The following is a 54,685-nucleotide window of genomic DNA, read 5'->3' on the forward strand; positions in this document are numbered from 1 at the left end:
GCGATGTCCAGGCGGCGCTTCATGCCGCCGGAGTAGGTGGAGGCGGGCTTCTTCGCGGCCTCCACCAGGTCGAAGCGCTCCAGGAGTTCGGCTGCGACCCGCCGTCCCTCGCTGCGCGAGAGGTGGTGCAGGTCCGCCATCAGGAGCATGTTCTCCTCACCGGTGATCAGACTGTCCACCGCGGAGAACTGGCCGGTGACACCGATCGCGGCACGCACCGCCTGCGGGTCGGCGGCCAGGTCGTGGCCGCCGATGTGGATGTCACCGGAGCCGGCGTCTGCGGTGATCAGGGTGGAGAGGATGTTCACGGCGGTGGTCTTGCCGGCGCCGTTGGGACCGAGCAGTGCGAAGACCGTTCCTTCGGGGACGGTCAGGTCGATCCCGTCGAGGACGAGTTTGTCGCCGTAGGACTTGCGCAGCCCGTTCGCCGCGATGGCCAGGTTGGTCATGGTGAAGGCTCCTCAGAGGCTGCGGGCGGTGATGTCGCCGTAGGCGGTGGTCGCGTGGATGTTCAGGCCGGCGGCGGCGCCTTCGGCGTTCTGGAGCGCGTTGTGGATCCGGCCGTAGGCGGTGCCTGCGTCCAGGGAGGCGGAGACTCCGCGGGCGGCGCCGACCGAGATCTCGCCGGCCTCGGTGCGCAGTTCGACCGTGCCGCGCACGGCCTCGGCGATCCGGATGTCGCCCTTCTGGGTGCTGATCTCCGCCGGGCCGCCCAGGCGGCCGACCGAGACGTCACCGGCGAGGAGGGTCAGGCGGGCGCTCGCGGTCTCGTCGAGCTTGACCGTGCCCTGCGCGCTTTCGAGGACGACGTCTCCGAGCCTTCCGACGCCCCGGAACTCGGCGCTGGCCGCCTTGGCCTCGACGCGGGAACCGGCGGGCAGCTGGACGGTCACCTCGACTGATCCGGAGCTGCCGAGGATCCGGTTCTTCGCCGGTGCGGCCTTGATCCGCAGGACGCCGTCGCCGTATTCGACCGTGATCTGCTCGGCGGCCTTCACGTCGCCGCCCTTCGCGGCGTTCGCGGGCAGAACCTCGACCGTGGTGTCCGCCCGGTCGGCGGCGATGAAGCGGATGCGTCCCGCGGGGACGTCCAGGACGGTGGCGATCGGGGCGGGGGTGTCGAACTTCTGCATTGCGTTCTCCTCGGCTCGTTGTTTCCGATGACGTGAACGCTACGTTGCGTTCAGAGATCTGGCAACGCAGTCATTGCGCTGAATCGCCATCAGCGCAGGTAGAGAGAGAATTTCGTTGCAATGGTTGCAGATCTAATGCAACAGCTCACGCTGTGTTCGTTGCAATGGAACGAGGGTGAACGCTATAGTGGAGACATCACCGACCACGGAGGAGACCGCGATGCCGGGAGGCAGGCTCACTCAGCAGGAACGCCAGCAGATCGCGCTGGGGCTGGCCGACGGTCTCGCCTACGCGGAGATCGCCCGCGGCCTCGACCGGCCGACCTCGACGATCACGCGTGAGGTGATGCGCAACGGCGGCCCCACCGCGTACCGCGCCGACCTCGCGCACCGCGCCACCGAACACCGCGCCCACCGCCGCAGGCAGGCCGCGCCCCGGGACCCGCAGACGGCCCCGCAGGCCCACGGGCGCGACGACGCGGCGGTGCGCGAGTACGAGGAGACGCTCACCACCGCCTTCATGTCCTCGGGCGCGCCCAAGATGATGTCCAGAGTGCTGGCCTGCCTCTTCACCAGCGACGCGGGCAGCCTCACCGCGTCCGAACTCGTCCAGCGCCTCCAGGTCAGCCCGGCGTCCATCTCCAAGGCGGTCGCGTTCCTGGAGAGCCAGGGCCTCGTCCGCCGGGAACGCGACGAACGCCGCCGCGAGCGCTACGTCGTCGACGACGACGTCTGGTACCAGTCGATGATGGCCAGCGCCCGGTCCACCGCCCAGCTCGTCGAGACCGCACGGCAGGGCGTCAGCATCCTCGGTCCCGGCGCCCCGGCCGCCGTCCGCCTGGAGAACGCCGCCCGTTTCCTCGACTTCGTCAGCGAGAGCATCGCCCGCGCGGCGGACCAGGCCCGCGAGATCCTCCACTCGAAGCCCGAAACCACCTCGGACAGCACGGCCTGAGCCGCCCGCGAGCCGCCCCCCTCGCACCGCGACGCCGACGAGGCCGGGTCTCCGGCCTCGTCGGCGTGTGCGGTACGGGAGTCGGGGGCGCGCCCCCTACGCGGCAGCCTTGAACCCCCGCAGCCGCAGCGAGTTGCCGACCACGAAGACCGAGGAGAAGGCCATCGCGGCCCCCGCGATCATCGGGTTGAGCAGCCCCGCCGCGGCGAGCGGCAGCGCGCCCACGTTGTAGGCGAAGGCCCAGAACAGGTTCGTACGGATCGTGCCGAGCGTCCGGCGCGAGAGCCGGATGGCGTCCGCGGCGGCCCGCAGGTCTCCGCGTACGAGGGTCAGGTCACCGGCCTCGATCGCGGCGTCCGTACCCGTGCCCATGGCCAGCCCCAGGTCGGCCTGGGCGAGGGCGGCGGCGTCGTTGACCCCGTCGCCGACCATGGCGACCGAACGGCCCTGCGCCTGGAGGCGCTTGACGACGTCGACCTTGTCCTCCGGCATGACCTCCGCGTACACCTCGTCGATCCCGACCTCCGCCGCGACCGCTTCCGCGACGGCCCTGTTGTCGCCGGTGAGCAGGATCGGCGTCAGCCCCAGTCCGCGCAGCCGGCGGATCGCCTCGGCGCTGGTGTCCTTGACCGCGTCGGCGACTTCGAGGACCGCCCGCGCCTCTCCGTCCCAGGCCACGGCGATGGCCGTCCGTCCCGCGGCCTCCGCCGCGGCCTTGCTGCGGGCCAGCTCCACCGGCAGGCGGATCTCCCACTCGGCGAGCAGCTGCTCACGGCCGACGAGGACGGCGTGGCCCTCGACGATGCCCTGGACACCGAGGCCCGCGATGTTCGCGAAGTCCTCGGGGGTGGGGAGCGGGGCGCCGGTGCGTTCGGCGGCGCCGGTGGCGACGGCCTGGGCGATGGGGTGTTCGGAGGAGTGTTCCAGTGCTCCGGCGAGGCGCAGGACTTCCTGCTCGGTGGTGTGGTCGGTGGTGTGGATGCCGAGGAGGGTCATGCGGCCGGTGGTGACGGTGCCGGTCTTGTCGAGGACGATCGTGTCGACGCGGCGGGTGGTTTCCAGGACTTCGGGGCCCTTGATGAGGATGCCGAGCTGGGCGCCGCGCCCCGTGCCGACCATGAGGGCGGTCGGTGTGGCGAGGCCCAGGGCGCAGGGGCAGGCGATGATCAGTACGGCGACGGCGGCGGTGAACGCGGCGGTGAGACCCGCGCCGTTGCCGAGCCAGAAGCCGAGCGTGCCGAGTGCGAGGGCGATCACGACGGGCACGAAGACGGCGGAGATCCGGTCGGCGAGGCGCTGGGCCGCGGCCTTGCCGTTCTGGGCGTCCTCGACGAGCCTGGCCATCCGGGCGAGCTGGGTGTCGGCGCCGACCCGGGTGGCTTCGACGACGAGCCGGCCGCCCGCGTTGAGGGTGGCCCCGGTGACGGAGTCCCCCACGCCGACCTCGACGGGGACGGACTCGCCGGTGAGCATCGAGGCGTCGACCGCCGAGGAGCCCTCGATGACCGTGCCGTCGGTGGCGATCTTCTCGCCGGGGCGGACCAGGAAGCGGTCCCCGGCCTGGAGGTCGGCGGTCGCGACGGTCACTTCGCCGCCGTCGCGCAGGACGGTGACCTCCTTCGCGCCGAGCTCCAGGAGCGCCTTCAGCGCGGCGCCGGCCTTGCGCTTGGAGCGGGCCTCGAAGTAGCGCCCGGCCAGGATGAACGCGGTGACGCCGGCGGCGGCTTCGAGGTAGATGTTCCCGGCGCCGTCGCTGCGGCCGATGGTCAGCTCGAAGGGGTGGGTCATGCCGACCATGCCGGCCGTGCCGAAGAAGAGGGCCCACACGGACCAGAGGAACGCGGCCGAGGTGCCGACGGAGATCAGCGTGTCCATCGTCGCCGCGCCGTGCCTGGCGTTGGTCCAGGCGGCGCGGTGGAAGGGCCAGGCCGCGTAGGTGACGACGGGGGCGGTGAGGGTGAGGGAGAGCCACTGCCAGTAGTCGAACTGAAGCGCCGGGACCATCGCCATGGCGATGACGGGCACGGCGAGTGCGACGGCGGTCAGCAGCCGCTGCCGCAGCGGGCGCAGTTCGTCGGCCTCGGACTCCTGCGGGGCGCTGTCCCCGGCGCGCGCCGGGGGAGCGGGCTCCTGTGCGGTGTATCCGGTGGCTTCGACGGTGGCGATCAGATCCTGTACGGAGACGTCCGCGCCCCGGTAGCTGACCTTGGCCTTCTCGGTGGCGTAGTTGACGGTGGCCTCGACCCCGTCCATCCGGTTCAGCTTCTTCTCGATCCGGGCCGCGCACGAGGCGCAGGTCATGCCGCCGATGGCGAGCTCGACCTCGGCGGCGGCGCCGACTGCGGCGGCGTCGGGTGGGGCGGTGTGCGCGGACACGGGGTTCCTCCCTGGCGTCTGGTACCTGTCTCGGCTACCCGGTTGGATACCCCCAGGGGGTATCGACTACTCACCCATGTATACCCCCCACCCCTATAAAACGCAAGGGTTGATCCACTCTGCGGCCGTGTGGCCTCGCGCATCCCCCTCCTCGCACGTTTACATGGGGAACCGCACCTTCCGTCGTGCGACCCGTAGGCTGGCATTGGACTAGACCTATAGCTGTTATCTGGAGGAATGGGGACCCATGAGCAACCGTGCAGTCCTGGAGGTGATCGCCCTCGACGCGCAGGACGCGGTCGCTGCCCAGGCGGGTGGTGCGGACCGCCTCGAACTGGTCGCCGACATGGCCGCGGACGGCCTGACGCCGTCACGCGAGGACTTCGCGCGGATCCGGTCCGCCGTGGACATTCCCCTGCGCGTCATGCTCAGGGTCGCGGACGGATTCGCCGCCGGTGACATCGACGTACTGGTGGAGAAGGCCCGTGAGATGCGGGCCGAGGGGGCGGAGGAATTCGTCCTCGGCTTCCTCGACGAGGAGGGCCACCCCGACCTGGTCGCCGTCGAACGCCTCGTCGCCGAGCTGAACGGCTGCCGGTGGACCTTCCACCGGGCGATCGACCGAGCCACCGACCGCGACGGCCTGCGCAAGTCCCTCGCCGACCTGCCCGGACTGGACACCTACCTCACGGCGGGTGCGGCGACCGGCGTCGACGACGGCATTCCGACGCTCCTGGCGGAGGCGTCCCGCTCGGGCATGCCCGGGTACGAGCCCAGGATCCTGGTCGGCGGCGGCCTCCGCCTGGACCACCTTCCCCGGCTCCTCGCGGGAGGCGTCGACGCCGTCCACATCGGCGGAGCGGCCCGCCCGGGCGGCTGGTCGGCCCCGGTGGACGCGGCGGCGGTACGGGAGTGGCGGGTGGCCCTGGACGGGTGAGGGCCGGGCGAAGAGAGACCGGGATGAGCGTCCATGGCTACGGAAGCCACCCGGAGTACCTTCCGCCCTCCATGACCGATCGCCGGGGCGAGGCGGTGCAGCACATCCTGCTGCTCGACTACGCGGACCACCGGCAGCTCTCGGCCGGGAGTCTGAACAGGTTCCCGGCGCGCAGCAGTTGTGAGATCGACTGGAGCGGGGTTCCGGACGTGGAGCGGCGCTGGTGCCCCGACAGTGACGCCTGGGTCGCGCTGGCCGCGGAGCTGTGCGCTCCCTGGGTGGCGCAGGACGTTCTCGTCGTCGTGTTCTGGGGGAACCTGGCCATACCGACCGTGGTCCTCCCCGCCTGGCTGCTCGTGCGTCAGGCGCGGGAGATCGAGGACGCCCAGCCGCACTTCTGGCTCCACCCGCTCGGTGGCGACGTGCTGATCGAGTGTCTGCCGGATGGGGCGGTGACGGTCGCGGCCATCCCCGCGCTTCCCCCGGACGGGTTGTGACGGGGGCGTGAGACGGCAGAAGCCCCTGGTGGGGGCGGTTCTCCGCCGAGAACCGCTCACCAGGGGCTTCGTTGCTCAGGGCCCGGTCAGGCCGTTCAGGCGACGCACTCCGAACCGGCGGACGCGCTGAAGATGTAGCCGCCCTTCCAGTTGATCAGGTTCGAGGTGCCGGCCTCGTTCTTCATCAGCGCGGACAGGCCGACGCACCGGCCTCCGGCGGCGGCGGTGCTGCTGTAGACCGGGCCCGCGTACTGGGAGAAGGAGCCCTTGTCCACGTCGGCGCCCGCCGTGTTGTTGCCGGCCCAGATCCGCAGGTCCATGTAATTGGCGCTGCCGGGCGTGTTGTTGTCCAGGATGGCGCAGGCGCTCGTCGCGCCGGCGTTGCTGTAGAAGAACAGGGTCCCGTGCCGCGTCGTTGAGTTGGGCAGCGGCTTGGCGTCATCGAGCTCGTACGTGGCGCCGCAGATGTTGGCCGCGGCCACCACGGCCTCGCTCTGGCTCGCGGCAATGGCCCGCGTCTCGGCGTCGGCCTTCGGGGACAGCTTCACCGCGGTCACCTTCGGGGCGGCCGGCTTGTCGCCCGCGACGGCGTGCGGTGCGGCCACGAGTGACGTGGCACAGGCGGTGGCGGCAGCGGCGAAGATGCCTGCCTTGTGAAGAGTGCGCATGTGAATCGCCTTCCCTGTTGTCCAGTTGGCATTGCGGATCAGGGCAGCCCCCCGCCGCGAACGAGTTTGATCATTAAGGGGAGTTGGGAATCCAACAAGGCGGCGATGGGTGAGATTGTCGGCATATCGAGCCATCGGCGATCAAGGATTTTACCTCCCCGTGACCTTGCCCCCGTCTATGCCAGCGCCTCCGGCAGCGGCGCCGCGTGCAGCACGATCAGCCCCGAGACCGCTCGGGTCAGTGCCACGTACAGGCGGCGCAGGCCCGTGCGTTCGTCCGGTTCGCCGTCGACCACGGCCGCCGGGTCGTCCAGGACCACGTAGTCGTACTCCAGGCCCTTCGCCAGTGAGGCCGGGACGAGGGTCAGGCGGGATGCGGCGGTCGTCTCCTCACCGGGGGAGAGGTAGGCGTGGCCCGCCGCCTTCAGTGCCTCCGCCAGGGCCGGGACGCGGGCATCGGCGGCGATCAGGCCGATCGAGCCCTCGTGGGTCAGCGACTCCTCGCAGGCCGCGAGCACCGCCGCGTCCAGCCCGGCCGGGTCCGTCACCTCCCGTACCGCCATCGAACCCGGCGACTCACGCACCGACTCCACCGGCGCCAGGCCCGGTGAGATCGCGGGCAGCAGCCGTGAGGCGTACGCGATGACCTCGCGGGGCACACGGAAGCCCGCCGTCAGCTCCTCGACCAGGGCGTCCGGCTTGCCCAGGTGGAAGAGCGCCTGCTCCCAGCTCTCCGTCGACCACGGCGTCGTCCCCTGCGCGAGGTCGCCGAGCACCGTCGCCGAACCGGTCGAGCAGCGGCGCCCCACGGCCCGGTACTGCATCGGCGACAGGTCCTGCGCCTCGTCGACGACGACATGACCGAGCGAGTGCGTCCGGGCCACCAGGTCGCCCGCCTCGTCGATCAGCACCGCGTCCGCGAGCGACCACTTCGCCGACTTCACGCTGCGCGGCGGCTTGGACCAGAGAATCGTCTTCTGCTCGTCCTCGCTGAGGAGACCGTCCGCGTGCTCGGCCAGGAACGCGGGGTCGGACAGCAGCCGCAGCACCAGCTTCGCCGGGTCGACCGCGGGCCAGGCCGCCTTCACGGCCGCCTTCACCGCGGGGTTGCGGGCCACCGCGTTCTGCACCCGGTCGTCGGGCGCCTCGCCCGCCTCCTCCATCCGGGTCAGGACGCAGTGCGCGATGCGCTGGGGGAGTGCCTCGTGGGCGGCCCCGTAGCGGATGTCGCGGGCCAGCAACTCCCTGACGATCTCTTCGAGTTCGTACGCGGGCACCCGCCAGCGGCGCGAACCGCGCACCACCATGACCGGTTCCGTCGGCAGCGTCACGTGCGAGCGGATCGCGCGCCGCAGGATCTCCGCCATCCGGGCGTCACCCTTGACCACGGCGGCGGCGGCCTCGTCCGTGCCGCGAACCTCGACGTGCGCCGTCACCAGGTCGTCGACGGTCGCCTGCTTCACCTCCATCTCACCCAGCGCGGGCAGCACCTGCTCGATGTAGTGGAGGAAGGACCGGTTCGGCCCGATCACCAGGGTCCCGGTCCGGGCCAGCCGGTCGCGGTGCGCGTACAGCAGGTAGGCGACACGGTGCAGGCCGACGGCGGTCTTGCCGGTGCCGGGGCCTCCCTGCACACACACCGTCCCGCCGAGCCCGCTTCGTACGATCTCGTCCTGCTCGGGCTGGATCGTGGCCACGATGTCGCGCATCGGACCCACGCGGGGGCGCTCGATCTCCGCCTGGAGAAGCTTGCTGGTCTGCGCCGCCTCGGTCGGGTCGGTGAGGTGCTCGTCCTCGTACGCGGTCAGCTCGCCGCCCGTGTAGCCGAAGCGCCGCCGCTGGCCGACGTCCTGCGGGTCCTTCCTGGACGCCCGGTAGAACGGCTGCGAGACCGGCGCACGCCAGTCGATGACCATCGGGTCGCCGCCGGCGTCATGGACGTGGCGCCGCCCGATGTAGAACTGCTCGCCCTCGGCGCCCTCCGCCTGATCCGCGCCCACCCGGTGCAGATAGTCGAGGCGCCCGAAGAACAGCGGGGTGTGGGAGAGATCGGCGAGCGCCTTGATGCGGTCGTCGATCTGGGCCTGGAGGACGACGGAGTTGACCCAGTTCGCGGTGACATCGCGGATGTCGAGGGACTGCACGTCCTCGCGCATCGCGCGCAGGGCGGCGCGGGACGCGGCGAGATGGGCGCGTTCGCGCGCCAGAGGGTCCAGGGGGGCCAGAGGATCGGTGGGGGTGTCGCTGTCGGTGGGGGTGTCGCTCTCTGCTTCGTGCGCGGGCACGGTGTTGCCTCCGGCTTTTCAACGCAGGACGGCGGACCGCGCCCTCCTGTACGACGGGAGGCGACGTGATCCGCTCAGGGACGTACGCGTAGGTGTCGGCCGGTTTCCGTCCGGCCGGCGGCGCTCCCCCGGCTGCCGGCGAAGGCCGGTACCACGGTGCGGGAGGCGGGCAGACCGGCGATTGTATCCACGGCGGTCCGTCCGGTCGACCGGATTGAGCGCGCTTCACCCCGTGGGGAACGCGCTCCACCCCGTAGGGGACACCGTGCGACCCGAGGGGGACGTCGGCCTCCACGCGCTTCCGCCCGCAGGCCGATGCCCCGCGGGGCAGGGCGGCGCACCATGGAATACATGAGCACCGTTTCCCTGAACCCCCGCAGGACCGCCGGCGACGCTCTCCGCGCCGCCGCGGTCTTCATCCGCACCGCGTTCCGCGTGGCCGTCCTCGGCGAGTACGCGGAAGAGGCGGGCGTCCGACGCCACCGCGGCTGACCCCGCGGCCCGGCTCAGCTCTCCGTCAGCAGCTCGTCCGCGTCCACGATCCGGTACGCGTACCCCTGCTCGGCCAGGAACCGCTGGCGGTGCGCCGCGAAGTCCTGGTCGATCGTGTCGCGCGCCACCACCGAGTAGAACCGGGCCTCGTGCCCGTCGGCCTTCGGCCGCAGCACACGGCCGAGGCGCTGTGCCTCCTCCTGGCGCGAGCCGAACGTCCCCGACACCTGGATGGCGACGGTCGCCTCCGGCAGGTCGATCGAGAAGTTGGCGACCTTCGACACGACCAGGACGTTGATCTCGCCCTGCCGGAACGCCTCGAAGAGGATCTCGCGCTGGGCATTGCTCGTCTCGCCCTTGATCACCGGGGCGTTCAGATGCTCACCCAGCTCGTCGAGCTGGTCGATGTACTGCCCGATCACCAGGGTCTGCTCACCCTTGTGCTTGGCGACCAGCGCCTCCGTGACCTTCCGCTTCGTCGCCGTCGTGGCGCAGAACCGGTACTTCTCCTCGGCCTCCGCCGTCGCGTAGGCCAGCCGCTCCGAGTCCGTCAGATTGACCCGTACCTCGACACAGTCGGCGGGCGCGATGTAACCCTGCGCCTCGATCTCCTTCCACGGCGCGTCGAACCTCTTCGGCCCGATGAGCGAGAAGACGTCCGACTCGCGCCCGTCCTCCCGGACGAGGGTCGCCGTGAGACCGAGCCGCCGCCGCGCCTGGAGATCGGCGGTGAACTTGAAGACGGGGGCGGGCAGCAGATGCACCTCGTCGTAGATCACCAGCCCCCAGTCACGGGAGTCGAACAGCTCCAGGTGCGGATAGATGCCCTTGCGGCGCGTCGTCAGCACCTGGTACGTGGCGATGGTGACCGGCCGGATCTCCTTGCGCGTACCGCTGTACTCGCCGATCTCCTCCTCGGTCAGCGAGGTGCGCTTGATCAGCTCGCTCTTCCACTGACGGGCGGAGACGGTGTTGGTGACCAGGATCAGCGTGGTCGCCTTGGCCTCCGCCATCGCACCGGCCCCGACCAGCGTCTTCCCCGCACCACAGGGCAGGACGACGACACCGGAACCGCCGTGCCAGAAGCCCTCGACCGCCTGCTTCTGGTACGGGCGCAGCGACCAGCCGTCCTCGGCCAGCTCGATGGGGTGGGCCTCCCCGTCGACGTACCCCGCGAGGTCCTCGGCGGGCCAGCCGAGCCTGAGCAGCGTCTGCTTGATCTGGCCGCGCTCGGAGGGGTGCACGGCGACGGTGTCCGGGTCGATCCGCTGGCCGACGAGGGGCGCGACCTTCTTCGACCGGAGGATCTCCTCCAGCACGGGACGGTCGGTCGTGGTCAGCACGAGACCGTGCACCGGGTGCTTGGAGAGGGTGAGACGGCCGTACCGCGCCATCGTCTCGGCGATGTCGACCAGGAGCGCGTGCGGCACGGGGTAGCGGGAGTACTCCACCAGCGCGTCGACGACCTGCTCGGCGTCGTGCCCGGCGGCGCGGGCGTTCCACAGGCCGAGGGGGGTCACGCGGTAGGTGTGGATGTGCTCGGGCGCACGCTCCAGCTCCGCGAAGGGGGCGATCACACGGCGGCAGGCATCGGCCAGCTCGTGGTCGACTTCGAGGAGCAGCGTCTTGTCGCTCTGGACGATGAGAGGTCCGGTCACGCGCTTCGGCCCTTTCTGTTCTGCTGCGGGGAACGGCCTGGGAACGGCCAAACGTCCAGTGTGCCGCATGCGGGGCGATTGGTGCGTGGCCCAACGGCCCGGGGTGCGGACGTCTCCGTCACACGGGCCGTGGGCCGGACCGCTCAGGCCCGGGAGACCTCGGGCTCCTCCGACACCGCCACGAGCCGGTCGCTCAGCCCCGCGGGGGCCTGCCCGGTCGCCACGGCGCGGTACGCGCGGATCGCCGGGTCGGTGAGGGTGAGGGTGAGCACCGGGCAGTCGGACGAGTCGTTGGTGTACTCCGGCAGGCACTGGGCGACATCGGTCACGGTGTAGCCGGGGCACACGGCGCCCGCGGGCAGGTCCACGTCCACGAGCAGGGTCCCGCCGGGGGCGACGGTGAAACTGCCGGACTTCGGGGGCCGGACCGGCTTCCCCTCGAAGCTCGCGTCCACGACGGTGGCCGAGAGGCCCCGTACCGAGGCACGGCGGCCCTCGCCGTGGGGGCCGAAGATGTCGAGGGTGACGTTGCCGGCGCCGAGGGGCGCGGTCAGCAGCAGCGGCAGACCGTCGGTGCGCAGGGCCAGGTGCACGGTGAAGCGCGGCTTGCCCGGCATCTTCGGCCCCGGGGCGGACGAGCCCCAGCCGCCGAACACCAGCTGCGGGTCACGGCCCCGCTCGCCCTCCCCGCGCGCCACGGGCCGGGGCCAGTCGTCCACTCCGCACCGCGAGAGCAGCGCCGTGGCATCGCCCCTGCCCGGGAGCGGGGTGTCCTTCAGCGGCTCGGAGGGGAGCCTGAGCCGGGAGCTCATGAGCCGCTCGGAGCCTGCCGGGCGGTACACCTGCCACGCCGTCAGCACGAGGAGCGCGAGGACGGGTACGGCGAGGAGCAGCCAGGAGCGCGGGGAGGGACGGAACATGTCTCTCTCTGCGCCCGGCAGGCCGAGAACGTCACTTCCCGGTCACGGCTCCGTGTCGTCGGCCAGCTCCGCCACGCCCGTGATGCGGTGCAGCGGGTACGTACGGACCTCGTCGGCCGTGTGGTCGAAGGCCGTGACGAAGCCGCCCTCGACCCGGACCGGCGCGATCACCCGCTGGCTGGCCGCGCCCTCCGCGTTGACGTAGCCGATCCAGACCGCGGAGCCCGTCATGGCGGCGGCCTGGACCGTCGCCAGGGTCTCGGCGGAGGTCGTACGGGGAAGGGAGCCGGCCGACGGGGCCTCGGCGCCGTCCTTGCGGACGACCGTGGCCGCCGTGTCCCCGGCGCGGATCGCCCGCACCGCGGCGCCCAGCAGGGTGTCGTCCGGGACGGGCGGGCCCTCGGGCACGGGGGTGGGGGCCGAGCGGGGCGGGGTGCGGCGGGCGCCCGCGCGGGTGATCAGGACGTCGCCCTCGGCGGATTCGGCGGCCGGCGCGTAGCCGATCTCGCGCAGCCCCTCCAGGAGGGACGCCGGATCGGTCTGGGCTGCCAGGACGGTCGGCGCGAGCCGGCGCAGCCGCAGGGCCGCCGACCGCTTGTCGGCGAGGATCTCGTTCAGGACGGCCTCGTCGTCGCAGCGTACGTACGCGGAGGCGGCGCCGATCCGCAGATGCCCGTGGCGGCGGGCCACGTCGTCGATGAGGTAACTGAGCGGCTGCGGCACCGGCGTACGGCTGTGCGCGCCGAGGAAGGCGTGCAGATCGGTGGCCGCCTGCCCGGCGTCCAGGGCACGGCGTACGGAGCCGGGGGTGAAGCGGTAGACGGTCGCGCCGCCCTTGGACTCGATGTCCGCGAGCACCGACAGCATCTCGGCGAGGGGGCGCTTCAGCGGACCCGGCGCGACGGCGGTCAGGTCGGCCTGGAGCAGGACGTGGTCGAGCGGTTCGGGAACGAGCGGGGCGAGGCGGGCGGCGGCGGCTTCCGGTCCGTCCTCCAGGAGCGCCCGGGCCTGCGAGGAGAGGGCGCCCCGGCCGGTGATGCCGAGGAGTTCCCCTTCGTTGAGCGTCCACAGCGCGATACGGGAGCGCAGGTCGGAGGTGTCGCCCGGGGCGGTGGCGGCGCCGGTGGCGGGTGCTGTGCCGTACGCCGTCCCGGCCGCCCTGGACTGGGTGCCCGACGAGGAGCCGGCCGGGGCCGCCCCGCCTCTCGCACCGGCGCGCAAGGGCCGCTCCCAGCGCAGCCGGGCGAGCAGACTCGCCGGGTCGGGCGCGGTCCCCGGGGGCAGTGCGGCGAGCAGGGCCAGCACCCGGTGGCGTACCTCGGGCGCCGCGGAGCGGTCCAGTTCGGGACCGAGCGCGGAGAGCGCCCGCCCCTTGGCGTCCTGACCGCCGACCAGGCCCGCGGTGCGGGTGGCGGCGAGCCAGGCGGTGGCGAGGCGCACCCAGCGGTCCTGGGCGGGGAGTTCGAGCCAGTCGTCGTACGCGGGCGTCGCCGCGTACCGCTCGTCGCTCTCCCCGTCGGAGGCCACCAGCCCGGCCGTGTAGGCGAGTTCGACCCAGAAGGCGGCGACCGGCTCGGTCACGTCCATCGCGCTCGCGGCCCGCTTGAGCTCGCGCACGCTCAGGCCGCCCGCCCGCAGGATGGCGGGGCCGCCGCCGTCCCAGTGCTTCAGCAGTTCCTCGATCGTGGACAGCGCCATGAACGCCTGGCCGGCGGCGGCCCTGTCCACAGCCTGGGGATCGCGCTCGGCGGCTGCCTCGACGGGCGGTGCCACCGGCTCCGGTACGCGGTGGGCGCGCCCGGCCCGCAGATGCAGCGCCGCCTCGCGCGGCAGCACGACGGTGCGGGTCGAGACGGGCAGCAGCAGCCCGCGGTCGCGGAGCCACTTCACGGGCGGGGTGGGGTTCGGCGTGACTTCCCCGTACGGCGGGCCCCACACCAGCCGGTCCAGAACGGACAGGGCGTCGACCGGCGCGGTGTCCAGCAGGGCGGCCATCCTGGTCCGGTCGGTGAACAGCCCGGCGAGCGCGGTGACGGCGGAGACCGGGTCGTGCGTGGCGGGCAGACCGGCGGCGGTCAGGATCTCCTGGAGCCGGCCCGGGGACATGCCCGCCGTGGCCTCGGCGACGGTCGGGCCGAGCCCGGTGGGGGAGGGGTGCTGGGGGGACGGGGCGAGCAGTTCGCGCGCGGTACGCACCAGGCGCAGCCGCTCGTCCTCGCCCCAGACGAGGGCCTGTTCACGCAGGGTCCTCAGGGCGGCGGGCAGCGCGGCGGCGATCGCGGCACCCGCGTCGTCGCGCTGGTCGCCGTCGTCCTGGCCGTCACCGGTCAGGAGCGAGAGCAGCGTGTCGTAGGGAGCCGGGTCCGGTGCGACGGCCAGCGCCTCCGCGGTCTGCAACGCGAAGCGGTCCAGGTGCTCCAGCGCACGGACGACGGAGGCCCTGGTGCCCGCCCGCGTCGCGAGTTGGGTGATGTCGCTCGGCACGGGGTTGAGCAGGTCGGGGCGGGCACGCAGAAGCCGTGCCAGCGATTGGTCGCCCCTGGCGCGCAGGGCTTCGGCGAGCGTGCGCGGTGGTGTGGTCGTCCCCATCCGTCCCACGGTAGCCGGTGAAACGCTACGGTCGGGGCAGCGCGGGTAGAGGGGAAAGACCGAGTGGGGATCGAGAGCGACCAGCTCGTCTACGACTATCTGAGCCGGGTCGGGGACCTGGCCCAGCAGCAACAGCTGTCCTCAGGCGTCCGGATGGGACTCGTCTCGACGCTGCGGGGCGAGATCGAGCGGCAGCGCGGGGCGGCGGGCGCGGACTCCCCCGCGGTGGTGCGGCGCATCATCGGCAGGCTCGGTACGCCGGACGAACTGGTCGCCGCGGCAGCCGAGTCGGCCGACGGGACGGTGTCGCTGCCGTCGCCGCGTGCGACGGCGGAACCGGACGCGAAGAGCCCACGCGCCGTGCCCCGGCCGCGGCGCGGGATGCTCCGCAAAGACGCTTCCCGCAAGGGCGCGTCGGCGCCGGCCCCGGCCGACGACAACATGGACCCGGTGCCGGGCTGGCCGTCCGCACAGGCACCACACATGGCGGGCCTGGACCAGGCACCGTCCGGGCCCGGCGCCGGTTCGGAGTGGTGGCGCGTCGAGCCGGGCCCGTTCAGCGAGGGGGTGACCGTCCCCGGCTTCGTCGGCGGCGTGGAGATCCCCGAGATGCTGAAGCCGCCGCCCGCGGTACGCCCGGACGAGACCGAGCCCGAACCCGATGAGGAGCCCTCGGCGGCCGACGACCCGGCCCCGGAACCGCGCCCCCGCTCGCGGCTGCGCCTGCGCCGCAAGAAGGCGCTGGTGGAAGCCCCGGAGAAGAAGACCGCGGAACCCCCCACCGCCCGCGCCCGCTTCTCGCACCCCCTCCTGCTCCTGGCCGCCGCGCTGTTGATCGCGGGCGCCGTCATGGGCTCCTGGCTGGCCCTGGCGGGCGGCTGGCTGCTCGCCTACAGCTCACGCAAGCTGTCGAGGGCGGAGGCGAAATGGGTGGCCATGGGCCTGCCCGGAGTCGTGGTCGCGGGAGCCCTCGTCTGGCTCTGGGGCCGACTGGACGGCAAATGGGGCGCCCCGATCCCGGAAAGCGGAATGGGCGAAGCCCTGACGGCCACCTGGCCGGTGGTGGTGCGCACGGCAGCGGTCGCCTCGGCGCTCTACCTGATCTGGCGGGCCCGCAGAAGCCCGGCCTGATGGCCTGACCGCCGGCCTGGCCAACGAGCCGGCTCCGCACGGCACGGCCGTCCGAGCCGCCGGACCCGGTCCGGGGTCCCCCGGTTCACGCCGCTGACGGAGTCCACGGCGCCCCAGGCACCACCAGCGGTGAGCCCGTCACCGGGTCCGGGACGATCACCGCTTCCAGGCCGAAGACCTCACGGACGAGTTCCGCGGTGACGACGTCCGAGGGGTGGCCCTCGGCGACGATGCGGCCCTCCTTCATGGCGACCAGGTGATCGGCGTAGCGGGCGGCCTGGTTGAGGTCGTGGAGGACCGTGACGACCGTGCGGCCGCGGGTGCCGTCCGGGGCCGGGGCGGCGAGCTGGCGGACCAGGTCGAGGACCTCCACCTGGTGGGAGATGTCCAGGTACGTCGTCGGCTCGTCGAGCAGCAGCAGGTCCGTGTCCTGCGCCAGCGCCATCGCGATCCACACGCGCTGGCGCTGGCCGCCCGAGAGTTCGTCCACCGAGCGGTCGGCGAGCGCGGAGACGTCCGTACGGGCCATGGCCTCCGTGACCGCCCGCTCGTCCTCGTCCGACCACTGCTGCCACCAGTGCTGGTGCGGCTGGCGGCCGCGCGCGACCAGGTCCGAGACGGTGATCGCCTCCGGGGCCACCGGGGTCTGCGGGAGCAGCCCGATCGACTGGGCGATCTTCTTCGTGGGGATCTTCGCGAGTTCGGTGCCGTCGAGGAGCACCGCCCCGCCGCGCGGCTTCAGGAGCCGCCCGAGCGCCCGCAGGGTCGTGGACTTGCCGCAGGCGTTCGGGCCGACGATCACCGTGACCTGCCCGTCGGGGACGGCCAGGTCGAGCTCGTGGACGACGGTGCGGTCCTCGTAGGCGAGGGTCAGTTCACGCACCGTGAGCCGGCTGGTCACGGCGTCGGAGCGGGTACCGGGACCGGTGGTGCTCATGCGTTTCCTCCACGGCGGCCACTGTGGCCACGGACGATCAGCCAGATCAGATACGGGGCGCCGACCGCCGCCGTCAGGACGCCCACCGGCATTTCGGTGGGCGAGAAGAGCCTGCGGGCGAGGAGATCGGCGAAGACGACGATCACCGCGCCGAGGAGCGCCGAGCAGAGCAGCGGGATCTGTGCCGTACGCGTCATCCGGCGGGCGATCTGCGGGGCGAGCAGCGCCACGAAGTCCACCGGCCCCGCCGTCCCCGTCGCCACGGACGCCAGGATCACGCCGACCGCGACGAGCCCCAGCCGTACGCGGCCGAGCCGTACGCCGAGCGCCGTCGCGGTGTCGTCGTCCATCGAGACGGTGCGCTGCGCGCGCGCCGCCCACAGCACGGCGGGCAGCAGGACGAGCAGCGTCCAGCCGATGGGCGCGGCCTCGTTCCAGCCACGCCCGTTGAGCGAGCCCGTCATCCAGATCTGCGCCTGCTGGGCGACCAGGTAGTCGCCCTTGGTCAGGAACAGGGTGGTGACCGACCGCAGCGCGATCGCGAAGCCGATGCCGATGAGGACGAAACGGGTGGCGTGCAGCCCGCCCCGCCACGCGAAGGCGTACACGAGGGCCGCCGCGGCGACACCGCCGATGACGGAGAGGTAGGGCAGCACGGCGTACGAGGTGATGCCGAACGTCATGGACCCGACCGTCAGCGCGCTCGCGCCCTGACTGATGCCGATGATGTCGGGGCTGGCCAGCGGGTTGCGGGCCACGGTCTGGATCAGCGCCCCGGCGATCCCGAAGGCCAGACCGACGAGCAGTCCGACGACCAGGCGCGGCAGCCGCAGCGTGCCCACCACGAGCTCGTCGGCGGAGGGCTGCCCGAAGACCACCTTCAGCACCTCGCCGGGAGCCACGAAGCTCTCGCCGACGCAGAGATACGCGACGGAGACCGCCGCCAGGAAGAGCGCGAGGGCCGCCGCGACGACCGCGGAGCGCCGGTGGAGGAGGAACCTGCCGCGCGCCCCGATCCGTACGAGGCCGTAGCCGGCGGGCCGTACGGGCTTGCGCGCCGAGGTCACCGAGGTCGTGGCGCTCATGCGGGTACCGCCTTCCGGCGTACCAGGGCGACCAGGAACGGCACCCCGATCAGTGCGGTCATCACGCCCGCGGGGACCTCGCTCGGCGGGAAGACGATCCGGCCGATCACGTCCGAGACGAGAAGCATCACAGGCCCGATCAGCGCCGCCATCGGCAGCACCCACCGGTGGTCGCTGCCGACGATGGCGCGGGCGATGTGCGGGACGGCGAGACCGATGAAGGCGATGGGCCCGGCCGCCGCGACCGCGGCCCCGGTCAGCACGGTGGCGCCGATGCCGCCGACGATCCGTACCGTCGCGACCTTCTGTCCGAGCCCCTTCGCCACGTCCTCGCCGAGGGCCAGCGCGTCGAGGCCCCGCGACACCGACAGCACCAGCACCGCGCCGGCCAGGAGGAACGGCCAGATCTGCTGCGCCACCTCCGCCTCGCGTCCGGCGATCGAGCCGACCTGCCAGAAGCGGAACTCGTCGAGCGCGGAGGCGTTGGTCGTCAGGACGGCACTGGTCACCGACACCAGCAGCGCGTTGATCGCGGCGCCGCCCAGCGCCAGCTTGACCGGCGTCGCACCGCCGCGCCCGCTCGACGCGATGGCGTACACGGCGACGGACGCCGCGGCTGCCCCGGCGAACGCGAACCACACGTACCCGGTGAGGGTGTGGACCCCGGCGTACGCGATGGCCAGCACCACGCCCACCGACGCCCCCTGGCTGATGCCGAGGATGCCGGGGTCGGCGATCGGGTTACGGGTGATGCCCTGGAGCACCGTGCCCGCGAGGGCCAGGGCCGCGCCGACCATCAGCCCGATGAGGGTGCGCGGCACCCGCATGTTCCGGATCACCTCGGCGGCGTCTGAGTGCCCGCCGTGCACGAGGGCGTCGTACACCTCGGAGGGCGGGATGGACCGTGCCCCCACGGCGAGGCTGAGCAGGATCGCCAGCAGCAGTGCCACGAGGGCCGCCGCCGTCGCGGTCGCGCGTCTGGAGAGGCGGGGGGCGGCGGCTGACATCTGACCCAATCGAAGCGGAGCGCACAAGGGGACGAGGTGGGTACGGCAGGGCTGGTAAGGCAGGCCTAAGTCTAAGCACCGCTCCTCTGGGCCGAACGGGTGAGGGTGTCGCCGGCCGGGTCGGCACAATGGCCCCATGGCCTCGCATCCCCAGACACCGACCCGGACCGTGCCGAAGACCGCGCCGACGGTCGGCTTCGACCTCGACATGACGCTGATCGACTCCCGGCCCGGCATCAGGGCCGCCTACCTCGCGCTGTCCGCCGAGACGGGCGTCCCCATCGACTGCGATCTCGTCGTCAGCCGGCTCGGACCGCCCGTCGAGGACGAACTGGCCAACTGGTTCCCGGCGGCCGAGGTGGCCGCCGTGGCGGACCGCTACCGCGAGATGTACCCCGCGCACGCGATCACCCCGACCCGGGCGCTGGCCGGTGCCCGGGAGGCCGTCGCCGCGGTACGCGCGCTGGGTGGCCGGGCGCTCGTCGTCACCGCCAAGCACGAGCCGAGCGCGAAGCTGCACCTCGCCCACCTGGGCATCGAACCGGACGCGGTCATCGGCCGGCTCTGGGCGGAGGCCAAGGCGGAGGCGCTGCTCGCCCACGGCGCGCACATCTACGTCGGCGACCACACCGGGGACGTACGGGGCGCACGGGTGGCGAACTGCCTGTCCGTCGCCGTCACGACGGGCCCGTGCGACGCGCAGGAGCTGCGGGCGGCGGGCGCGGACGTCGTCCTGCCGGACCTCACCGGCTTCCCGGCCTGGCTGTCCTCCTGGGCGCCCTCAGGTGCCGGACGCGTCTGACCTGCTCAGCCACACGCCCCGGACTACCCCCGCCCCGGCGATCAAAAAGCCCACGCCCATCAGCATGGAGACCGCGTAGGCGATGGTCGGGAACGGGTCGGTGCCCAGGAACAGCGGGGCCACCGTGACCAGAGTGGCCAGTGCGCCGACGAAGAAAACGATCGCGCCGACCTGGACGAGCCGGTCACCGGCGCCGGAAGGAGTAGTACTCACCCGGCCAGGGTAGTTCCCAGCCCGGAGGAACCATCAGGCGACGTCTTGTCACCGGCCCCTGGCCCATTAGCCTTGGGCATGGCGGGTCATGGGACCCGCTGTACTGCTATCCGGAGCCGTTTTCCGGCTCTCCCGCGCACCGACGAGTACGAGGACGAGGACAGACGTGCCCACGGGTAAGGTCAAATGGTTCAATTCGGAAAAGGGCTTCGGCTTTCTTTCGCGCGACGACGGCGGCGACGTCTTCGTCCACTCGTCGGTACTCCCCGCCGGCGTCGACGCACTCAAGCCCGGACAACGGGTCGAGTTCGGCGTTGTCGCAGGTCAGCGCGGTGACCAGGCCCTCTCCGTGGCGATCCTCGACCCCACCCCGTCCGTGGCGGCGGCGCAGCGCCGCAAGCCGGACGAGCTGGCGTCGATCGTGCAGGACCTGACGACGCTGCTGGAGAACATCACGCCGCAGCTGGAGCGGGGCCGCTACCCCGACAAGGCGGCGGGCGCCCAGATCGCCGGTCTCCTCCGCGCGGTCGCCGACCAGCTCGACGTGTAGGAACGACCAGCTCGACGTGGAGAACAAGGCCTCAGAGCGAGGTCAGCGCGTCCCGGCCGAGCGGCGGCACCAAGCCCTCGGCCGCGGCGCGCGTCAGCAGCCCGCGGATCGCCGCGTACCCGTCCTCGCCGAGGTCCGCCGTGAACTCGTTGACGTACAGCCCGATGTGCTGGTCGGCGACGGACGGGTCCATCTCCTGGGCGTGCTCCAGCACATACGGCCGTGACCGCTCCGGGTCGTCCCAGGCCATCCGTACCGACGTACGGACCGAATCGGCCAACTTTTCGAGCATTTCCTGACCCAGCGACCGCTTGGCGATGATCGCGCCGAGCGGGATCGGCAGCCCCGTCGTGGCCTCCCAGTGCTCGCCCATGTCGGCGAGGCTGTGGAGGCCGTAGTTCTGGTACGTGAAACGGGCTTCGTGGATCACGAGCCCGGCGTCGACCCGGCCGTCGCGCACCGCGGGCATGATCTCGTCGAACGGCATGACGACGATCTTCCCGACCCCGCCCGGCACGACCTCCGCGGCCCAGAGCCGGAACAGCAGGTACGCCGTGGACCGCTCGCTCGGTACGGCGACGGTCCGGCCCGTCAGATCGGTGCCCGGCTCCCTCGTCAGGACCAGCGGCCCGCAGCCCCGCCCGAGCGCACCGCCGCAGGGCAGCAGCGCGTACTCGTCCAGGACCCACGGCAGGACGGCGTACGAGACCTTCAGTACGTCGAACTCCCCGCGCTCGGCCATGCCGTTGGTGAGGTCGATGTCGGCGAACGTGACGTCGAGGGCGGGCGCGCCGGGGACCCTGCCATGCGCCCAGGCATCGAAGACGAAGGTGTCGTTCGGACACGGCGAGAAGGCGATCCGCAGCTTCGCGTCGGCGGTCGCGGGGTCAGCGGGGGCAGTCGAGTTGTCGGTCATGCAGGGTCCAACCTTCCAGTACGGGGGCGATCTTCCCGAACGCCTCGGTGAGCGCGGAAAGGGCCTCGCCGATGCGCCAGGCTGCCCGGTCGCGCGGGCCGACGGCGTTGGAGACGGCCCGCAGCTCCAGCACCGGTACGCCGAACCGCTCGGCGGCCTCGGCGACACCCGCCCCCTCCATCGCCTCGGCGACGGCACCCGGGTGCGCGGCGAGCAGGGCCGCGGAGCGCGCCGCGCTGCCGGTCACGGTGGAGACGGTCAGCACCTCGCCGGACACGGCACCGGTGGCCGCGGCCACCACCCGTACCAGCGCGGCCGGCGGGAGATACCGGTCGCGGCCGAAGCCGAGCCCGGTGACTGGGACGAATCCCTCGGGCGTCTCCGCACCCAGGTCAGCCGCGACGATGCCGCTCGCCACGACGAGCGAACCCACCGGGGCGGCGGGCGCGAAGCCGCCACCGATACCGGCGGAGACGATCAGCCCGTACGGGGCGGGGGCCGCCGCCAGCGCGAACGCGGCCGAGGCCGCGGCGGCCGCCGGACCCGCCCCGCCCGCCAGGACGTCGAAGCCGCCCGCCCGGTGGATCTCCGCACCGGGTGCGGAACGCACCCGCGGTTCACCCCCGAACGCACGCGTGACCGCGTCCCTCTCCACGGGGACAGCGGTCACGACGAGCACACGCACGGGGAAGTCCTGCAAGGTCAGTCGGTCTTCTTGAGCTGGAAGTGCCAGATGCCCGTGAGCTTCTTGCCCTTGGTCTCCACGATGCTGATCTGCGTCTTGTTCGTGGTCTCGCCGGTCTGGCTGGAGAAGAAGGCACTGCCCGGGATGGACCGGTAGGTCTTCTTGTACGGCTCCTGCTCGGCCTGCTGGCCGTTGATGAAGAGCGTCCAGCCGTTGTCGGCGATCTCCGGGTCGACGCCGAAGCGGACCTTGTCGTCCATGGCGACCTCGACGGTGTGCTCCGCCTTCTTGTCGTTCAGGCAGCCCTGGATCAGCGACTCCTTGATGGGATCGCCGTCGTTGTAGCAGGACGCCTCGGCGCCCACCGACGTGTCGCCGACCGTCACGGTCGCGAGCGGCGTCGGCTTGTCGCAGGCGGACAGGACGAGGAGTCCCGCGGACACGGCACCAAGAGCGACGCCGATTCGACGGCCCTTACCTGAGAAGAACGCAACGGTCATGGGCGGAAGGCTATCGGTCGCCCGCGCTCACGCCACGCGGGGGTGCGGCGTGCCGCGTCGCGCAGCGCCCAGCAGCCCCCGTACGGCGGTTGCGGCGCCCAGGCCGAGGATGCCCGCGGCGACCGACATGCCGAGTACTCCGTTGAGGGGGAGAGCGATCCCGATGCCGCCGCCGACCACCCAGGCCATCTGGAGCAGGGTCTCGGACCGGGCGAACGCCGACGTACGCACCTCTTCGGGTACGTCCCGCTGGATCATGGCGTCCAGCGACAGTTTCGACAGGGCCTGGGTGAAGCCCGCGACCGCGCCGAGCGCGGCGACCATGACGGTGGAGAAGAAGACCGTGGCGAGTACGGCGACGCCGAGCGCGAGACCCAGCACGGTCGCGATGATCATCTCCGGGCCGCGGGCCCTGAGCCAGGAGCCCACCGCCGTACCGCAGGCGTTGCCGACGCCCGCCGCGACCCCGACGATGCCGAGCGACACGGCGGCGCTCTGGCCGGCCAGCGGGTGCTCGCGCAGCAGGAACGCCAGGAAGAAGATCAGGAAGCCGGAGAGGGCGCGGTGGGCGGCGTTGGCCTGGAGGCCGTGCAGCACGGACGGGCCCACGGACCGCAGCCCCGGTGGCTTGTCCCGGGCCCGCTTCTCGCCGTCGACCCTGCTGCTGCCGCCCTTCCGGGCGGGCTGCGGACGGGAGGCCTCCTCGTGGTGCGGAACGATCAGGCGGGCCCTGCGCTCGCCCTTCGCGGAGTCGACCTTGTGCGGCAGCGTGAAGGCCAGGAACGTCCCGGCGACGAAGATCGTGCAGGCGCCGTAGAGCGGCCAGGCGGAGCCGACGGACTGGAGCCCCGCCCCGATGGGGGCCGCCACACCGGTCGCCAGGAGACCGGCGAGGGTGACCCGGGAATTGGCTTTCACCAGCGAGAAGCGGGGTGGCAGGAGCCGTGGCACGACGGCGCTGCGGACGACTCCGTACGCCTTCGAGCAGACCAGGACGCCCAGCGCCGCCGGATACAGCTCCAGGCCGCCGGTGGCGACCGCGCCGGACATCGTGATCGCGAGGAGCGCCCTGGCGAGCATCGAGCCGGCCATCGCGGCGCGGCGGCCGTGCGGCAGCCGGTCGAGCAGGGGGCCGACCACCGGGGCGAGGAGTGTGAACGGCAGCATCGTGATGGCGAGGTAGAGCGCCACGCGGCCGCGGGCCTCGTCCGTCGGTACGGAGAAGAACACCGTGGAGGCGAGCGCGACGGTGATCATCACGTCGCCCGCGCCGTTCACCGCGTGCAGCTCGATCAGTTTGCCGAGCCCCGACTCACCGGCCCCATGGGCGTGGGTGGCCTTGCGGATGCCCTTCGCCGTGCCGGTGAACGGCCGGTGCAGGGCGCGACCCATCGACCGGCCCGCCGTGCGAAGCGGGCCGGGACCGTCGTGCGACCTGGCGGCAGCCACCCCGTCATAGTGCCCCAACCGTCGGCGTGCTGAACCATGATCGGCGCGGGCGCGCGGTGGACGACGCCCTGTCGGGTCACCGAACGGGGTGCCGGCCGGCGTTCGGGCGGCGAGCCCGACACGGATCGTGAGGCAATTCCGCAGGCGGAAAACCGACCCGGAAACCGGCCCGGCCAGGGACACGCCGGGGGCCGCGACACCGGACACCGCACCGGATACGGCCTTGTTTGGGACACGCAGGTGGGCGGAGAGCGGCGGAGAGGGTAGCGTGCGTAACGCGCCACCGGCGGTTGTTCTTGGCCGCGCGCCTCCCGGCGATCCCGCAGAATGGGTGACAGAAGGCGCGCCCGAGGCAGGCACAACGGGTGTGGACGTCGACGCGGCCCCCAGGTCCGCTCCGCCCGCACCCGTCATGGCCGAAATCGGCAATCGTGTAGCAGCTGGCGCGCTCGACACGGCGTATGGAGAGAAGCGAGACCTGTGAGTGCTGCGACGACGCGAAGCCGTACTGCCCGTACCCCCGCGCCCGACCGTCTGTGCGCCGAGGCGGTAGACCTCGCCCGTGCGGCGGCCGAAGAGGCTGCCGCGCCCGGTGTGGTCGGTGAACATGTGTCCCTGATCTCCGAGGGCGACCGGGTCGTCACGCACTTCTTCGAGTGCAAGGAGCCCGGGTACCGGGGCTGGCGCTGGGCGGTGACGGTCACCAGGGCCTCCCGCGCCAAGAACATCACCCTCGACGAGACGGTGCTGCTGCCCGGTTCCGACGCGCTCCTCGCACCCGAGTGGGTGCCGTGGAGCGAGCGGCTGCGGCCGGGTGACATGGGACCGGGGGACCTGCTGCCGACGGAGGCGGAGGATCTCCGCCTGGAGCCCGGGTACACGGGCGAGGACGAGCCGCCGCCGAACTCCGTGGAGTCCGAGGAGGCCGAGCTCTCCGAGGACCTGGCCGACCTCGTCGACACGGAGGACGCGGAGCTGACGACGCTGCCGCGCACGACGAGCCGCGGCTCGATCGGCGCGATCGCGGACGAGCTGGGCATGCGGCGTGCGCGGGTGCTGTCGCGGTACGGGCTGCATGTGGCGGCCGACCGCTGGGAAGAGGCGTTCGGCCCGAAGACGCCGATGGCTCAGGCGGCGCCGGCCGCGTGCGACACGTGCGCCTTCCTGGTCCCGCTGGCGGGGTCGCTGAAGCAGGCGTTCGGCGTGTGCGCGAACGAGTTCGCTCCGGCGGACGGCCGGGTGGTCTCGCTGTCGTACGGGTGCGGTGGGCACTCGGAGGCGGCCGTCATGCCGAAGCCGCCGAAGCCCGCGCCGCACGCGTTGGACACGCTTCAGGTGGATGAGTACCCGCTGCGGCCCGCGCGGGACAGCGGGTCGGTGTCGCTGGACGCGGACGTGGCGCCGGAGGATCTCGGCCACTCCTAGCCCCGGCGGGGCGGGGTTCGCGTACGGGGCGGCCGGCCCCCGGAGCTCCGTTTTGTCCCCAATCGGCGGACGGGCTCGACGTGGGCACCCCCTGTCCTCAAGCGCCGGACGGGCTCGACGGTGGTGCTGTTCGGACGCACCGGGGCGTCAACTCGGCGGACCCGGGTAGGCGGTCGGGTCAAGCCCTTCCGGCGATTGAGGACATCCGGTCAGCCGGGCACGCGGTCCGCGTCGGGCGGCGCGGGGGCGCGGTACCTTCGGGCGCACACTGGCGTCATGGGTACACCGGGTACCCGCCGGACAGAGCGGAGTCAGAGCGTGGGCATGAATGCGACCGAGGGCGCCGATCCGTTCGGAACGGCACGGCTGCGGCGCGGGGTGCTCGACGCCTGGGGCGCCGGCCCCGCCCGGTTCCGGGAGGACGCCAACGCCGAGGAGGACCTCGCGCTCGGCGGCTACCGCGACCGCCTCGTCGTCGAGCTGGCCCAGAACGCCGCGGACGCCGCCGCCCGCGCCGGCGTACCCGGCCGCCTCCGCCTGACCCTGCACCCCGCGGACACCGGCCCCCACGCGCAGGACACGCCCGCCGTCCTCGCCGCGGCCAACACCGGCGCCCCGCTCGACGCGACCGGCGTCGAGTCGCTGAGCACCCTGCGCGCCTCCGCGAAGCGGGACGGGCACGACTCCGCCGTCGGCCGGTTCGGCGTCGGGTTCGCCGCGGTGCTCGCCGTCAGCGACGAGCCCGCCGTCATCGGCCGGCACGGCGGTGTCCGCTGGTCCCTCCCCGAGGCGCGCGAACTCGCAGGACGCGCCGCCGTCGGCAGCCCCGGCCTCGGGGACGAGCTGCGCCGCCGCGACGGCCACGTACCACTGCTCCGGCTCCCGCTGCCCGCCGAGGGCACCGCACCCGAGGGGTACGACACGGTCGTCGTCCTCCCGCTGCGCGACGCCGGCGCCGAGGATCTCGTCGACCGGCTCCTCGCCGCCGTCGACGACGCCCTGCTGCTCACACTCCCCGGTCTCGAAGAGATCGTCGTCGAAACCCCGGAGGGCGTACGGACGTTGCGCCGCTCCCGGCACGGCGCGTACACCCACATCGACGACTCCGCGCGCGGCCTCAGCCGCTGGCGCACCGTCTCCGTCCACGGCCCCATCGAGCCCGCTCTGCTCGCCGACCGGCCCGTCGAGGAACGGCTGCGTCCGCACTGGTCGGTCACCTGGGCCGTCCCCGTGGACGCGGAAGGGGCGCCGCAGTCCCCGCGTACCGCCGCCGTCGTCCACGCCCCCACGCCCACCGACGAACCCCTCGGCGTGCCCGCCCTGCTCATCGCCTCGCTGCCCCTGGACACGGCCCGCCGCCACCCCGCCCCCGGCCCGCTCACCGACTACCTGGTGCAGCGCGCGGCCGACGCGTACGCGGAGCTGCTGGCCGAGTGGCAGCCCGTGTCCACCGCCACGATCGGACTGGTTCCCGGACCGCTCGGCAAGGGCGAACTGGACGGCGCGCTGCGCGGCGCGATCCTGGAACGGCTGCCCCGTATCGCCTTCCTGGCGCCCGCAGCGCCCCGCGACCCGTCGGTCGAGCCGGACCAGTGGGACAGCTGGGAGGCCCCGGGTGAGGGCGGCCCCGGACGGACCACCACCGCGTTGCGCCCCGTCGAGGCCGAGGTCGTGGAGGGCGTCGGCGCGGAGACCGTGCAGGTGCTCGCCGAGGTGCTGCCCTGCCTGCTGCCCGCAGGACTTGAGCGCCGCACCGAGCTGCGCAGCCTCGGCGTCGCCCGGGTCCCGCTGACCGAAGCCATCGACCGCCTCGCCGGACTCGAACGCGAACCGGCCTGGTGGCGGCGGCTCTACGACAGCCTGGCCGGTATCGACCCCGACCGGCTCTCCGGGCTGCCCGTCCCGCTCGCCGGGGACCCCGGCGCCCCGGCCCACGAGGCCCCCCGCACCACCATCGGCCCCCGCCAGGTCCTCCTGCCGCTCCCGGACGCCCTCACCGGTCCCGTCCTGGCCCGGCTGGCGCGCCTCGGGCTGAAGGTCGCCCACCCCGACGCCGCGCACCCGCTCCTGGAGAAGCTGGGCGCCCTGCCCGCGACCCCGCGCGCCGTACTGACGACCCCGCAGGTGCGGGCCGCCGTCGCCGGTTCGCTGGACGCGGGCGAGGTGTGGGACGAGGACGCGCTGGACGGCGACGAACTCGCGGAGACCGTCCTCACGCTCGTACGCGACGCCGAGCTCGCCCCCGGCGACGAGCCCTGGCTCGGGGCGCTCGCCCTCCCCGACGAGGACGGCGAACCGGCGCCCGCCGGTGAACTCGTCCTGCCCGCGAGCCCGTTCGCCCAGATCATGCGGGAGGGCGAACTCGCCCTCTGCGACCAGGAACTGGCCGACCGCTGGGGCGAGCAGCCGCTCACCGCGTGCGGGGTGCTGGCCACGTTCGCTCTCGTACGGACCACCGACGTGGTCCTGGACCCGGACGAACTGGAGCCCCGCGACAGCGATTTCGCCGAACCGGACGACGCCGGGCTGCTCGACGCCGTCGACGTGTGGTGCGAGGACGTGCTCGACCAGCTGCCGGAGACGCCGGTGCCGCCGGTCGCCACGGAGCTGGTCGCCGTCCGCGACCTGGACCTCGTCGACGACGACGCCTGGCCGCAGGCCCTCGCCATGCTCGCCCGGCCCCCGCTGCGCGACGCGCTGACCCAGCCGGTGCGGGTGCTGCTCCCGGACGGCACCACCCAGTCGGTGCGGCCGTACACCGCCTGGTGGCTGCGTGACCACCCGGTGCTCGACGGCCGCAGGCCCGCGGGCCTGCGTGCGGCGGGCGGCGACCCGCGGCTGGCCGGGCTCTACGACTCCGTCGACGCGACCGGCTTCGACGACGCGCAGGTGCTGCGCGCGCTCGGCGTACGGACTTCCGTGGCCGCCCTCCTCGACGAACCGGGCGGCGCGGCCGAGCTGCTGGGCCGGCTCGCGGACGAGGACCGTCCCGTCGGCCCCGTACAGCTGCACGCGCTCTACACCGCCCTCGCCGAGCTCGACCCGGACCAGGTCACGCTGCCGGAGGAGCTGCGGGCCGTGGTCGACGACGAGGTACGGGTCGTCGACGCGGCGGACGCGGTGATCGCCGACGCGCCGGACGTACTGCCGCTCACCGCGGGGCTGCCGCTGCTGCCGGTGGCTCCGGCGCGCGCGGCCGAGCTCGCGGAACTGCTTCAGGTGCGGCGGCTCGGCGAGACGATCGAGGCCGAGGTGACGAGTGAGGGCGAGGAGCACCGCGTACCGGAGCCGGTACGGACCCTGCTCGGCGCCGGGACCCCTGACACGTACATCGAGCACGGCGAGCTGCGTGCGGGCGGCGTCGAGCTGGACTGGCGCCGCACCCCGGACGGGGTGGTGCACGCCGCCACGCTGGAGGGGGTCGCGGCCGGGCTCGCCTGGGCGGCGGGGCAGTGGCCGCGCCGCTTCGAGGTGGCGGCGCTGCTGGAGGACCCGTCGCGTACGGAGGAGCTGGCGCGGGACCGCTGGTTCGACTGAGGGCGTGTGACCTGCACATCAAGGGTTTCAGGCGTACAACCATTCGAAGCTGACGCTCGTCTGTTCTGCTGAGTCAGCAGACTCACAGATCAGACGGGTCCCGTCAGGCAAGCCACATACCACGGGGCCCCTTTCTCCACTGGGGAACACATGCGTATTCGTGCCACCGTTGCCGCTGTCTCCGGCGCCCTGGCTCTGTCGGCCCTCGTCGTCCCGGCCGCGCAGGCCGACGGCCAGGGGACCCCCGACCTGCACAAGCCCACCGCGGCCGAGGTGTTCGGCGCGAAGGTCCCGGCCACCTTCGGGGCCGTGGCGCCCGCCGCCGCCGCGGAGGTCCCCGTGATCTCCAAGGTCGTCGTGAACGGCGGCAAGAGCCTCGTCGCGGGCACCAAGTCCCCGCAGACGTACACCGTGTCGGTCACCGCCTCCTCCCCGTCGGGCATCGCCGACGCACACGTGTCGCTGTGGCACGGTTCGAGCGTCGACAACGTCGACGGCGTCCTCTTCCCGAACGAGGGCCAGGCGACCTGCGTCGACGCCAGCGCCACCACGGCCACCTGCAAGATGACGATCACGGCCGACCCGACGCTCGACCTGTACAAGAACGCACTGGCCGGTACGTGGAACGTCACCGCCGGCGCGCTCGCCGACACCGGCAGCGACGAAGACTTCACCTGGAACGACTACTACTCCAAGACCCGTGTCCAGCGCTTCTCGAAGCTGGTCGCCAACGCCGGCCCCGAGCCTGTCGTCAAGGGCAAGGCCCTCACGGTCACCGGCAAGCTGACGCGCGCCAACTGGGAGACCGGCACATACATGGGCTACACCAACCAGCCCGTGAAGCTCCAGTTCCGCAAGGCGGGCACCTCCACCTACACGACGGTCAAGACCGTCACGTCGAGCTCCACCGGCACGCTGAAGACCTCGGTCACGGCGTCGGCGGACGGCTACTGGCGCTACTCGTTCGCGGGTACGTCCACCACCCCGGCCGTCTCGGCCGCCGGTGACTACCTCGACGTGCGCTAACCAGCACCGAGCACCAACCAGCACTAAGCGGGAAAGCGGCGGCTGACCAGTCGCCAGGCGAATTCCAGGGCAGCCGCCGCCACCGCCGCGATCCCCACCGCAGTCCACGGCATGGACGCACCCACCAGCTTCAGGGCGAAGAAGTCCTGGAGCCACGGCACGACCAGCACGATCAGGAACGCCAGCCCCATCGCGGCGACCAGACAGATCCGCCACAGCGTGTACGGGCGGGCGATGATCGCCAGGACCCACATCGAGACGAGGAACAGCGTGAGTGTCGCCGCGCTCGTCTCGGCGCTCAGGGCACCGGCGCCCGCGTAGGCGTGCCGCGCCACCAGATACGTGGCGAAGGTGGCCGCCGCCGCGATGACGCCCGAGGGAATCGCGTACCGCATCACCCGGCGTACGAAGCGCGGCTGGGCCCGCTCCTTGTTCGGGGCCAGGGCCAGGAAGAACGCGGGCACGCCGATCGTGAGCGTCGACAGCAGCGTCAGGTGCCTGGGCAGGAACGGGTACTCCACCTGGAAGCAGACCACCAGGACCGCCAGCAGCACCGAGTAGACCGTCTTCGTCAGGAACAGCGTGGCGACCCGGGTGATGTTGCCGATGACCCGGCGGCCCTCGGCCACGACGGACGGCAGCGTCGCGAAGCTGTTGTTCAGCAGCACGATCTGCGCCACGGCGCGGGTCGCCTCCGAGCCCGAGCCCATCGAGACCCCGATGTCCGAGTCCTTCAGCGCGAGCACGTCGTTGACGCCGTCGCCGGTCATCGCGACCGTGTGGCCGCGTGACTGGAGGGCGGCGACCATGTCCCGCTTCTGCTGGGGGGTGACCCGCCCGAAGACCGCGTTCTGTTCCATGGCCGTGGCCATGTCGTCGGGGTCGGTGGGCAGCCTGCGGGCGTCCAGGGTGTGTTCCGCGCCCGCCAGGCCGAGCTTCTGGGCGACCGCGCCGACCGAGACGGCGTTGTCGCCTGAGATGACCTTCACGGCGACGTTCTGTTCGGCGAAGTAGGCCAGGGTGTCCCGGGCGTCCGGCCGCAGCCGCTGCTCCAGCACGACGAGCGCGGTCGGTACGGCCCCGTCCGCGACGTCCGGCGCGTCCGGTTCGCCGCTCGCCCGCGCGAGGAGCAGCACCCGCAGGCCCTGCTCGTTGAGGTGCTCGATCTCGGTGAGCGTGGGGTCCTGGTCCGGCAGCAGCACATCGGGGGCGCCGAGCAGCCAGGTCGAGGTCCGGCCGCCGCCCTCGTCGAACACGGCGCCGCTGTATTTGCGGGCCGAGGAGAACGGCAGCGTCCGGGTGCACTGCCAGTCGCCGCCCTCCGGGTAGCTGTCGATGATCGCCTGGAGGCTGGCGTTGGGCCGGGGGTCGGACGCGCCGAGGGCGCCCAGCACCTGCTGTACGTACGCCTCGTCGGAACCGTTGAGCGGCCGGGTCTCGGTGACGTCCATGCCGCCCTCGGTGAGCGTGCCGGTCTTGTCCAGGCACACCACGTCGACGCGGGCCAGGCCCTCGATGGCGGGGAGTTCCTGGACGAGGCACTGCTTGCGGCCCAGGCGTACGACCCCGATCGCGAAGGCGACGGAGGTGAGCAGGACCAGGCCCTCGGGGATCATCGGGACGATGCCGCCGACGGTGCGGGCCACCGAGTCCTTGAAGTTGTTGTCCTTGACGACGAGCTGGCTGATGATCAGCCCGATCGAGGTCGGCACCATCATCCAGGTGACGTACTTGAGGATGGTGGAGATGCCGCTGCGCAGCTCGGAGCGGACGAGGGTGAAGCGGGACGCCTCCTCCGCGAGCTGGGCGGCGTACGCCTCGCGGCCGACCTTGGTGGCGGTGAACGCGCCGCCGCCCGCGACGACGAAGCTCCCGGACATCACCTGGTCGCCGGGCTGCTTGAGCACGGGGTCGGCCTCGCCGGTGAGCAGCGACTCGTCGACCTCCAGGCTGTCGGCCTCCGCGACGGTGCCGTCCACGACGACCTTGTCGCCGGGGCCCAGCTCGATGACGTCACCCAGGACGATCGAGGAAGTGGAGAGCTCGGCGGCCGTCCCGTCGCGCCGCACGGTGGGTTTCGCCTCGCCGATGACGGCGAGTCCGTCGAGGGTCTTCTTGGCGCGCCACTCCTGGATGATGCCGATCCCGGTGTTGGCGATGATCACGAAGCCGAAGAGGCTGTCCTGGATCGGCGCGACGAACAGCATGATCACCCAGAGCACGCCGATGATCAGGTTGAAGCGGGTGAAGACGTTCGCGCGGACGATCTCGGTGACGGAGCGCGAGGAGCGCACCGGTACGTCGTTGACCTCGCCCCGCGCGATCCGTTCGGCGACCTCGGCCGTCGTGAGGCCGTTGGTGCGGCGGGCGGAGGCAGGCGGCCGCATCGGGTGTACGGGGTCGAGTTCGGAGCCGGCGTCGATCCGCTGCGTCATGGTTCCGACCGTAAGGGCGGAACGCCTCATTCACCCGCCGGGCGTGCCTTCCGTCGCGGGCGGAGCGGCGGCTGCGCGCTTGAGGGCGGCTTCGCGGCCCCGTACGTACCAGATCCCGATCAGCCCGAGGCCGGCACCGGCCAGCGGGGTCCAGGCCCACCAGGTGTGCCCGTGGTCGTCGAACCAGCCGTAGAAGGGCAGCTGGACGAGGAAGAGGACGAACCAGAGGATCGTGCCGCCCGTGATGGTGGCGACGACGGGGCCCTCCAAGGGCTCGGGCGCCTCGTGCTTCGGTGTCCACTTCTCCATGGCCTCAGTGTATGGGGGGCCGTGCGCAGGGCCCGTCGGGCCGGTCGGCCCAAGGGTCTACGCGCGGAGATAGCGATCTTCGACTTATGTATTCATACTGAATCTGCTTTGGGCTGTCTCGATTTATTCGTCTGAACGTCCAAAAGTGATCACCTTTCTCCCCTTCCTACGTCGACTGAGGTCACACATGTCCCCCTCGGCCACCGCTCCGGTCGATTCCGAGCAGCCGCCGGCTCCGCAGCCGCACGGCGGCCTGGACCGGTTCTTCAAGATCTCCGAGCGGGGCTCGTCGGTCGCGCGCGAGGTCCGTGGCGGATTCGCCACCTTCTTCGCGATGGCGTACATCATCGTGCTGAACCCGATCATCCTCGGCAGCGCGAAGGACATGTACGGGAACCAGCTCGACAACGGTCAGCTGGTCACCGCCACCGTGCTGACCGCCGCGTTCTCCACGCTCCTGATGGGCGTCATCGGCAACGTGCCGATCGCCCTCGCCGCCGGCCTCGGTGTCAACACCGTCGTCGCCCTCCAGCTCGCCCCCCGGATGAGCTGGCCGGACGCCATGGGCATGGTGGTCCTCGCGGGCGTCGTCGTGATGCTCCTGGTCGCGACCGGTCTGCGGGAACGCGTGATGAACGCGGTGCCGAAGTCGCTCCGCAAGGGCATCGCGATCGGTATCGGTCTCTTCATCATGCTGATCGGGCTGGTCGACTCGGGCTTCGTCTCCCGTATCCCGGACCTCGCCCACACCACGGTGCCGCTCCAGCTCGGCGGCGACGGCCACCTCAACGGCTGGCCGGTCCTGGTCTTCGTCCTCGGTTCGCTGCTGACCCTCGCGCTCATCGTGCGCAAGGTGCCGGGCGCGATCCTGATCTCCATCGTGGCCATGACGGTCGTCGCGCTGGTCATCGACGCGATCGCGGACCTGCCGGGCCAGGCGTGGGGCCTCACGGTGCCGGAGTGGCCGGGCAATCCGGTCGCCTCGCCCGACTTCGGGCTGATCGGCCAGGTCAGCCTGTTCGGCGGCTTCGAGAAGGTCGGCTACCTCACCGGCATCCTCTTCGTCTTCACCGTGCTGCTGTCCTGCTTCTTCGACGCGATGGGCACCATCCTCGGTGTCGGCGACGAGGCCGAGCTGATGGACAAGGACGGCAACTTCCCCGGCATCAACAAGGTGCTGCTCGTCGACGGCATCGCCGTCGCCGCGGGCGGTGCGAGCTCCTCCTCGGCGTCCACCTGCTTCGTGGAGTCCACGGCGGGCGTCGGCGAAGGGGCCCGCACCGGGCTGGCGAGCGTCGTGACCGGTCTGCTGTTCTCGGTGGCGCTGTTCCTGACGCCGCTGGCGACCATGGTCCCGTCGCAGGCGGCCACCCCCGCGCTGCTGGCGGTCGGCTTCCTGATCCTGGCGGGCTCGGTACGGGACATCGACTGGAGCGACTACACGCTCGCGGTTCCGGCGTTCCTCGCCATGATGATGATGCCGTTCACGTACTCGATCACCAACGGCATCGGCATCGGCTTCATCGCGTTCTGTGTGCTGCGGCTGGCGGCCGGTCGTGGCCGCGAGGTCCCGGTGGCCATGTACGTGGTGTCGGCGGTCTTCGTCTTCTACTACGCGATGCCGGCGCTCGGACTCACGTAACCCGGCATTCCCCGCTTCACCCCTACGGGGCGGATCTCCGCTACGTGACCCGGTCGGCCGGGTCGGCGTGGCGGGGGTCCGCCCCGTAGAACTTCTCCGTCTCGTCGACGGCCGCCTTGAAGCGTTCGTCGAAATCGTCGCGGACGAGCGTCCGGACCACGTAGTCCTGGACGCTCATTCCCCGTCTGGCGGCGTGCTGCCGGAGCCGGTCGAGCAGCTCACCGTCTATCCGCAGGCTGAGCACTGTCGATCCCATGGGAAGCAGGGTTACGGGCCGGAGGGGCCCTTCACGTCACTTTCCGGATTCGGCTCACTCGTTCGAGTGATCAGTCTCTTGTTTGCGTACGGCCAAGTGGTCTTTAGAGTAGGTAATGAGTTACGCTAACGAACATGCCTGACCTGATCCACGACGGCGCCAGTGCGGCCGCCGTGAGCTCCCTTCGCTCCGCCGTGATGCTGCTGAGCCGACGACTGAAGCACCAGCGCGTCGACGAGTCGCTGAGCCCCACCGAAATGTCGGTGCTCGGCACTCTCGCCCGCTGCGGTTCCGCCACCCCCGGTGAGCTGGCCCGCAAGGAGCACGTACAGCCCCCGTCGATGACCCGCATCGTCGCGTTGCTGGAAGCCAAGGGACTGGTCAGGCTGGAACCGCACCCCGACGACCGTCGGCAGAAGATGGTCAGCCAGACCGAGCAGGCGGAAGCCATGCTCGAAGAGAGCCGCGCCAAGCGGAACGTCTGGCTGACCCATCTCGTCGAGGGCCTGGACGAGGACGAGTGGGCGACGCTGCGGGCCGCAGCGCCCGTACTGGAGAAGCTCGCCCACCTGTGACCCACGGGCGCCACCGGACCACCGCCGGAGCGCCCGCCGTCACGTTCCCGTCACGCAGCACGCCGTCTACGCCCGAGGAGGCGAACCCTTTTGAGTACGGGATCCGGAGCAGACTCCGCCCCCGCACCGACTTCCACCCACGAGAGCAAGACCGGCGGGACCTTCTCGTCGCTGAAGATCCGTAACTACCGCCTGTTCGCCACGGGCGCCGTGATCTCCAACACCGGTACCTGGATGTCCCGCATCACGCAGGACTGGCTCGTCCTGAGCCTCACCGGGTCCGCCACCGCCGTCGGTATCACGACGGCGCTTCAGTTTCTTCCGATGCTCCTCTTCGGTCTGTACGGCGGCGTGATCGCCGACCGCCTCCCGAAGAAGCAGATCCTGCTCGTCAGCCAGGCCATGCTCGGCCTGTGCGGTCTCGCGCTGGCCGTCCTCACGCTCTCCGGCGCCGTCGAGGTCTGGCACGTCTATCTGATCGCCTTCCTGCTCGGCATGGTCACCGTGGTTGACAACCCGGCCCGCCAGTCGTTCGTCTCCGAGATGGTCGGTCCCGCGCAGCTGCGCAACGCGGTCAGTCTGAACTCCGCGAACTTCCAGTCCGCCCGGCTGATCGGCCCCGCCGTCGCGGGTGTACTGATCACGACGGTCGGCAGCGGCTGGGCCTTCATGTTCAACGGTCTTTCGTTCCTCGCCCCGCTCGTCTGCCTGCTGATGATGCGGGCGAGCGAGATGCACGCCTCGGTGACCGTGCCCCGCGCCAAGGGGCAGCTCAGGGAGGGCCTGCGGTACGTCTCGGGCCGCCCGGAGCTGATCTGGCCGATCGTCCTGGTCGGCTTCGTCGGCACGTTCGGTTTCAACTTCCCGATCTGGCTGACGGCCTTCGCGGACGAGATCTTCCACGGCGGCGCCGGGATGTACTCGTTCTTCAACGTCCTGATGGCGCTGGGCTCCCTCGCCGGAGCCCTCCTCGCCGCTCGCCGCCGCTCCACGCGGCTGCGGATGCTGGTGGTCGCGGGCAGCGCGTTCGGTCTCCTGCTGATCACCGCGTCCCTATCGCCGTCCGTCTGGATGTTCTCGCTGCTGCTGGTCCCGATCGGCATGCTCGGCCTGACCACGAACATCACCGCGAACACGAGCGTCCAGATGGCCGCCGATCCGGAGATGCGCGGCCGGGTGATGAGCCTCTACATGATGGTGTTCGCCGGGGGTACGCCGGTGGGCGCCCCGATCGTCGGCTGGATCAGCGACGCCTACGGGGTCCGGACCGGCATGGCGGCCGGCGGCGTCTTCTCGCTGCTCGCCGCCCTGGGCGTGGGCCTCGCCCTGGCCCGCGTCGGCGGTCTGCGCCTGAAGGTCGACCTGCGGCCGGGCCGCCCGCACGTGCGGTTCGTACCGCGCGAGCAGCTGGCCACGGCGGCGTGACGAAGAGAACCGCCCCCCTCCCGTCCGGGAGGGGGGCGGTTTCGCACACAGGGGGGTTTCGCGTATCCGGAGAACGCCGGCCGGCCGCGGCTGCCAGACTCCGCGCATGAGACTGTTCGCCGCCGTCCTGCCGCCCGCCGAGGCCGTCGAGGAGCTGTACCGGGCCGTCGCCCCCGTCCGGGCGCTCCCCGGGGCCCTGGACCTTCGCTGGACCGCGCGGGAGAGCTGGCACTACACCCTCGCCTTCCTCGGCGAGGTGGACGAGGAGCTGCTGCCCGAGCTGTACCGGCGCATGGAGCGCGCCGCCCACCGCACCGACCCCTTCCCGCTGCGCGTCCACGGTGCCGGCCGGTTCGACGGGCGGGCGTTGTGGGCCGGGGCCGCGGGCGGGCTCGACACCATGCGGCTGCTCGCCGAGCGCGCCGACGCGGCGGCCCGGAGGTCCGGCGTGTCCATGGAGGAGCACCGCCGCTACACCGCGCACCTGACGCTCGCCCGCAGCCGGCTGCCGGCCGATCTGACCCCGTACACCGCCGTGCTCGACGGCTTCGAGGGGATGCGCTGGGAGGCGGACGAGCTGAGTCTCGTCCACAGCAGGCTGCCCGTGGACGGGGTGCCGGGGGAGCAGCCGCGCTACGAGGTCGTGCGGGCCTGGCGGCTGGGACGCTGAGCGGTGCGGTTACGCTCGACGGGTGGACCCGAAGACCAGAAACCGCATCATGGCCGCCGTGCTCGTGCTCATGTTCGTCGTCGTCGCCGTGGCGGCCGCCGTCGGAGCATGAGGACGACGGCGGCCGCCTGACCGCACTCCGCTACCAGGCGAAGTTCTCCGGGGACGGCCCCGGACCCGGGAAGATCTCTTCCAAAGAGGCCAGCACCTCTTCCGGCAGTTCCAGCTCGATCGCGCGCAGTGCCGAGTCGAGCTGCTCCTGTGTGCGCGGGCCGCTGATCGGCCCGGTGACACCCGGCCGGGTCAGCAGCCAGGCCAGACCCACTTCGCCGGGCTCAAGGCCGTGCTTGTCGAGCAGATCCTCGTACGCCTGGATCTGCGCCCGCACCTTCGGGTCGGCCAGGGCCTCGCCCGAGCGGCCCGAGGTGGACCGGGCACCGCCGCCCTCGCGCTCCTTGCGGATCGCGCCGCCGAGCAGTCCGCCGTGCAGCGGCGACCACGGGATGACACCGAGGCCGTACTCCTGCGCGGCCGGGATGACCTCCATCTCGGCGCCGCGCTGCATCAGGTTGTAGATGCACTGCTCGCTGACCAGCCCGTACGTACCGAGCCGCTTGGCCGTCTCGTTCGCCTGGGCGATTCCCCAGCCGGGGAAGTTGGACGAGCCCGCGTACAGGATCTTGCCCTGCTGGATCAGTACGTCGATGGCCTGCCAGATCTCGTCGACCGGGGTCGACCGGTCGATGTGGTGGAACTGGTACAGATCGATGTGGTCCGTCTGGAGCCGCTTGAGGCTGGCCTCGACGGACCGGCGGATGTTGAGCGCGGAGAGCTTGTCGTGGTTCGGCCAGGCGTCTCCGTCGGCGGCCATGTTGCCGTAGACCTTGGTGGCGAGGACGACCTTGTCGCGGCGGTCGCCGCCCTCGGCGAACCACGTACCGAGGATCTCCTCGGTACGTCCCTTGTTCTCCCCCCACCCGTAGACGTTCGCGGTGTCGAAGAAGTTGACCCCCGCCTCCAGGGCGGAGTCCATGATCGCGTGGCTGTCGGACTCGTTGGTCTGCGGTCCGAAGTTCATCGTCCCGAGGACGAGTCGGCTGACCTTGAGTCCCGTGCGTCCGAGCTGCGTGTACTTCATGACCCCCAAGCCAACGCCTTCGAGCGCGCTCGAAGCAAGAGGCTCCGGAGACCGGGTGACCGGGTTACGCCTCTCGCGCGAAGCGGTCCAGCGCCGCCAGCACCGCGCGGCTGGTCGCCGCCCCGCCCAGATGTCCCGCGTCGTCGATGACGGTCAGCTCGGCGTCCGGCCACGCCTTGGCCAGCTCCCAGGCGGTGATCAGCGGGCTGCCCAGGTCGAAGCGGCCGTGGATCAGCACGCCGGGGATGCCGGACAGCCGGCCCGCGTCGCGGATCAGCTGCCCCTCCTCCAGCCAGGCGCCGTGCGAGAAGTAGTGGGAGCAGATCCGGACGAGCGCCGTCCGCGCGCGACCCGGACGGCCGCTGTACGGGGGAGGGCCCGTGTACGTCTCCTGGGAGAGCACCGCGTCCTCCCAGGCACACCAGTCGGCCGTCGCCCTCGCGCGGACGTCCGGGTCGGGGCTCCGCGCCCTGCGCGCGTACGCGGCGACGAGATCACCGGGTCCCGCCGCCTCCGGTACGCCCGCCCGGAACCGGTCCCACGCCTCCGGGAAGACGGCGCCGACGCCCCGGTACAGCCAGTCGATCTCGCTGCGGCGGGTCGTCGTGACCGCCGGGATCACGATCTCCGAGACCCGCTCCGGGTGCTGCTCGGCGTACGCCAGGATCAGGGTGGAGCCCCAGGAACCCCCGTACAGCAGCCACCTGTCGATCCCGAGGTGGGTACGCAGGCGCTCCATGTCGGCGATCAGATGGGCCGTCGTGTTGTGCCGCATGTCGGTGGCCGGGTCGCTCGCGTGCGGGGTGGAGCGGCCGCAGTTGCGCTGGTCGAAGAGGACGACCCGGTACCGCTCCGGGTCGAAGTACTGCCTCGGCCGGGGGGTGCACCCGGAACCCGGGCCGCCGTGCACGACGAGCGCGGGCTTTCCCGCCGGGTTGCCGCAGACCTCCCAGTACACGAGGTTGCCGTCGCCGACGTCGAGCATGCCGTGGTCGTACGGCTCGACAGGCGGGTACTTCTGGTCCGGCTCGCGGCCCACGCACAATCCTTCCGGGCTCAGTAGCCCTTGCACTCGGTCAGGTCCGGCAGTCCGGGCGGGTTCTTGCGGCCCGTGAGCGGGGACAGGTTCTTCTTGTACAGGTTCTCCCAGACCTGGCCGGCCAGGATGTCCCTGAGCGCGGTGCACACCTCGCCCTTCAGGAGCGGTGACTTGGGGCGCATCCCCACGCCGTACCCCTCCGCACCCCCGACGTTCTCCAACTGGCGCACCTTGCCCGGGTTGTCCCTCACGTACCCGGCCAGGATCACGTCGTCCGAGGCCACCGCGTAGATGTCCGACGTCTTGTCGAGCAGCTTGTCCAGGCAGTCCTGGTAGGTGTTGGGCGGCGACTTCACCAGCTTGAACCCGGCCCCCGGGAGCCACTTCTGATACGTGGAGTCCCTGGCGGTGCACACCTCGACGTTGAGTGTCTCAAGATCGCTGGTGTCCTTGATGTCGTACCGGCTCGACTTCTCCCGCACCAGGAATCCCCGGCTCGCCTCGTAGTACGGGCCCGCGAAGTCGACGCTGTAGCCGTCGGGGGGCGCGGTCTTCCGTTCCGGGGTGATGCTGTACGAGGCGATGACGAGGTCCACGGCCTTCACCTTCAGCGCGGTGGGCCGGTAGTCGGTGGCGACGGTGATGAAGTCGACGTCGCCGCGCTCGTACCCCATGCGTTCCGCGATCTCGTAGGCCAGGTCGATGTCGTAACCGGAGTACTTCTGCGTCTTCCTGTCGTACTTGCTCAGCCCCGGCTGGTCGTCCTTGACGCCGATCTTCAGGACGGGGTGGGTCTCCTTCCACCGCTCCTTCGTGACGTTCGGATGCGATCCGGGCCGCTTGCTGTCGTTCCCGTCCGGGTCGGTGCCGTTGTTGGACAGGACGACCCAGCCCGCGCCGGCCAGGAGGGCGACGCCCAGCGCCAGCGCGCCCGACTTCAGCGCGGTCCTGCGACTCGGCCGACGCGGCCCGTCCGCAGGGGCGGGAGGGGCTGCCGGAACCGGGACGGGCGTGGTGGCCCTGTCCGCTGACGGCGGGTCAAGAACCCGCTGGAGCATCTCCTCTGCCCGCGACGCGGTCAGGCGCTGCCGCGGATTCCGGGCCAACAGCCCCTCGATGACGGGGGCCAGGGGGCCTGCGTACTGGAAGGGCGGCACCGGTGACGTGTCGATGGCCACCTGCACTTCCCACTGGTTCGGGCCGGGGAAGGGCGTGCGGCCCTCGACCATCTCGTACAGCGTGATGCCCAGCGCCCACAGGTCCGAGGCGGGTGTGGCCGTACGGGGCGCGGGAGCCGAGGGGTCGAAGAGTTCGGGCGCCAGATATTCGGGGGTGCCGATGACCGCCCCCACCTGGGTGACCGCCAGGGCCCCGCCGAACGTGGCGATGCCGAAGTCCACGAGGATCGCCTGCCCGTCCTCGCCGACGACCACGTTGTGCGGCTTCACGTCCCGGTGGACGACCTCCGCCGCGTGCACCGCCCGCAGACCCCGGAGGATCTGGAGCGCGATGCGTGCCGCCCGCGGCACGGTGAGCGTCTCCTCGCTCCGCAACAGCTCCGCCAGGCTCCTGGCGTCCAGCAGCTTCATCACGATCCAGACCTGGCGGTCGGTCTCCACCTGGTCGTGGACCGTCACCACGTTCGGGTGCTCGATCTTGGCGATGGCCTGCGCCTCACGGCGAGCCCGCGCCATCGCCTCGGCCTGCGGCGTGCCGGTCATGGCGTTCCGGTCGAGGAGCCCCTTGAGGGCGACGAAGCGGCGGAGCTTCGTGTCGTGGGCCTTCCAGACCTCGCCCATGCCGCCGTGGCCGATCGGCGTCAGCAGCTCGTAACGGCCGTTGATCACCATGCCCGGCACGGGAGGGCCGCTGTGCTGCGCCGTCTCGGGCGGCTGCTGCGCCGTCTGGGCGTCGGCCTCGCGCTGGAGGCGGGCATCCGCCCAGCCGTCGGAACCGCTGGTGGAACCGTCACCCGCACCGCCGCCGGGCATGTCTTCGTCGGGCATACGACCCCCCCTGTGCACTTCGTGATCACGCCACAGTAGACGTTCACCCAAACCCGCAGGCGGTGCGACGACTTGCGATTCGGCAACGACGAAATCCAGGCCCGTCGTTCCGCTAGGAAGCGGAACCGCCGTTGCTCTTCAGCAAGCGGCCGTTGACCCACTGTCCCTGCGGGGAGCAGAGGAACTCCACGAGGTGCGCGGTGTCCTGCGGGGTGCCGAGACGGCCGAGCGGCGTGGCCGCGCGACAGGCCTCCTGGATCTCCTCGGTCACCCATCCCGTGTCCACGGGACCGGTCCGGGCGTAGCCTGGACGCCGTGAACGCGACCCCGCACGTACTGGCCGTACTCGACGACGTCCTCGCCTCCGCCGCCCCGGGCGACCGCGGCTCGTTGTGGCAACTGGCCGAACCGGGGCGCGAGTTGGACGCCAATCTGGTGCATCTCCCGGCGGACGCGGAGGTGGGTGAGCACCAGGAGAACACCTTGGACGTCCTCCTGGTCGTCCTCGCGGGCTCCGGCCGTCTCACGACGGGCCCGGACACCGCCCTGGACCTCACCCCGACGACGGCGACCTGGCTGCCCCGCACGTCCCGCCGCGCGCTGACGGCGGGCCCGGAGGGCCTGTCGTACCTGACGGTCCACCGCCGCCGCCCGGGCCTGTCGATCACGCCCCCGGCCACGGCACCCGTCGCGGCGGAGGGCGGGGAGGCCCCCTGTCTGCTGGACCGGGTCTGCCCGGGGTGCGGACGGGTCGCGGAAGGTGCGGCGCCGAAGTTCTGCGCCGAGTGCGGGGAGCGGTTGGCGGGGCGGTGACAGCGGAGTCCCGGTGCGACCATGTCCGTATGGATGACCAACACCAGCGGACCTGGACCCTCCTGTTCCTGGCCCTCCTGGCCGCCGACGTCCGGGATCAGCTGGCCTGGCTGGGCGAGCGCCAGGTGAGGACGGACGAGGTGGCCGACGACGTCGAGTTCGGCTGCCTCATCGCCGAAGGACTCACGGAACGGGGAGCCTTCGCCGCCGAGAACCTGCGCGACCTCCAGGCCCTCGGCCGCCGCGTCGGCGAGATGGACGCCGCCAGTCGCACGGTCCCGTGGGCGGAGGCGCTGGCCGACGATCCCGCCTGGGACGAGATCCGGACCCTCGCCCGCCAGTTCCTCTCCACCCTGCTGGGCGACTGGCGCCAGCCGCTGCCGCGCCCTGTGCGGCCGTGATCCGCGACTGGTCTTCTGTCCCTAGAAGCGGAAAACGGTCCCGGTCGTGGCGTCCAGCACGCAGGCGTTGGGGTAGGTCTTCTGCCAGATCACGGGCCGGCCCTGATGCCTGCCGGTCGCGGCGGCGGTGACCGGCTCGTGTTCCCTCGTGCACAGGTGGGGATCGCCGGGCAGGGCGTCGAAGTCCCCGGCCGCCTCGGTCAGCTCGCCGCAGGCGGCCCACGGGTCGGGGTGGCCGGCGCTGTCGGCGGCCGGACAGGTGAGCACGACGGCACGGGACCAGGTCCCCTGGGCCCCGCTCACGGACAGGGTCAGCTCGGATTCCTCGGCGGCGAACGGGGCGCCGGACGGTGCGGGGGCGGCGTGGGCCGCACCGGCCAGGCCGATGCCGATGAGGGCGGCCGCGACGGCGGCGGAGATCTTGTTCATGGACGGCTAACGATCTGGCCGTGAACACGTCACTCCGCGTGTGCTCAGACGGAGGAGCCGGCCGCGAATCCGACGAAGGACGCCCAGGCGGTGGGGGAGAGGGCGAGGGAGGGGACGGTGAGGTCCTTGGAGTCGCGGATGTGGACGGTGTGGGGGCAGGTGGCGACCTCGACGCAGTTTCCGCTGTTGTCGCCGCTGTAGCTGCTCTTGAGCCAGTGGAGGTCGGTGGTCATTCGGCTGCCATCTTTTCGATCCGTTCCATGGACTCTTCGGGGTCGAGAGCCTGCGCGCGCAAGTTACCGTATCGCCCGAACAGGTTGCCCAGAGACGGGTGTTCGGTGACCAGGAAGCTGTGATCGTGTGCTTCGAGGTAGGCGAGCTGCTGTCGCTCGCTGGTCTCCAGCAGAACGAACGGGCCATTCAGTCCCGCGTGGGTCTCCCGGTCCGGTGGCATCACCTGGAGGTGCACATGCCTCAACTGCGCGATGTCCAGGAAGTGACGGAGCTGTTCCTTGTGTGTACGGCGCCCACCGATCGGGTGGGTGAGGGCGCCCAGTTCGAGCACGAAGCTGATGGCCGCCGGATTCTTGCGGGTCAACAAAGCCTGTCGCGCGAGACGGTCCTGGACTCTGCCCTCGACCTCCTCGTCGTCGACGGGCGGATAGCTCCCGCTGAGCACGGTCCGGGCATAGGCCTCCGTCTGGAGCAGACCGGGCACCACGTGCGTCTCGTACTCGTGCCGCGCGGTCGCGGTGACCTCCTGCTCGGCGAAGTGCTCGAACCAGGAGGCCAGATGGCTGAAGGTGAGCTTCCCACTCGTTGCGATCAGTGCACCGTGTGCACCCAGCACCTCATCCGCCCGCTCGACGAACTTCCCTTTGGGTGGCCGCTGCCCCCGCTCCACCATCGCCACCTGCGACTTGGAGAATCCGAGCTTCAGGCCCAGAGCCTCCTGGGAGAGCCCTGCCTGATCGCGGTAGAAGCGGAGCAATGCGCCGAACATCTCGGCCGTAGTGCTGCCTTGACCAGTGGAGTGCACAGCTCCCCCTCACGTACACGACGGTGCACAGACCCTGCCCGACGCTGGTCACGGTACGTGTTTGCGGCAACGCTATGCGCATGGAACAGCGAAGTTCACTTGATCCGGTCCCGGCCTGGGTGCCCGCCTCCGGCCACGCACTCCGGCACGCGGGAATCCACTTCGACGCGGTGCGGGCCATCGGTCTGGTGGGTGAGGAAATCGCGTACGAGATCATGCAGTTCACCGATTTCCAGGCCGGCCCGATCGTCCGGTCCGGGATCGGTGAACGCAGCATGTTCTTTCTGCTGCCGCCGCAGACCGTGACCGCCTACCGCTGGCCCCTCGGCACGGAGGCGCTGAGCCGGGACCGGGACGGGCGGGGGGCGGCGTTCGTCGGGGTGCCCGCGTTGGACGGGGCGACCTGGCCCCTGGACTGGCGGTCGCGGCCGACGGCGGAGGTGCCGTACGTCGATCCGGGGCTGCTGCACGAACTGACGCTGGGCGTCCTGGCGGCGCAGGGCGCCTGAGCGGCGTCCCGGTACTCCCTGGCGAGCACACGTGCGGACGCTCGATGGTGTGGCGGAGCCGTCGTCCGGGTCGCGGGGCGAGGACAATGTGGTGCTCCCATGGCGGGGGCGGTGCCGCCCTCTCCTGCGTTCGTGATCCCGAGGAGGACCGGTGATGGACACCAGGGTGCAGCAGCGAACCGGAGCGTCGGGAGACCGGCTTCGGACGCGCGTACGCGAACAACTGCTGGAAGCGGGGCGTGAGTTGTTCGGGGTGTATGGGTACGCCCATACGACCGTGGAAGCCCTGTGCGAGGAGGCCGGGGTGCCGGAGGAGGTGTTCCGGGAGGAGTACGAGTCCCCGGAGGGACTGCTGATCGCCCTGCACAACCGGGTGTCGACGAACGGGATGCGCGCGGCGGAGAACGTGCAACTCGCCGTGGACATCGACGAGTGCACCCCACAGGAACGGGTGCGGCGGCTCTTCGACGCGTATGTGGACGCCGTGACGCGGGACCCTCGCGAGGCGCGTGTGGCGTTCGTCGAGGTGCTGGGTGTCAGCCGGGCGGTGGACGAACACTGCCGCCGCTGGCGGGAGGCCTGGGTCGAGTTCTACGCGGCCGCGACGGAACGGGCCGTGGACCGTGGCGAGGCGGTGAACACGGACCACAGGGCCGACGTGATCGTGATGGTCAACACGATCCTGGAACTCATGGCCCACCACAGCCGTCGCCCGCGCCGGGCGAGGCCGGAGGACGTGTCCGGGGAGCTGACGCATCTCGCGCTGACGCTGCTGACGACGGAGTAGAGGGCGTCAGGCGGCGTCCCCGTCCGGTCCGTCCGGCGGGGCCGCCGCCTTCGCGCGGGACTCGGCCGCCTCCTCGGGTGCGCCGGCCTGCTCGTAGGCGGCGGCCGAGCGCAGCCAGGTCGCACGGACCTCTTCGGGGTCACCGTCGTTCGCGGCGAGGGTGGTGGCCACTTCGCCCAGGGCCTGGCCCGCGAGGAAGCGGTCGTTCGTCTCGGTCAGGATCTCCGCGGCGCGCATGCCCGCGGTGAGGGCCTCGTCGAGGCGGGACAGCGCGCGCAGGACGGTACCGAGGTTGTTCCATGCCTTCGCCTCACCGTGGTGATCGCCGGTGGCCAGGTAGATGGTCCGGGAGGTCTCGTGGGCGGTGAGGGCCTCCTCGTACCGCTGGACCTCCTGGAGGGCGAGGCCGAGGTTGTTCAGGGCCTGGCCCTCGGCGTGGTGGTTTCCGTTGGCCCGGTGGATGGCGCGGGCGGTCTCGTGGGCGGTGATGGCCTCCTCGTACCGGTGCACCTGGTGCAGTGTCGAACCGAGGTTGCTCCACGCGCTGCCCTCACCGTGCTGGTCACCGATGGACAGGCAGATCGTGAGGGCGGTCTCGTGGGCGGTGATGGCCTCGTCGTAGCGGCGCACCTCGTGCAGGGTGACGCCGAGGTTGCCCCAGGCGCTGGCCTCACCGTGCTGGTTGCCGCCCTCCCGGCAGAGGGCGCGGGCGGTCTCGTGGGCGGTGATGGCCTCCTCGAAGCGGCGCACCTCCTGGAGGACCACACCGAGGTTGCTCCAGACGCCGCTGATCCCGTGGCGGTCGCCGGCCTTCTCGAAGATGGTGCGGGCGGTCTCCAGCGCGACGATCGCCTCGTCGTGACGGCGGGTCTGTTGCAGAGCCGCACCGAGGTTGGCCCACGCCTGCCCTTCGCCATAGTGGTCGCCGACGCTCCGGTGGGCCTCCAGCGCCAGGCCGGTGAGGGTGATGAGCTCGCCGAAATGCCGACGCCAGGTCAGGTAGTGGGTCAGCCGGTTGGGAAGCAGCATGATGGTCTTGGTGTCACCGATGGCGTGGGCCGTGTGGGCGGCGCTGATCAGGTTGGAGCGTTCCGCGTCCATCCAGTCCATGGCCTGGAACCGGTCCTCGAACACACCGGACAGGGCGACCGACCCGGGCGGCCGGAAGTGCGTGCTGGCCGCGTCGGACATGCGCAAGTAGTACGCCAGGAGCCGGGCGCGGGCCTGGTCGTAGCGGCGTTTCGCCGGGCGGCCCCGGTCCGCGTGCAGGCGCGCCTGTTCCGTCGCGTACTCGCGTACGAGGTCGTGCATCTGCCAGCGGCCGCGCACCGCGGCGCGGTCCAGCAGGTGGGCCTGAGTGAGCCGGGCGAGGAGACGGTCCACCTCCGCCGTGGGGCGGTCGGCCAGGGCGGTGGCCGCCGCGGTGGAGAGGTCGGGGCCCGGGTTGAGGCTGATGAGACGGAAGAGGTCGGCCTCCTGCGGGGTCAGGCGGTCGGCCGACTGGTCGAAGGCGGCCCGGAGGTTGCGTTCGCCGTCGTCCAGGCCGGACAGCCGGCTGCCCGCGGTGGTGAGCGCCTGGACGCGTTCGGCGAGGGGCTGGCCGGGGTCGCCGGCCAGCAGGGCGGCGGTGATTTGCAGCGCGAGGGGCAAATAGCCGCAGGCGAGGGCTAGTTCGTCGGCGTCCGTCGGGGAGCCGTCGACCCGGTCGTCGTCGGGGTCGGCCACCTGGAGGACCTTGCGCAGGACGTCGACCGCCGCTTCGGGCTGGAGGGTGTTGAGGTTCTTCAGGCGGGCGCCGATGCCCGGGAGGGTGTGGCGCGAGGTGATCAGCGCGGCGTGCGGGCGGGCGGGCAGGAGGGCGCGTACCTGCTCGGCCGTCGAGGCGTTGTCGGCGATCAGCAGGACGCGCTCGTCCTTGCGGGCCAGCGCGTCGAGCTGCGAGCGGTAGAGCGCTTCCCGTTCGGTGAGCGTCGGCGGGATGTGCTCGGCGGTGACCCCGAGGGACCGCAGCAGGGCGTCCAGGGCCTCTTCGGGCCGTACGGGGGCGGGGTCGTAGCCGCGCAGGTTGACGCGCTGGACCCCGCTGAACCAGCCGCGCCCCACGGCGGCGTGGGCGACCGCGTGGGCCAGGGTCGTCTTGCCGACCCCGGGGAGCCCGGCGACCGCACCGGCCACCGGACCCGTGCCGCGGGCCGGGTCGAGGACGGTCATCAGGTCGTCGATCTCGTGGTCGCGGCCGGTGAACTCCTGCGGCAGCGGCGGCAGGGACGCCAGCGCCGTGGGCACGGGTGCGTACTGCTGGACGTACGTGTTGTTCTGCGTCCCGTCGCCCTGGACCGGGCCGCTGAACGCGCCCTGTCTGAAGTCGTTGGGCCGGGCGGAACCACGCCCACCGTGCCCGTGCCCCCCGGCCTTGCGCCTGCCGGACTTCTTGGCGCCCATCTCCCTGGCCGCCCTACCGGTTGAACGTGTTGTGCTGGGTTCCGCTGCCCTGCACCGGGCCCTCGAACTTCGCCCCACGGAAGTCGTTGTGGACCGCGCCCGGCTCGACGGCCGCCGGGTCGATGGCCCGGACCGCCGCCTCCAGGTCCGCCGCCGCCTCCGGGTCCGCGGTGAGGGAGGCCCGGAACATCGTCTCCCACACGTGGACCGCGCGCGCGAACGCCTCGTCCGCCGCGACCTGGGCGCGCAGCGCCTGTGCGAGCTCGTCGGCACGGTCCCGGTCCTCGGGCCGGCCCTCCAGCGCGGCCAGGGCGGTCTCGGTGGTGCCGGGCTCCGGGGACGCGCCGTCCGGGCCCGGGCCCCGGCGGCGGCGGACCAGGCCGGTCAGGCCCACCCACGCCTGGCGGCCGATCTCGCCGCCCGCACCGCCGGCCAGCGCGGCCAGCACACCCAGTGAAATCGGGTCCATCGAACCCACCCCCGCAACAGATCGACCACAACCGGTGAAGCACCACCGTACGATCGGCCGCCGCGCGGGCGCAGGTGAATTGCGCAGCTCGGAGGGGCTGTTACCGCGCCGCGTAGGGTCCGCCGACGCCCCACGCCTGGTGCATGGCGTCCGCGAAGGCGGCGGCCAGTCTGTGTTCGCCGGTCGGGCCGGGGTGCGTGCCGTCGTACGTGTCCTCGTGGATGTCGTACGCCGTCGGGCGCGAGGCCAGCAGGAGGGGGGACGTCGGCTGGTCGAGGTCGGCGACCGCCTTGGCGAGGAGCACGTTGAAGCGGTCGCACTCGGCGGCGAAAGGGGCGTCCGACTCGGCGCGGATGTTCGGGATCACGGGCAGGAGGACGGCCTTGACGTGCGGGTTGGCGGAGCGGGCCGCCGCGATGAAGGCCCGCGCGTTCGCCGCGGTCTGCTCGCTGTCCGTGTAGAAGCCGAGATCTATCAGGCCCAGCGAGACGAGCAGGATGTCGGCACGGGTCTCGGTGACCGTGTTCGCGATCGCCGGGGCCATGTGGAGCCAGCCCTCGCCCCAGCCGGCCAGGTGCCGGCGGGCCTCGACGGGGAAGGCGGGGTCGCCGTACGCGTACGAGACGGGGGCGTTCGCCACGGTGTCGTACAGCTCGGTGCGCGGGCCGACGATCGCGTACGTGCCGGGCAGCGTCGCTTCGAGGTGCTGCCACATCCGGTAGCGCCAGGTGAAGTCGCCGGAGCTCCCGATGGTCATGGAGTCGCCGACGAAGAGAAAACGCATGGCGCAATCATTGCCGATCAACGCTCCGGCCTGCGACGTGACGATGGACACTTGTGCCATGCGTGCGTATCTGACTGCTTCCGCGGCCGCCCTCCTGCTCGTCCTGACGGGGGCGGCCCCGGCCGTGGCCGACGACGAAGCCGACCAGAGCTTCACGATCGAGGACCCCCGGATCACCGAGTCCAGCGGCCTCGCCGCGAGCCGGCTCCACCCGGGCGTCTACTGGACGCACAACGACAGCGAGGACGGCCCCTATCTCTACGCCGTCGACTCCCGGACCGGGAAGACCGTCGCGACGATCACCATGCGGGGGGTGGGGGAGCCCCGCGATGTGGAAGCGGTCTCGATCGGGCCGGACGGGAATCTGTACGTCGGTGACATCGGCGACAACCTGGACGGGTCCTGGGACCACGTCTGGATCTACCGCTTCCCCGAGCCGAAGAGGCTGCGGGACGCCACGGTGCGGGCGACCCAGTTCGACGTGACGTACGCGGACGGGGCGCGCAACGCCGAGGCGATGATGGTGCACCCGAAGACGGGGCGGGTCTACATCGCCTCGAAGAACGAGGACGGCGGCGGGCTGTACGAGGGCCCGGCACGGCTCTCCACGGGCGGGAACAACGTCTTCCGGCGGGTGGGCGAGGTGCCGTGGGTGACGGACGGGGCGTTCTCGCCCGACGGTACGGAGCTGGTGCTGCGGTCCTATTTCAGCGCGCGCGGGTACGCCTTCGAGGACGGCCGGCTCGGCGACGACCACCGGGTGGACGCACCGTTCCAGGGGCAGGCCGAGTCGGTGACGTACACGGCGGACGGTTCGGCGCTGATGTTCGGCTCGGAGGGGACGGGCAGCGGTGTGGTGCGGGTGGACGTGGAGGGCGGGGGCGAGGGCGGCGGCGAGGGTGACGACGGCACGGCGTCCACGAAGCCCCGGGACGGCGGCGCGGACCCGGGCGCGAGCGGCGGCGGGGGCGACGGTCAGAAGGGGAGCGCGGCGCTCGGCGCGGTGATCGTCGCGGCGGCGGCCGTGGGCGTGCTGGCTCTGCGGAGGCGGCGCCGGGGCTGAACACGCCGAGCCCGGCGGTTTTGCGGGAAGCGGCGCTCAGTCCTCGTCCGTGACCGGGCGCAGCTCGTAGTGCAGCGTCCGGTCTCGTTTGATCCTGTGGGTCAGGGGGACGGCCACACCGTGCAGGGCCGGATATTTGCGGGACATCATCCTGGCCGCGTGGGTGTTCTCCTTCGAGCCCTGCGGCAGCAGGCGCGCCCAGGCCCTCATCGGCGGCCCGGTCGGCGCGCCCCGCACGGTGCAGGGGGCGATGTCGACCACCGGATGGTTGCGCATCCGGTCGACCTTCCACGCCGAGGAGAACGTACGGATGTAGGCGTGGTCGCCCTCGACGGCGATGCTGACGGGGGTGTGGGCGGCCGATCCGTCCGGGCGGCGGCTGCTGAGCAGGACGGTGTACTGCCTGACGAAGGGGCGGAGCTCCGGAACCGTATCCATACCTCCATTGCCGCACGGACCGGCCGCCGCGTCACTCGCTGGCCCGCCGTCCGGCGAGGCTTCGGCCGTCGGCCGGGACCGCCGGTGGGTAGGCTCCGGGCCCATGCCGATCAACGGGCCCACGCCCTTTTCCACCGCGCGGCTCGACGCGCTGCCGCTGGAGGCGGGGTACGCGCAGGAGATGGCGGCCGTCCTCCTGGACCCGGCCCTGCACGCCTACACCGGGGGCGCCCCGGAGGACGCGGACACCTTGCGCGTCCGCTACGAACGTCAGAGCGCGGGTTCGCCCGACCCGGCCGAACTCTGGTGGAACTGGGTGCTCCGGGTGCGCGGGGACGACCGCCTGGTGGGCTATGTGCAGGCGACCGTGCGCGGCCCCCGGGCGGAGGTGGCCTGGGTGGTGGGCACCGCGTGGCAGGGCCGGGGGTACGCGAAGGAGGCGGCGGAGGGGCTGGTCGCGCATCTGCTGGGCGGGGGAACGGTCCGTACCGTCGTCGCGCACATCCATCCGCAGCACGCCGCGTCCGCCGCCGTGGCCGAGGCGGCGGGACTGGTGTCCACCGAGGAGTGGGAGGACGGCGAGGTGCGGTGGCGCGTGGACGCGCCGGTCCTCTAGGGTGCGCCACCATGACCGACGCCGACTTCCTGGACGCCACCCGCACGTCGTACGACACGTTCGCCGACGAGTACTCCGCCCGCTTCCGGCACGAACTGGCCGCCAAGCCGCTGGAACGGGCGATGCTCAACGGATTCGCCGAACTCGTACGGGAGGGAGGCGGCGGGCCCGTGGCCGACGTGGGCTGCGGGACGGGCCGGGTGACGCAGTATCTGCACGAGCTGGGCGTCGACGTGTTCGGCATCGACCTGTCCCCGGGAATGCTGGCGGTGGCCCGTCGCGACCATCCGGGTCTGCGGTTCGACGAGGGGTCGATGCTCGCCCTCGACCTGCCGGACGGCGGCCTGGGCGGGCTGATGGCCTGGTACTCCACGATCCATGTGCCGGACGAGCAACTGCCGGGTGTGTTCGACGAGTTCTTCCGGGTGCTGGCCCCGGGCGGTCATCTCCTGCTGGGGTTTCAGACGGGCGACGATGTGCTGCGCCTGACGGAGGCGTTCGGACGGGACGTCGACCTCGAGTTCCGCCGTCGGCGGCCGGAGTGGGTGGCCGGGCTGCTGACCGAGGCAGGGTTCACCCCGCACGCCCGGATGGTGCGTGAGGCCGACACCTGGAGCGACTTCCAGGAGAAGACCCCGCAGGCACTCCTGCTGGCGCGGAAGCCGATTGTCAGTGGTGCGCGCGAGGATGGGGGCACCAACTGAGGGGGAGGTCGCCATGGGCACCTGGGACATCGGTCACTTCGACAACGACACCGCCGCCGACTTCGGCGGACACCTGGACGACGCTCCGTCCGGCAAGCGCGAGGCCCTGCTCAGGGACGCGCTGACGGCCGTGACGGGGACGGGACGCGAGGAGTACCTCGACTCCGACGAGGCCGTGGTGGCGGTGGCCGCCGCCGCGCTGGTCGCCGCCCAGTGCCCGGGCGGCGACCCCGTGACCACGCCGTACGGCCCCGACGAACCGCTGCCGCCGCTCGCCCCGGAGCTGCGCGGCCTGGCGGTGAGTGCCCTGGACCGGGTGGTGGGCACGGAGTCGGAGCTGGCCGAGCTGTGGGCCGAAGCCGGCGCGAGTGACCAGTGGGCGGCGGGCATCACGAAGCTCCGGGAGGCGCTGGCGGGGGCGGCGTGAGGGGCGGGCTCAGCCCCAGGAGACTGGTCCCGGTGGGGGCATGGGGCGGGACGGACGTCAGCGCCGCCGACGGCCCGCCTTGACCAACTCGGCGACGTCAAGGGCGACTTCGGCGCCGATGGAAGCGGGAAGCGGGGCCTGCTGACCGGGGGCGTACACCTCGTGGCTGTCGTACCGCGTCCGTCAGGACGTGCACCCGGCCGTGCTATTGCGGGCCTCCTGGAATGGCTGGTGTCGAGAGCATCATCGTAGGACGGGGCGCTCTCGCGTGTCCTGCAAGCGATGGGCCACCCGGTCGAGTGAAGCAGAAACGGCCCCGCACGCGTTTCGCGTGCGGGGCCGTTCCGGACGGGTAACCGCTACAGCTTCTCGATCACGTAGTCGATGCAGGCCGTCAGCGCCTGGACGTCCGACGGGTCGATGGCCGGGAACATCGCCACGCGCAGCTGGTTGCGGCCCAGCTTGCGGTACGGCTCCGTGTCGACGATCCCGTTGGCGCGCAGGACCTTCGCGACGGCCGAGGCGTCGATCTCGTCCGTGAAGTCGATCGTGCCGATGACCTGCGAGCGCTTCGCCGGGTCGGCGACGAACGGGGTCGCGTACTTGGACTCCTCCGCCCAGCCGTACAGGTTCCGCGCCGACTGCGCGGTGCGGGAGGTGGTGAAGTCCAGGCCACCCTGGGTGTTCATCCACTTCAGCTGCTCGTTCAGGAGGAACAGCGTCGCCAGGGCGGGGGTGTTGTACGTCTGGTTCTTCAGCGAGTTGTCGATCGCCGTCGGGAGCGAGAAGAACTCCGGGACGTGGCGGCCCGACGCGTGGATGCGCGCCGCGCGGTCCAGGGCTGCCGGGGAGAACGCCGCGATCCACAGGCCGCCGTCGGAGGCGAAGGACTTCTGCGGGGCGAAGTAGTAGACGTCCGTCTCGGTGATGTCGACCGGCAGGCCGCCCGCGCCCGAGGTGGCGTCCACCAGGACGAGGGACCCCTCGTCGGCGCCCGCGACCCGCTTGACCGGTGCCGCGACACCCGTCGAGGTCTCGTTGTGGGTGAAGGCGTACACGTCCACGCCCGCCTCGGCCCGCGGGTCCGGGTGCGTGCCCGGGTCGGAGGCGATGACGGTCGGGTCGGCCAGCCACGGGGCGAGCTTGGCGGCCTTGGCGAACTTCGACGAGAACTCGCCGAAGTTCAGGTGCTGGGACTTCGAGTCGATCAGACCGTGCGTCGCCACGTCCCAGAAGGCGGTGGAGCCGCCGTTACCGAGGACGACCTCGTATCCCTCGGGGAGGGAGAAGAGGCTGCGCACACCGTCACGTACCTCGCCGACCAGGTTCTTGACCGGAGCCTGGCGGTGGGACGTACCGAGGAGGGAGGTGCCGGTGGCGGCCAGCGCGTCGAGCGCCTCCGTCCGCACCTTGGAGGGCCCGGCGCCGAAGCGTCCGTCGGCGGGCTTGATGTCAGCGGGGATCTGGATATCGGCCACGAGCCGGAGCGTAGTCGGTCCTGTGGACGGTCGAGGACCCTGTCCGTCGGATGAGACGCACGCTCCAGCTCGTGGACGGCAGCCGTGTCAGCCCAGGTCGACCGGGAGTTCGAACAGGTCGTTCTGGGTGACGATCGGCTTGTTGCGGAGTTCGGAGGCCGGCACCGCGAGGTCCAGCTCCGGGAAACGCTCGTACAGCGCGGGCAGTGCCACCCCCGCTTCGAGGCGGGACAGCGCCGCACCCGGGCAGACGTGCGGGCCGTGGCCGAACGCGATGTGCCGGTTGGGGGAGCGGGTGACGTCGAAGTCGCCCGCCGTCGGCCCGTACTGCTCCTCGTCGCGGCCGAGCGCGCCGAAGGAGACGATCAGCGCCTCACCCTTCGGCAGGACCCGGTCGCCCACCGGCACGTCCTCGGTCGCGAACCGGATCAGGACGTGCGAGGTCGGCGTGTTCCAGCGCAGCGTCTCCTCGATCACGCTCTCCCACGCGACCTCGCCGTCCAGCACCCGCCTGCGCTGCTCGGGATGGGTCTGGAGGGCCTCCACGACGTTGACGATCAGGCTGATCGTCGTCTCGTGACCGGCCGCGACGATCAGCTGGAGCGTGTTGACGATCTCCTCGTCGGAGAGCTGGTCGCCCTCCTCCGAGGCCGCGATCAGGGCGCTGGTCAGGTCGTCGCCCGGGTTCGCCCGCTTCTCTTCCACGATCTTCGTGAACAGGGCGCCGAGGTCCGCCATCATCTGCGGGACCTTCTCCGGCGGCGTCTGCGTCGAGAAGAACATCTCGAACAGTTCCTTGAGGCGGGGGTGGTCGGCCGCGTCCACACCCATCAGCTCACTGATGACGTTCATGGGCAGCGGGTAGGCGAACTCGGCCTTCAGATCGACCGTCTCCCCCTTGGGGAGCGCCGCGAGCCGGTCCAGGCTCGCGTTCGTCAGCGCCTCGATGCCCGCCCGCAGCCGCTCCACCCGCTTCACCGTCAGCGCCTGCGCGACCAGCGTGCGCAGCCTGCGGTGC

General features: G+C 71.8%; 53 protein-coding genes and 2 pseudogenes (1 of these 55 cut by a window edge). 22 read left to right on the forward strand and 33 right to left on the reverse strand.

Annotated elements, in window-relative coordinates:
- The coding region (locus AC07FA_RS22750) for an ABC transporter ATP-binding protein (RefSeq protein WP_479077803.1) at window positions 1-449 on the reverse strand (449 nt) is incomplete at its 3' end.
- A gap of 12 nt (window positions 450-461) precedes the next feature.
- Entirely contained in the window at window positions 462-1,133 is a 672-nt protein-coding gene (locus tag AC07FA_RS22755) for a DUF4097 family beta strand repeat-containing protein (RefSeq protein WP_479077804.1), read from the reverse strand.
- A gap of 220 nt (window positions 1,134-1,353) precedes the next feature.
- On the opposite strand from AC07FA_RS22755, the gene AC07FA_RS22760 reads away from it, so the two are divergent.
- Window positions 1,354-2,088, forward strand: coding sequence for a GbsR/MarR family transcriptional regulator (locus AC07FA_RS22760; protein ID WP_479077805.1), 735 nt, complete (start codon window positions 1,354-1,356; stop codon window positions 2,086-2,088).
- 96 nt (window positions 2,089-2,184) lie between these two features.
- Here AC07FA_RS22760 and AC07FA_RS22765 read toward each other — a convergent pair whose 3' ends face one another.
- Window positions 2,185-4,464 carry a heavy metal translocating P-type ATPase gene (locus AC07FA_RS22765; protein ID WP_479077807.1) on the reverse strand — a complete coding sequence of 760 codons (2,280 nt, stop codon included), beginning with the start codon at window positions 4,462-4,464 and terminating at the stop codon, window positions 2,185-2,187.
- A gap of 247 nt (window positions 4,465-4,711) precedes the next feature.
- Between AC07FA_RS22765 and AC07FA_RS22770 the strand changes: the two genes are divergently transcribed.
- Window positions 4,712-5,401 carry a copper homeostasis protein CutC gene (locus AC07FA_RS22770; protein WP_479077809.1) on the forward strand — a complete coding sequence of 230 codons (690 nt, stop codon included), beginning with the start codon at window positions 4,712-4,714 and terminating at the stop codon, window positions 5,399-5,401.
- A gap of 71 nt (window positions 5,402-5,472) precedes the next feature.
- Complete coding sequence (locus AC07FA_RS22775; RefSeq protein ID WP_479077810.1) at window positions 5,473-5,898, forward strand: hypothetical protein; 426 nt, start codon at window positions 5,473-5,475, stop codon at window positions 5,896-5,898.
- A 95-nt stretch (window positions 5,899-5,993) separates the two neighbouring features.
- Here the strand turns inward: AC07FA_RS22775 and AC07FA_RS22780 are convergent, their stop codons facing one another.
- Together AC07FA_RS22780 and AC07FA_RS22785 are read right to left on the reverse strand one after the other, a co-directional pair.
- A complete protein-coding gene (locus AC07FA_RS22780; protein ID WP_479077812.1) occupies window positions 5,994-6,566 on the reverse strand; it encodes a hypothetical protein in 573 nt (190 codons plus the stop codon).
- A 176-nt stretch (window positions 6,567-6,742) separates the two neighbouring features.
- Complete coding sequence (locus AC07FA_RS22785; RefSeq protein ID WP_479077814.1) at window positions 6,743-8,851, reverse strand: HelD family protein; 2,109 nt, start codon at window positions 8,849-8,851, stop codon at window positions 6,743-6,745.
- A 351-nt stretch (window positions 8,852-9,202) separates the two neighbouring features.
- Here AC07FA_RS22785 and AC07FA_RS22790 point away from each other — a divergent pair, with 351 nt between their 5' ends.
- On the forward strand, window positions 9,203-9,343 hold the full coding sequence (locus tag AC07FA_RS22790; RefSeq protein ID WP_479077815.1) for a hypothetical protein: 141 nt from the start codon (window positions 9,203-9,205) through the stop codon (window positions 9,341-9,343).
- A 14-nt stretch (window positions 9,344-9,357) separates the two neighbouring features.
- On the opposite strand, the gene AC07FA_RS22795 is transcribed toward AC07FA_RS22790, so the two are convergent.
- The 3 genes from AC07FA_RS22795 to AC07FA_RS22805 form a co-directional block, all read right to left on the reverse strand.
- Window positions 9,358-11,001 (reverse strand): DNA repair helicase XPB, encoded by a 1,644-nt coding sequence (locus tag AC07FA_RS22795; RefSeq protein WP_479077817.1) that lies wholly within the window; start codon window positions 10,999-11,001, stop codon window positions 9,358-9,360.
- A gap of 143 nt (window positions 11,002-11,144) precedes the next feature.
- A complete protein-coding gene (locus tag AC07FA_RS22800; protein WP_479077818.1) occupies window positions 11,145-11,921 on the reverse strand; it encodes a hypothetical protein in 777 nt (258 codons plus the stop codon).
- 42 nt (window positions 11,922-11,963) lie between these two features.
- Window positions 11,964-14,510 (reverse strand): helicase-associated domain-containing protein, encoded by a 2,547-nt coding sequence (locus tag AC07FA_RS22805; RefSeq protein WP_479077820.1) that lies wholly within the window; start codon window positions 14,508-14,510, stop codon window positions 11,964-11,966.
- 63 nt (window positions 14,511-14,573) lie between these two features.
- On the opposite strand from AC07FA_RS22805, the gene AC07FA_RS22810 reads away from it, so the two are divergent.
- Entirely contained in the window at window positions 14,574-15,641 is a 1,068-nt protein-coding gene (locus AC07FA_RS22810) for a hypothetical protein (RefSeq protein WP_479077821.1), read from the forward strand.
- Window positions 15,642-15,726: 85 nt separating this feature from the next.
- Here AC07FA_RS22810 and AC07FA_RS22815 read toward each other — a convergent pair whose 3' ends face one another.
- From AC07FA_RS22815 to AC07FA_RS22825, 3 genes are read right to left on the reverse strand one after another with little or no spacing between them, the layout of a single operon-like run.
- Complete coding sequence (locus AC07FA_RS22815) at window positions 15,727-16,578, reverse strand: ABC transporter ATP-binding protein (protein WP_479077822.1); 852 nt, start codon at window positions 16,576-16,578, stop codon at window positions 15,727-15,729.
- A complete protein-coding gene (locus AC07FA_RS22820; RefSeq protein ID WP_479077823.1) occupies window positions 16,575-17,663 on the reverse strand; it encodes a FecCD family ABC transporter permease in 1,089 nt (362 codons plus the stop codon). Before AC07FA_RS22820 ends, AC07FA_RS22815 begins: the two co-directional genes overlap by 4 nt.
- Window positions 17,660-18,670 carry a FecCD family ABC transporter permease gene (locus tag AC07FA_RS22825; RefSeq protein WP_479077825.1) on the reverse strand — a complete coding sequence of 337 codons (1,011 nt, stop codon included), beginning with the start codon at window positions 18,668-18,670 and terminating at the stop codon, window positions 17,660-17,662. The genes AC07FA_RS22820 and AC07FA_RS22825 overlap by 4 nt, the downstream gene beginning before the upstream one ends.
- Window positions 18,671-18,806: 136 nt before the next feature.
- Between AC07FA_RS22825 and AC07FA_RS22830 the strand changes: the two genes are divergently transcribed.
- On the forward strand, window positions 18,807-19,472 hold the full coding sequence (locus tag AC07FA_RS22830; RefSeq protein WP_479077826.1) for an HAD family hydrolase: 666 nt from the start codon (window positions 18,807-18,809) through the stop codon (window positions 19,470-19,472).
- Here AC07FA_RS22830 and AC07FA_RS22835 read toward each other — a convergent pair.
- Window positions 19,452-19,685 carry a hypothetical protein gene (locus tag AC07FA_RS22835; protein ID WP_479077827.1) on the reverse strand — a complete coding sequence of 78 codons (234 nt, stop codon included), beginning with the start codon at window positions 19,683-19,685 and terminating at the stop codon, window positions 19,452-19,454. The two genes, AC07FA_RS22830 and AC07FA_RS22835, sit on opposite strands and share 21 nt — an antisense overlap.
- A gap of 166 nt (window positions 19,686-19,851) precedes the next feature.
- Here AC07FA_RS22835 and AC07FA_RS22840 point away from each other — a divergent pair, with 166 nt between their 5' ends.
- Window positions 19,852-20,235 (forward strand): cold-shock protein, encoded by a 384-nt coding sequence (locus tag AC07FA_RS22840; protein ID WP_479077828.1) that lies wholly within the window; start codon window positions 19,852-19,854, stop codon window positions 20,233-20,235.
- A 31-nt stretch (window positions 20,236-20,266) separates the two neighbouring features.
- Here the strand turns inward: AC07FA_RS22840 and AC07FA_RS22845 are convergent, their stop codons facing one another.
- The 4 genes from AC07FA_RS22845 to AC07FA_RS22860 are packed head-to-tail and all read right to left on the reverse strand — an operon-like array spanning window position 20,267 to window position 23,785.
- Complete coding sequence (locus AC07FA_RS22845) at window positions 20,267-21,151, reverse strand: 1,4-dihydroxy-6-naphthoate synthase (RefSeq protein WP_479077829.1); 885 nt, start codon at window positions 21,149-21,151, stop codon at window positions 20,267-20,269.
- Complete coding sequence (locus tag AC07FA_RS22850; RefSeq protein WP_479077831.1) at window positions 21,123-21,836, reverse strand: futalosine hydrolase; 714 nt, start codon at window positions 21,834-21,836, stop codon at window positions 21,123-21,125. Before AC07FA_RS22850 ends, AC07FA_RS22845 begins: the two co-directional genes overlap by 29 nt.
- A gap of 17 nt (window positions 21,837-21,853) precedes the next feature.
- Window positions 21,854-22,336: a DUF2771 domain-containing protein gene (locus tag AC07FA_RS22855; RefSeq protein WP_479077832.1), complete on the reverse strand. Its 483-nt coding sequence runs from the start codon at window positions 22,334-22,336 to the stop codon at window positions 21,854-21,856.
- 27 nt (window positions 22,337-22,363) lie between these two features.
- Window positions 22,364-23,785 carry an MFS transporter gene (locus tag AC07FA_RS22860; RefSeq protein ID WP_479077833.1) on the reverse strand — a complete coding sequence of 474 codons (1,422 nt, stop codon included), beginning with the start codon at window positions 23,783-23,785 and terminating at the stop codon, window positions 22,364-22,366.
- Window positions 23,786-24,265: 480 nt separating this feature from the next.
- On the opposite strand from AC07FA_RS22860, the gene AC07FA_RS22865 reads away from it, so the two are divergent.
- From AC07FA_RS22865 to AC07FA_RS22875, 3 genes are all read left to right on the forward strand, one after another.
- Entirely contained in the window at window positions 24,266-25,210 is a 945-nt protein-coding gene (locus AC07FA_RS22865) for a DUF3027 domain-containing protein (protein ID WP_479077834.1), read from the forward strand.
- A gap of 324 nt (window positions 25,211-25,534) precedes the next feature.
- Complete coding sequence (locus tag AC07FA_RS22870) at window positions 25,535-28,747, forward strand: sacsin N-terminal ATP-binding-like domain-containing protein (protein ID WP_479077835.1); 3,213 nt, start codon at window positions 25,535-25,537, stop codon at window positions 28,745-28,747.
- Between the two features lie 150 nt (window positions 28,748-28,897).
- Entirely contained in the window at window positions 28,898-29,773 is an 876-nt protein-coding gene (locus AC07FA_RS22875; RefSeq protein ID WP_479077836.1) for a DUF5707 domain-containing protein, read from the forward strand.
- Between the two features lie 23 nt (window positions 29,774-29,796).
- Here the strand turns inward: AC07FA_RS22875 and AC07FA_RS22880 are convergent, their stop codons facing one another.
- Together AC07FA_RS22880 and AC07FA_RS22885 are read right to left on the reverse strand one after the other, a co-directional pair.
- Window positions 29,797-32,208 (reverse strand): cation-translocating P-type ATPase, encoded by a 2,412-nt coding sequence (locus AC07FA_RS22880; RefSeq protein WP_479077837.1) that lies wholly within the window; start codon window positions 32,206-32,208, stop codon window positions 29,797-29,799.
- 30 nt (window positions 32,209-32,238) lie between these two features.
- Window positions 32,239-32,517, reverse strand: coding sequence for a DUF2530 domain-containing protein (locus AC07FA_RS22885; RefSeq protein ID WP_479077839.1), 279 nt, complete (start codon window positions 32,515-32,517; stop codon window positions 32,239-32,241).
- A 187-nt stretch (window positions 32,518-32,704) separates the two neighbouring features.
- Here AC07FA_RS22885 and AC07FA_RS22890 point away from each other — a divergent pair, with 187 nt between their 5' ends.
- On the forward strand, window positions 32,705-34,159 hold the full coding sequence (locus tag AC07FA_RS22890; RefSeq protein ID WP_479077840.1) for an NCS2 family permease: 1,455 nt from the start codon (window positions 32,705-32,707) through the stop codon (window positions 34,157-34,159).
- Between the two features lie 40 nt (window positions 34,160-34,199).
- Here AC07FA_RS22890 and AC07FA_RS22895 read toward each other — a convergent pair whose 3' ends face one another.
- Entirely contained in the window at window positions 34,200-34,415 is a 216-nt protein-coding gene (locus AC07FA_RS22895; protein ID WP_328905128.1) for a hypothetical protein, read from the reverse strand.
- Between the two features lie 134 nt (window positions 34,416-34,549).
- Between AC07FA_RS22895 and AC07FA_RS22900 the strand changes: the two genes are divergently transcribed.
- The 3 genes from AC07FA_RS22900 to thpR all read left to right on the forward strand — a co-directional run bounded on the left by AC07FA_RS22900 (window position 34,550) and on the right by thpR (window position 37,085).
- Window positions 34,550-34,990 carry a MarR family winged helix-turn-helix transcriptional regulator gene (locus AC07FA_RS22900; RefSeq protein WP_479077842.1) on the forward strand — a complete coding sequence of 147 codons (441 nt, stop codon included), beginning with the start codon at window positions 34,550-34,552 and terminating at the stop codon, window positions 34,988-34,990.
- 90 nt (window positions 34,991-35,080) lie between these two features.
- Complete coding sequence (locus AC07FA_RS22905) at window positions 35,081-36,415, forward strand: MFS transporter (RefSeq protein ID WP_479077843.1); 1,335 nt, start codon at window positions 35,081-35,083, stop codon at window positions 36,413-36,415.
- 106 nt (window positions 36,416-36,521) lie between these two features.
- Window positions 36,522-37,085 (forward strand): RNA 2',3'-cyclic phosphodiesterase, encoded by a 564-nt coding sequence (thpR, locus tag AC07FA_RS22910; RefSeq protein ID WP_479077844.1) that lies wholly within the window; start codon window positions 36,522-36,524, stop codon window positions 37,083-37,085.
- A 142-nt stretch (window positions 37,086-37,227) separates the two neighbouring features.
- Here thpR and AC07FA_RS22915 read toward each other — a convergent pair whose 3' ends face one another.
- From AC07FA_RS22915 to AC07FA_RS22930, 4 genes and pseudogenes are all read right to left on the reverse strand, one after another.
- Window positions 37,228-38,223 carry an aldo/keto reductase gene (locus AC07FA_RS22915; RefSeq protein WP_479077846.1) on the reverse strand — a complete coding sequence of 332 codons (996 nt, stop codon included), beginning with the start codon at window positions 38,221-38,223 and terminating at the stop codon, window positions 37,228-37,230.
- Window positions 38,224-38,287: 64 nt separating this feature from the next.
- The gene (gene pip / locus AC07FA_RS22920) at window positions 38,288-39,262 is read right to left on the reverse strand and encodes a prolyl aminopeptidase (RefSeq protein ID WP_479077847.1); all 975 of its coding nucleotides are present in this window, start codon (window positions 39,260-39,262) and stop codon (window positions 38,288-38,290) included.
- A gap of 17 nt (window positions 39,263-39,279) precedes the next feature.
- Window positions 39,280-41,268, reverse strand: coding sequence for a serine/threonine-protein kinase (locus tag AC07FA_RS22925; protein ID WP_479077848.1), 1,989 nt, complete (start codon window positions 41,266-41,268; stop codon window positions 39,280-39,282).
- Between the two features lie 112 nt (window positions 41,269-41,380).
- Window positions 41,381-41,560 (reverse strand): annotated as a pseudogene (locus AC07FA_RS22930) (SDR family oxidoreductase); the annotation flags it as partial.
- A gap of 23 nt (window positions 41,561-41,583) precedes the next feature.
- Here AC07FA_RS22930 and AC07FA_RS22935 point away from each other — a divergent pair.
- The gene (locus AC07FA_RS22935; protein ID WP_479077850.1) at window positions 41,584-42,081 is read left to right on the forward strand and encodes a hypothetical protein; all 498 of its coding nucleotides are present in this window, start codon (window positions 41,584-41,586) and stop codon (window positions 42,079-42,081) included.
- Window positions 42,082-42,110: 29 nt separating this feature from the next.
- Window positions 42,111-42,482 (forward strand): hypothetical protein, encoded by a 372-nt coding sequence (locus tag AC07FA_RS22940; protein ID WP_479077852.1) that lies wholly within the window; start codon window positions 42,111-42,113, stop codon window positions 42,480-42,482.
- Window positions 42,483-42,503: 21 nt separating this feature from the next.
- Here AC07FA_RS22940 and AC07FA_RS22945 read toward each other — a convergent pair whose 3' ends face one another.
- The 3 genes from AC07FA_RS22945 to AC07FA_RS22955 are packed head-to-tail and all read right to left on the reverse strand — an operon-like array spanning window position 42,504 to window position 43,914.
- Window positions 42,504-42,911, reverse strand: a complete 408-nt coding sequence (locus AC07FA_RS22945) for an SSI family serine proteinase inhibitor (protein WP_479077853.1) — start codon at window positions 42,909-42,911, stop codon at window positions 42,504-42,506.
- A gap of 44 nt (window positions 42,912-42,955) precedes the next feature.
- The gene (locus AC07FA_RS22950) at window positions 42,956-43,144 is read right to left on the reverse strand and encodes a DUF397 domain-containing protein (protein WP_479077855.1); all 189 of its coding nucleotides are present in this window, start codon (window positions 43,142-43,144) and stop codon (window positions 42,956-42,958) included.
- The gene (locus AC07FA_RS22955) at window positions 43,141-43,914 is read right to left on the reverse strand and encodes a helix-turn-helix domain-containing protein (RefSeq protein ID WP_479077857.1); all 774 of its coding nucleotides are present in this window, start codon (window positions 43,912-43,914) and stop codon (window positions 43,141-43,143) included. Before AC07FA_RS22955 ends, AC07FA_RS22950 begins: the two co-directional genes overlap by 4 nt.
- 116 nt (window positions 43,915-44,030) lie before the next feature.
- Here AC07FA_RS22955 and AC07FA_RS22960 point away from each other — a divergent pair, with 116 nt between their 5' ends.
- Both AC07FA_RS22960 and AC07FA_RS22965 read left to right on the forward strand, forming a co-directional pair.
- A complete protein-coding gene (locus tag AC07FA_RS22960) occupies window positions 44,031-44,459 on the forward strand; it encodes a hypothetical protein (RefSeq protein WP_479077859.1) in 429 nt (142 codons plus the stop codon).
- A gap of 154 nt (window positions 44,460-44,613) precedes the next feature.
- Window positions 44,614-45,246: a TetR/AcrR family transcriptional regulator gene (locus AC07FA_RS22965; protein ID WP_479077861.1), complete on the forward strand. Its 633-nt coding sequence runs from the start codon at window positions 44,614-44,616 to the stop codon at window positions 45,244-45,246.
- A 6-nt stretch (window positions 45,247-45,252) separates the two neighbouring features.
- On the opposite strand, the gene AC07FA_RS22970 is transcribed toward AC07FA_RS22965, so the two are convergent.
- The 3 genes from AC07FA_RS22970 to AC07FA_RS22980 form a co-directional block, all read right to left on the reverse strand.
- On the reverse strand, window positions 45,253-47,688 hold the full coding sequence (locus AC07FA_RS22970; protein ID WP_479077863.1) for a tetratricopeptide repeat protein: 2,436 nt from the start codon (window positions 47,686-47,688) through the stop codon (window positions 45,253-45,255).
- 13 nt (window positions 47,689-47,701) lie between these two features.
- On the reverse strand, window positions 47,702-48,157 hold the full coding sequence (locus tag AC07FA_RS22975; protein ID WP_479077864.1) for a hypothetical protein: 456 nt from the start codon (window positions 48,155-48,157) through the stop codon (window positions 47,702-47,704).
- Window positions 48,158-48,257: 100 nt separating this feature from the next.
- Window positions 48,258-48,941 (reverse strand): GDSL-type esterase/lipase family protein, encoded by a 684-nt coding sequence (locus AC07FA_RS22980; protein ID WP_479077866.1) that lies wholly within the window; start codon window positions 48,939-48,941, stop codon window positions 48,258-48,260.
- A gap of 58 nt (window positions 48,942-48,999) precedes the next feature.
- Here AC07FA_RS22980 and AC07FA_RS22985 point away from each other — a divergent pair, with 58 nt between their 5' ends.
- Window positions 49,000-50,004 carry a WD40 repeat domain-containing protein gene (locus tag AC07FA_RS22985; RefSeq protein ID WP_479077867.1) on the forward strand — a complete coding sequence of 335 codons (1,005 nt, stop codon included), beginning with the start codon at window positions 49,000-49,002 and terminating at the stop codon, window positions 50,002-50,004.
- A gap of 36 nt (window positions 50,005-50,040) precedes the next feature.
- Here AC07FA_RS22985 and AC07FA_RS22990 read toward each other — a convergent pair whose 3' ends face one another.
- Window positions 50,041-50,442, reverse strand: coding sequence for a PPOX class F420-dependent oxidoreductase (locus AC07FA_RS22990; protein WP_479077868.1), 402 nt, complete (start codon window positions 50,440-50,442; stop codon window positions 50,041-50,043).
- A gap of 103 nt (window positions 50,443-50,545) precedes the next feature.
- Here AC07FA_RS22990 and AC07FA_RS22995 point away from each other — a divergent pair, with 103 nt between their 5' ends.
- The 3 genes from AC07FA_RS22995 to AC07FA_RS23005 are packed head-to-tail and all read left to right on the forward strand — an operon-like array spanning window position 50,546 to window position 52,189.
- Complete coding sequence (locus AC07FA_RS22995) at window positions 50,546-51,058, forward strand: GNAT family N-acetyltransferase (RefSeq protein ID WP_479077869.1); 513 nt, start codon at window positions 50,546-50,548, stop codon at window positions 51,056-51,058.
- Window positions 51,059-51,069: 11 nt separating this feature from the next.
- Window positions 51,070-51,762 (forward strand): class I SAM-dependent DNA methyltransferase, encoded by a 693-nt coding sequence (locus AC07FA_RS23000; RefSeq protein WP_479077870.1) that lies wholly within the window; start codon window positions 51,070-51,072, stop codon window positions 51,760-51,762.
- A gap of 13 nt (window positions 51,763-51,775) precedes the next feature.
- A complete protein-coding gene (locus tag AC07FA_RS23005; RefSeq protein ID WP_479077872.1) occupies window positions 51,776-52,189 on the forward strand; it encodes a DUF4259 domain-containing protein in 414 nt (137 codons plus the stop codon).
- Between the two features lie 57 nt (window positions 52,190-52,246).
- Here AC07FA_RS23005 and AC07FA_RS23010 read toward each other — a convergent pair.
- The 3 genes and pseudogenes from AC07FA_RS23010 to AC07FA_RS23020 form a co-directional block, all read right to left on the reverse strand.
- Window positions 52,247-52,394: pseudogene (locus tag AC07FA_RS23010) on the reverse strand (Uma2 family endonuclease); the annotation flags it as partial.
- Between the two features lie 154 nt (window positions 52,395-52,548).
- The gene (gene serC, locus AC07FA_RS23015; RefSeq protein ID WP_479077874.1) at window positions 52,549-53,667 is read right to left on the reverse strand and encodes a phosphoserine transaminase; all 1,119 of its coding nucleotides are present in this window, start codon (window positions 53,665-53,667) and stop codon (window positions 52,549-52,551) included.
- A gap of 87 nt (window positions 53,668-53,754) precedes the next feature.
- Window positions 53,755-54,685, reverse strand: partial view of a cytochrome P450 family protein gene (locus AC07FA_RS23020; protein WP_479077875.1) — the 3' portion only. Its footprint extends 278 nt past the window's final position; 931 of the gene's 1,209 nt are visible here — the last part of the coding sequence; the start codon falls outside the window, past its right edge; it ends in the stop codon at window positions 53,755-53,757.

This window comes from Streptomyces sp. NPDC045968, from assembly GCF_056430475.1.

Excerpts from the sequence above, each read along its gene's own strand:
- AC07FA_RS22830 (WP_479077826.1), top strand. The coding sequence starts at position 18,807 with ATGGCCTCGCATCCCCAGACACCGACCCGGACCGTGCCGAAGACCGCG.
- AC07FA_RS22990 (WP_479077868.1), bottom strand. The coding sequence starts at position 50,442 with ATGGATACGGTTCCGGAGCTCCGCCCCTTCGTCAGGCAGTACACCGTC.
- AC07FA_RS22940 (WP_479077852.1), top strand. The coding sequence starts at position 42,111 with ATGGATGACCAACACCAGCGGACCTGGACCCTCCTGTTCCTGGCCCTC.
- AC07FA_RS22955 (WP_479077857.1), bottom strand. The coding sequence starts at position 43,914 with ATGTTCGGCGCATTGCTCCGCTTCTACCGCGATCAGGCAGGGCTCTCC.
- AC07FA_RS22985 (WP_479077867.1), top strand. The coding sequence starts at position 49,000 with ATGCGTGCGTATCTGACTGCTTCCGCGGCCGCCCTCCTGCTCGTCCTG.
- AC07FA_RS22805 (WP_479077820.1), bottom strand. The coding sequence starts at position 14,510 with ATGGGGACGACCACACCACCGCGCACGCTCGCCGAAGCCCTGCGCGCC.
- AC07FA_RS22945 (WP_479077853.1), bottom strand. The coding sequence starts at position 42,911 with ATGAACAAGATCTCCGCCGCCGTCGCGGCCGCCCTCATCGGCATCGGC.
- AC07FA_RS22995 (WP_479077869.1), top strand. The coding sequence starts at position 50,546 with ATGCCGATCAACGGGCCCACGCCCTTTTCCACCGCGCGGCTCGACGCG.
- AC07FA_RS22900 (WP_479077842.1), top strand. The coding sequence starts at position 34,550 with ATGCCTGACCTGATCCACGACGGCGCCAGTGCGGCCGCCGTGAGCTCC.
- AC07FA_RS22975 (WP_479077864.1), bottom strand. The coding sequence starts at position 48,157 with ATGGACCCGATTTCACTGGGTGTGCTGGCCGCGCTGGCCGGCGGTGCG.
- AC07FA_RS22890 (WP_479077840.1), top strand. The coding sequence starts at position 32,705 with ATGTCCCCCTCGGCCACCGCTCCGGTCGATTCCGAGCAGCCGCCGGCT.
- AC07FA_RS22770 (WP_479077809.1), top strand. The coding sequence starts at position 4,712 with ATGAGCAACCGTGCAGTCCTGGAGGTGATCGCCCTCGACGCGCAGGAC.
- AC07FA_RS22760 (WP_479077805.1), top strand. The coding sequence starts at position 1,354 with ATGCCGGGAGGCAGGCTCACTCAGCAGGAACGCCAGCAGATCGCGCTG.
- AC07FA_RS22970 (WP_479077863.1), bottom strand. The coding sequence starts at position 47,688 with ATGGGCGCCAAGAAGTCCGGCAGGCGCAAGGCCGGGGGGCACGGGCAC.
- AC07FA_RS22875 (WP_479077836.1), top strand. The coding sequence starts at position 28,898 with ATGCGTATTCGTGCCACCGTTGCCGCTGTCTCCGGCGCCCTGGCTCTG.
- AC07FA_RS22845 (WP_479077829.1), bottom strand. The coding sequence starts at position 21,151 with ATGACCGACAACTCGACTGCCCCCGCTGACCCCGCGACCGCCGACGCG.
- AC07FA_RS22960 (WP_479077859.1), top strand. The coding sequence starts at position 44,031 with ATGGAACAGCGAAGTTCACTTGATCCGGTCCCGGCCTGGGTGCCCGCC.
- AC07FA_RS22820 (WP_479077823.1), bottom strand. The coding sequence starts at position 17,663 with ATGAGCGCCACGACCTCGGTGACCTCGGCGCGCAAGCCCGTACGGCCC.
- AC07FA_RS22925 (WP_479077848.1), bottom strand. The coding sequence starts at position 41,268 with ATGCCCGACGAAGACATGCCCGGCGGCGGTGCGGGTGACGGTTCCACC.
- AC07FA_RS22885 (WP_479077839.1), bottom strand. The coding sequence starts at position 32,517 with ATGGAGAAGTGGACACCGAAGCACGAGGCGCCCGAGCCCTTGGAGGGC.
- AC07FA_RS22755 (WP_479077804.1), bottom strand. The coding sequence starts at position 1,133 with ATGCAGAAGTTCGACACCCCCGCCCCGATCGCCACCGTCCTGGACGTC.
- thpR (WP_479077844.1), top strand. The coding sequence starts at position 36,522 with ATGAGACTGTTCGCCGCCGTCCTGCCGCCCGCCGAGGCCGTCGAGGAG.
- AC07FA_RS22880 (WP_479077837.1), bottom strand. The coding sequence starts at position 32,208 with ATGACGCAGCGGATCGACGCCGGCTCCGAACTCGACCCCGTACACCCG.
- AC07FA_RS22965 (WP_479077861.1), top strand. The coding sequence starts at position 44,614 with ATGGACACCAGGGTGCAGCAGCGAACCGGAGCGTCGGGAGACCGGCTT.
- AC07FA_RS22800 (WP_479077818.1), bottom strand. The coding sequence starts at position 11,921 with ATGTTCCGTCCCTCCCCGCGCTCCTGGCTGCTCCTCGCCGTACCCGTC.
- AC07FA_RS23005 (WP_479077872.1), top strand. The coding sequence starts at position 51,776 with ATGGGCACCTGGGACATCGGTCACTTCGACAACGACACCGCCGCCGAC.
- AC07FA_RS22915 (WP_479077846.1), bottom strand. The coding sequence starts at position 38,223 with ATGAAGTACACGCAGCTCGGACGCACGGGACTCAAGGTCAGCCGACTC.
- AC07FA_RS22895 (WP_328905128.1), bottom strand. The coding sequence starts at position 34,415 with ATGGGATCGACAGTGCTCAGCCTGCGGATAGACGGTGAGCTGCTCGAC.
- AC07FA_RS23000 (WP_479077870.1), top strand. The coding sequence starts at position 51,070 with ATGACCGACGCCGACTTCCTGGACGCCACCCGCACGTCGTACGACACG.
- AC07FA_RS22815 (WP_479077822.1), bottom strand. The coding sequence starts at position 16,578 with ATGAGCACCACCGGTCCCGGTACCCGCTCCGACGCCGTGACCAGCCGG.
- AC07FA_RS22775 (WP_479077810.1), top strand. The coding sequence starts at position 5,473 with ATGACCGATCGCCGGGGCGAGGCGGTGCAGCACATCCTGCTGCTCGAC.
- AC07FA_RS22825 (WP_479077825.1), bottom strand. The coding sequence starts at position 18,670 with ATGTCAGCCGCCGCCCCCCGCCTCTCCAGACGCGCGACCGCGACGGCG.
- AC07FA_RS22950 (WP_479077855.1), bottom strand. The coding sequence starts at position 43,144 with ATGACCACCGACCTCCACTGGCTCAAGAGCAGCTACAGCGGCGACAAC.
- AC07FA_RS22790 (WP_479077815.1), top strand. The coding sequence starts at position 9,203 with ATGAGCACCGTTTCCCTGAACCCCCGCAGGACCGCCGGCGACGCTCTC.
- AC07FA_RS22870 (WP_479077835.1), top strand. The coding sequence starts at position 25,535 with ATGAATGCGACCGAGGGCGCCGATCCGTTCGGAACGGCACGGCTGCGG.
- AC07FA_RS22855 (WP_479077832.1), bottom strand. The coding sequence starts at position 22,336 with ATGACCGTTGCGTTCTTCTCAGGTAAGGGCCGTCGAATCGGCGTCGCT.
- AC07FA_RS22980 (WP_479077866.1), bottom strand. The coding sequence starts at position 48,941 with ATGCGTTTTCTCTTCGTCGGCGACTCCATGACCATCGGGAGCTCCGGC.
- AC07FA_RS22780 (WP_479077812.1), bottom strand. The coding sequence starts at position 6,566 with ATGCGCACTCTTCACAAGGCAGGCATCTTCGCCGCTGCCGCCACCGCC.